The following is a 48,793-nucleotide window of genomic DNA, read 5'->3' as shown; positions in this document are numbered from 1 at the left end:
TGAGAACGCCAGTTGTTCTGGGAACGCTACGAGGTCTCTCGTAGCTGAAAGAATCCCCAACCATAATCTTTGATTTGGTTGGGGAGCGTTCAATATTAGTTGCGATCGCGTTTATCAATGCCTTGGAAATTTAGAACAGCAAGAATATATCGAAGGTTCACAAGGTACTTCATATTTTGAAGTTGGAAGGAAAGAATATCACGATTGTCAGTTAACCACTAAAGGAAATGTAATCATTGACCATCCAGAGGATTTTATAGCTATGCCTAGAGAGGAATTCATTCGTAAAATACTTGGAGCAATTCATGAAGGACACACCAGCGAACAAGGAATTGCTTCACATTTGGAGACTGAACAATATCGCGTACATTCGGCATTAGCCACTCTTAATCAGGAGAGCTATATCAAGGGAGCAGAAAGTTCCTCCCAACGAGGAGAGCTAGAGTATGTAGCTTGCACATTAACTCCTAAAGGTCAAACAATGCTGAATTATCCAGATGATTTACCAGAGCAAAGTCGGCTTCGTCTTCAACAAAAGTTCAACATTTCTGACAGCAATATTGCAAGTGTTACTGGTTCAGGTCACATAGACAACGCGACGATCAATAACTATTCACCTGAACAGCGTCAATCTCTTACTGAAGCTGCTAACGAAATCCAGGAATTGCTCAACCAACTGTCACAAACTTACAATCCACCAAATCCGCTTAACAATTCAAAAATTGCTACGGCAGGTGTGGAAGCTATCGAGAATAATCAAGCTCTCAAGTCAAAAATCATTAAAGTTCTTAAGGCAGGAGGTACGGAAACTTTAAAAGAATTAATCGATCATCCAGCCGTCAATATTGTCATGGCTTGTGTTGAAGCCTGGAAAGATGATTAAGGTGTGCGATCGCGGCAATGAGTTGTTAGTCACCAAAGCCCTGTAGTTGTCTAAGTAGGGTTTGCTGAGAAAGACCTATATAGCAATTATGGAGGCTTAGTAGTTTCATCGCTGCGATCTCCAAAAACCTTGGACTTTTTTTGCGAAAAAAAGCTGTAAACTCTTATTTGGTACGGCTTTCACGCTTATACAGCAACCCCTATTTAGCGATCGCATTAACATCACCAATTCGGGATCGGGATAGTTGACCTTAATGAAAAAAACATAACTGCGATCGATACGACAATAAATTTTAAGTGATTTTATAAACGAGAAAAGAAACCCAGTTATCAGTCTTGCGATAAAATTGGAGGACTGATAGCTGATGCCCGATAACTAAAATAGTTGACTCTTGACAGACTGCCATTAACAATTAGCAAAGAACAATTAAAAAAAAAGCAACATGAAAATTTTATTCGTTGCCGCCGAAGTTGCGCCATTGGCCAAAGTTGGGGGGATGGGGGATGTAGTTGGGGTATTGCCCAAGATTTTACGCAGGATGGGGCATGACGTGCGAATTTTCATGCCCTACTATGGTTTCCTCAATAATATCTTGGATATTCCCAAAGAACCCTTGTGGTGGGGAAATGCCATGTTTCAGAAATTTGCCGTTTATGAAACCATATTTGATGGTGATGTTCCTCTCTATCTCTTCGGACACCCTTCTTTCGATCCCAACCGCATTTACTACGGAGACGACGAAGAGTGGCGCTTTACCTTCTTCGCGAATGGTGCCGCCGAATTTGCTTGGAATTACTGGAAACCCGATATCATTCACTGTAATGACTGGCATACGGGGATGATTCCCGTCTGGATGCACCAGACCCCAGATATCAAAACTGTTTTCACCATTCATAATATTGCTTACCAAGGACCTTGGCGTTGGAAATTGGAGCAATTTGCTTGGTGTCCGGATTATATGCAGGGTCACAATACCATGTCTGCTGCCATTCAGTTTGCCGATCGCGTTACCACAGTGTCCCCCACCTATGCCCAACAAATTCAAACTCCTGCTTATGGGGAACAACTGGATGGGTTGATGTCCTTTGTCAGTGGCAAGTTACGGGGAATTCTCAACGGAATTGATATCGATCTTTATAACCCAGAAACCGATCGCTACATTGTTGAGAATTTTAACGCCGATAGCATCGAGAAACGCCAAGAAAATAAAATTGCCTTGCAAGAGGAATTGGGTTTGGAAATCGATCCCAGTAAGTTCCTCATTGGCATGGTAACGCGCTTAGTGGAACAAAAAGGCATCGATCTGCTCATGCAAGTGATGGATCGCTTTCTTTCTTATAGTGACGCGCAATTTGTGCTTTTGGGCACCGGCGATCGCTACTACGAAACCCAAATGTGGCATTTGTCCTCTCGCCATCACCGTCGCGTTTCGGCACAAATTCTCTACAATGATGGGCTATCTCGTCGTATTTATGCGGGAACCGATGCCTTTTTAATGCCCTCTCGCTTTGAACCTTGCGGAATTGCCCAAATGCTGGCCATGCGTTATGGTTCTATTCCCATTGTGCGCCGCACGGGAGGATTAGTCGATACGGTTACTCATCACGATCCCGTTAATGGGGCAGGGACGGGTTACTGCTTCGATCGCTATGAACCTCTCGACTGCTTCACTTGTATGGTACGCGCTTGGGAAGGTTATCGCTATACCGATACCTGGAAAACCTTACAAAAACGAGCCATGTCTCAGCGATTTAGTTGGGATGATTCCGCCCGAGACTATATCAAAATGTATCAGGAGATGTTGGGAATTCCTACTGAACAAAAAGCAGGAATGGCGATGACAGGGACTTCCTCTTATTAATATCAAATCCGGTTAAACAACCAAAAACCCGACCTCAAACTGAAGAGGGCGTATGCAATAAACCCGACCTCAAACTGAAGAGGGCGTATGCAATACGCCCGACCTCAAACTGAAGAGGGCGTATGCAATACGCCCCTACAGTTGGGTTTGGGGGTAGGGGCGCAATGCTTGCGCCCGCAATGCTTGCGCCCGCAATGCTTGCCCTGAAATTATGGTTCTCAATTCTTAATCTTGCTCGAGTTTTTTAAGTTCTGCTTCGCGGCGATCGAGTTCTTCTTCTCGGCGATCGAGTTCTTCCTGTTTTTTCCTGAACTCCTGTTCCATTTTTTCTCGACTGGATTCTAATTCTAACTTTTTCATGCTTGACTCTTGACTTTTGAGAGTTAATTCGTGTTGCCAGTTTTCAATTTTTTCTTTTTCCTCGATTAACCAAACTTTTTGCTTGGATGCTAAAAGCCAATCTGTGACATCTTCGATCGCACAGAAACAGTCTTTTTCGTCTAATTCAACCAAAACGAGAAATCCAACACGAGGGGTGAAGGTTGCGGGAATTTGCGTACCGGCAAGATGCACCGATCGCGATACACCATCGACAGCCCAGGTATTTTCGGGAAGTATTTGCTTTGCCAGTAATTGCAAATCGATTCCCGATGCTGAATTGTTTTCCACTCGTGCTAAATATTGCATCATTTTGGCAGTAGAAGAAATTATTTGAGGCGATCGAGGCGATCTTGTAAAATTTCCATCTGTTTTTGCGCTTCTGTTAAAGCATCCTTGGCACCCTGTACGACATCATCTGGCGCTTTACTAACAAAGTTAGTATTATTCAAGCGCGAGGTTAAAGCCTTCATTTCTGCTTCAACTTTACCTAATTTTTTCTCTAGCTTAGTCTGAAGTGCCATCAAATCCACAACTCCTTCTAAGGGAATCAATACTTGTACTGTGCCGACAACCCCAGCAAAGGCTTGCGGGAGAGTCTCTTGCAAGGTTGGCAAGATCGCAATGGTTTCCCCTTTGGCCAAATCTTGAATATAAGATTGTCCTGCAATTAAAATTTGGCGTTCTTCCTCTTGTTCGCTTTGCAGGATAATAGCGGTTTTCACCCCAGGTTTAATGTCAGCTTCTGCACGCAAATTGCGAATAGTACGAATGGTTTCAATCAGTAAGTTAAATTGTTCCTCGAGATGAGGATTTAAAAGAGTAGTGGGGAGGGGTTGCTGCATTTCGACGGGTCCGGGGGATGGAGAGGGAGAAGTCATCACCACGTCCATTTCTGATTCTGAGGTCATCTTTCCTAAAACAATTTCCCACTGTTTTTGAATTTTCTCTCGCAGTGCCTGGCGACCGGAAGATCGGGCCAAATAGCGTAGGACAAACCAGGTCGAATAGCTGACACCGACCAATTCCAAAGTTGGCTCAATAAAAGGAATAGCATTGAGGGTATTGAGAAGCGCGACCAGAATTTTGAATCCGACCAACGATCCCGAAGCCACAGCGATAACAATGAGAGTGCGTTGATTGTTTTGGAAAAATTGATTGGTTCCTTTGGGGAGACTCGCGAGGAATTGCAAGAGAGGATTTTCGTAGTCGGGAGTTTGAGTGACTGGGGACTTCGGTGGGGAAGATGGGGGAGAAGGGGTTGACTTCTCTTCCGGCAGGGTGTCGCTGGCCCAAGGATCGGCGATCGCGTAGTTTTGCGGTTTAGCAGGAGCAAGAATCTCATCCACCTCGGGATAGGCTTGTAGGGCGATAACCTGTCCCGTTTTTTGCGTTAAAACTTGCCAGATTTCCTCGGTAATATGGGGCATGAAGGGATGGAGGAGTTTTAATGTTCCCTCCAAGACATAAGCTAGGGTTTGCCTCGCGACGCGCCCAGAATTGGGGTTGCTTGGCGATCGCAGCCGGGGTTTGACCAATTCGATGTACCAGTCGCAGAAATCCCCCCAAATAAACTCATAGAGGCGCTTTGCTGCTTCTCCCAAGCCGTAGCGATCGATATCATTGCGGGTGTCGCCCACGGTTTGATAGAAACGGGAGAGAATCCAGCGATCGCTTAACTCTAAGGCAGTTACGTCGGGTTTTCCCAGGCGATCGGGAGTTTCTCCGTCTAAGTTCATCAAGACGAAGCGGGCAGCATTCCAGAGCTTATTGGCGAAGTTGCGGGAAGCCTCCACGGATTCGGATTCGTCAGTTTTGCGATCGTACTGCAAGCTAATATCTTGTCCTGCCCCAGCGACTTCTTTAATTAGGGTATAGCGTAGAGCATCAGTGCCGTATTTCTGAATTAAAATCAAGGGATCGATGCCATTCCCCGCAGATTTGGACATTTTCCTGCCCTTTTCATCTCTGACCAACCCGTGAATGTAAACATCCTTAAAGGGCATCTCATCAGTAAAATGTCCCGCCATCATGGTCATGCGTGCCACCCAAAAGAAGATAATATCAAATCCGGTGACGAGGGTAGAATTGGGATAATAGGAACGTAAATCCGATGTTTCCTTCGGCCAGCCCATCGTTGAGAATGGCCATAACCCCGAGGAAAACCAAGTATCGAGAACATCGGGATCTCTCTCTAATGTTACTCCTTCGCCAAACATGGCTTTGGCTTTGCCCATTGCTTCGGTATCATTGCGGGCAACCACAAAGGGGGTATTATCGGTAATTTCGCCTCCAGTTTCGCTGATGGCGTACCATGCTGGGATTTGATGCCCCCACCACAATTGCCGCGAGATGCACCAATCTTTTAAGCGTACCAGCCAATCGCGATAGACCCTGCTCCATCGTTCGGGAACAAAATGGGGGGAATTTAGCTTGTCGAGATGATGGAGGGCGCGTTGGGAGAGGGGTTCGATTTTGACAAACCACTGGGTGGAAAGAAGGGGTTCTACGGGAACTTTGCCGCGATCGCTATAAGGCACCGCATGGCGATACTCCTCCACTTTCACCAATAATTTATCCATTTCCAAGCGCTTGATCACATTGCGCCGCGCCTCAAAGCGATCCTGTCCGGCAAATTCCCCCCCATTTTCATTCAATGTGCCGTCTTTATTCAAAATGTTAATAAAGGGCAAATTGTGGCGCTGTCCCATCTCAAAATCATTGGGATCGTGGGCTGGCGTGACTTTAACGCAACCGGTTCCAAAAGCAGGATCCACCAATTCATCGGCAAAAATGGGGATTTCTCGGCCAATAATGGGCAGAATAATTGTTTTGCCGATCAAATCCTTGTAGCGCGGGTCTTTAGGGTTGACCGCGACTCCTGTATCTCCCAGCATCGTTTCTGGGCGAGTGGTGGCAACTTCTACATGGCCGTTACCGTTACTGAGGGGATAGCGAAAATGCCATAAATAGCCATCAATTTCTTTATTCTCCACCTCTAGGTCAGAAACGGCGGACTGGGAGGCGGGACACCAGTTCACCATATAATTACCCCGATAAATCAAACCCTCGTCGTAGAGGCGCAGAAAGGCTTCCTGGACGGCTTCGCAGAGGGTGTCATCCATTGTAAAACGTTCCCGCGTCCAATCGGCGGATAACCCCAAGCGCCGCAACTGATTAACAATTGTACTCCCCGATTCTTCTCGCCATTGCCACGCCCGTTCTAAAAATTTCTCTCGTCCGATGTCGTCGCGAGTTTTCCCTTCTGCCTTTAATTGACGTTCTAGGATAGTTTGTACGGCAATGCTGGCGTGATCGGTGCCTGGCAAACAGAGGGTATTTTTCCCTAACATCCGGTGATAGCGCACCAAGGTATCGATTAAAGCTGTTTCAAAAGCGTGTCCCATGTGGAGGCTTCCCGTCACGTTGGGAGGAGGGACGACAATGCTGTAGGTGTCTTCACCTCGGGCGGGATCGGCTTTGAAAATATGATTTTGTTCCCAGTATTGCTGCCACTTTTCTTCCGTGGCGGATGGATCGTATTGGGGGGCAAGGGCGGGGATTGGGGCTGTCATGCGGGGAAGTAGGGTAAGGAACGAGACAAAATTTAGGGTGCGATCGCCTTTCTGCTTGTATTTCCATATTTTGCCACAGGCGCGGAAGGGTTTAGCTAAATTTCTGCAACGGAAGGAAAGATCGGGGGATTTTTGTTTGGCGATCGCCTCTAGTTCTCAAAAATAAAAGGGGCGCAGATTGCACCCCTATGATTGTCTTTTGCTGCAATCAAAGATTTGCAGAAGAGACTTTTCGCAAGTTCTAGTTAAACTTAAACTTCAAACGTTTCTTGACCGGAGAACTTAACCGTAACAGGCTCGGGATTTTTGCCGATAGAGCGATCCTTTTTACCAACGGGTCCGCGGCCTTCGTTAACTTTTTCGGGGAATACGCCATCCGCAGGGTGCAAATACTGGATTTCTCCATTGGGGTAAACCCGATAAATTTTGTAGTCCTGAATTTTCGGTTTGAATTTGGTGCGAAGTTGAGTACCGAGGGCGAGACACTGCTCTTTACGGGCAAGATACAGTAAATTGTCGCCAGCGTTCATGATTGCTGCGCCACCGGTGGGCATTTCAAAAACTTGCTCGGATTCACTCGACCAAGTAATGGCGTATTTTTCTTCGGTTTCTGCTTTGGTAAGCAAACCACCGGTGCTACCGCCAAACATGGGCATTTTTCCGGAAAGAGCTTCTGTCATAATTCTTCTCTCTAAATCGAATGATTTAGGGGAATGCTATCACTGTAGGGTTCTATATTTTCAGGTTCTGTCAAGAACTGTAACAGTTGTTTAACATTAGAGTTTGGGAAATGGGTTATGGGCGATCGGAAATTACCGGAAAATTGTTTGCTACGTCGCGCTTTGCGGGAGGATATTGGTGCAATTCGCCGTTTGGTCTGGGGGGCGCGACTGGACCCGACTCAGTTACGCTGGCAACAGTTTTGGGTGATTGCGAGGGGGGGAGAAATTATTGCTTGCGGACAGTTACGGATTTTTAAGGATGCACAGGAGTTGGGTAGTTTGGTGGTTGCGCGGGGCGATCGCGATCGCGGTTTGGGAAGGTTTCTCTCTCGGCATCTGATCCAAGAGGCCACAAAACCTCTCTATTTGGAGTGTGTGGGGGGGAAATTAGCGGCGTTTTATGAAGATTTGGGGTTTGTTGCGGTGAAATGGGAGGAGTTGCCGCGATCGCTTAAGTTCAAGTTTGCTCTTTCTCAACTGGCTAAAGTTCTTGTTCGCCTTCCTGTTACGTTTATGTTTAAGCCAAATTCAGGTTGATCTATGAGGGGAGATTATTTTTTGCGATCGCACCGATCGCGTATAATTAGGAACTGATTCTATTAAGTCTTATCAGCAAAGGTTGAAGCGGTGGTTACGGTAAGTTCTCAAGGGGAATAATTAAGAGCATTATTGACATTTGCGATCGCCTCTCATTGCGTTTCATCTGAGGATTCTGGAGATTTTTCTTTGAGGAGTTGTAGAAGGCGATCGCCACTGGAAGTTTCTCTAACCATTCCCACTTGTTGGGTAGGATTTAGTAGGATTTAGTGTTTCCAGAATTTGTCCTTCACTGGCATTAATTTTTTCTTCCCATTAGCGATCGAATTCATCTATGATAATGTCTGGGATATCTCGAGGATATTGTTTGAGTTCGGGGATATGGGGAGGGATAATTCCCAACCATTGACGCAATAAATTGAGTTTATCTGAGGTTTGATAATAGGGAGTAAGGGGAGATGGAGGACGTTTTTCTTGCCAAACTCGTTCGAGAATTTGCTTTGATTGAGGAACTTGCAAAGATAACCAATCTGCAAGATTTTCTCGGGAGGGTTTGTCCAACCAAATTTGTGGATTACTATTGCTTAATTCTGCTAGAAAATAGGGAATAGGAGGGTCGGGATAGCGATCGAGATCGATGGCTAATTGAAAAAATTCTTTTTCTGTCCAGTCTGAGGGTAAAGGGAGAGGGAAAAATAATTGTTTGAGGCGATCGCTAGGGGATTGTTGAATTCGGGAGATTGTATCCAAGAGGTCACGTCCTTGTAACCATGCTTCTGTCCAGTTACATAAGCGTTTTCCTTTAATCCAATAGTGTCCAGGTTGTCCGGTAAATTTCTGCAACCATTCTCGTTCTGTGGCGATCGCGATATAGTTGGACTCGATAGGATAAAGACTCGTTGGATCTAAGACAACTTCAAGTTTTAGAGAAGGTTTTGGAGTTAATATTATTGTTTCTAGAGGGGGTTTTTGTTCGGCTTTGGGTTGGGAGTTTTCCAAAGAATCGATCGCAGTTAACATTTCTGTTGCTGAGGTAAAGCGATCGCGACGTAAGGGGGAAATTGCTCGAGCAAAAAAGTCATTCCATTCTGCTTTTAAGTCTTCACAGCCAGAGAATTGATGTAGATTTTGTGGAGATTGATCCAAACTGGGAACAGGATTTGTAAAAGGATATTTTCCTGTCACGCATTCATAGAAAGTAATCCCTAATCCATACAGATCGCGATCGATTTTTTCTTCAGAATTATGATGAGAATTGGCTTTAAAATCCGGGGGAATGTAGGGACGAGTTCCTGTATTTACCGCAGTTGTTCGATCGCCAGATAACGCAATATTAAAATCAATAATGCGAATTCCTGTTTCGGTGAGAATAAGATTAGAAGGCTTAATATCTTGATGGTAAACTTTATGTTGGTGAAGATGTTTTAATCCTGCGAGAGTTTCTTGGGCAATTTTTAAGGCTTCAGGGGGAGAAAAAGAATGATTTTCGATGGCTGTGTGAATATCTTTACCTTCAACATATTCAAAGGTAATAAAAGGAGTATCATCTTTCAGTTGACCCGCAGAGATAACTTTAACAATATGAGGATGGGGAGGAACATTTCTTAAGACTCGATATTCTTGGGTGAGGCGATCGTAAACTGAGTGGCGATCGCGAATGACCAATTTTAAAACAATAGATTCATCTCCCATTACGTCTCTCGCGTGATAAGCAACGGCAAAACTTCCAGGTTTCCCCAAACGATTTACAATTGTATAGCGATCGTCGAGAATAGATTCGGGAGGTAAATTGGCTAAATCTAGAGAGGGGCGATCGGGTGAAGATTTTGCGTTCAAAGTATTGAAAACCTGTTGGACTTCTTCGCAACTTTGAAAGCGATCTGAGGGATGGAAAGCACAAAGTTTTTGCAACCATTCATCAAAATTGTGAGATAATTCTGGATAGTTTTGGGAAGGGCGATCGGGAAATATTGCTTCGCGATCGCACAATTCTTCCGCAGTCTTAAAAGCCCTTTTACCCATTAAAAGTTCATAAAATACCAGACCCGCAGAAAACAAGTCCGAGGTGATACTGGCTTGAGAGGGATCGGTATAACATTCAAGGGCTTGATAGATAGAATTTGCTTCTAAATCTTCTTTAATATCTTCAGCAATTGTAGCGTTTCTCTGACTGATACGGGCATAATCAAAATTTGTTAACTGAGCTTGACAATTTTCTGTTAATAAGATACTATCGGGGGTGATATTGCGGTGAATAATGCCGTGTTTGTGGGCATGATTGAGAGCATCTAAAAGATTTTGAATAATTTCTAGTTTGCGATCGAGAGATAGGTTATTTGTTGCAATAAACTGACGCAAAGAACGACGAGGACTATCATCAAAAACCAAAACCCAAGTATCGGCATCCTCACCACTAAAACCGTCTTTAATGTTTAAAATGTTAGGATGGTTTGGCAGTGTAGAAAGAGCTTGATAGGCATTAGAAATTAGTTCGTATTGACGCTTGCGAGTTTCTTCCTCTAACCACGGATCAACAGCATAAACTCGCAAACGAACTTTGATATTTTGCAGATATGTTTTATAGGCACGATATTCTTTATAACCTTTATATTCACTCAGTTTATCTTCAACTTGCCAGTCCCGATAGCAAGGGAATTTCGATCTAGGACGAGATTTTCCGCGAATGGCATTTTCAACTTTAGGACGGTAAGATTGTATATTAAAATAACGAGAATCTGGAATTAATTTTTTGCTTTGAAAAAATTCAAAGCAGCGTCGATCAAGATAAGTAATAGAATGGTCGTCTAGATGTGCGGAATCGTCAATCTTGATATCTACATCGACCATCAAAATAGCGGCTTGGATGTGTACTTTTCCCAGTCGATCGCGTAACGCATGATTGCTATCTCGAATTAATGTACTGAGAATTTTAGTGTGTCTGCGAACTTTTTTGAGGGGAGAAAAAATCGGTTGATAGCGATCTTGATGCCAGTAGTTTCCAATAATTTCAATCGATCCATGCCAGTTTTTAATATCAACGATAAAGACGCAATGAGGAGATATAATAATAAGATCGATCTCAAAAATTTCTACTCCTTGTCTTAATTCAAGATTAGTAAAAAGAGTATATTCTTCTGATAAATGATTTCGCAAATAGGCGATCGCGTCTCTTTCCGATTGATTGACAAATTCTCCTAATTGAATTACTTTTGCTTTTCTCATGTTCTTTTTCTCCTTACTCCATATAATCGCGTAATTTTTGATAAATTTGTTGTTTTTGGTCTGAGGTTAATTCTTGAAAAAGCAATAAAATTTGTTCTTGTTGGTGTTCTGCGATCGCTTTTTGGCAGATATCCTCAACTTGTCTCACGGTTCCTTGTAAGGTTGACTCTAAATATTGCATTAAGTTGGTTTGTTCTTGTTGAATGCGATCGAGAATATTTTGAGCCTGTTTGACTTTTTCTTCTCCGCGATCGCCATCTCTAATTGCGATCGCACTTTGACCGATTTCTTTAACCCATTTTTTAGCTTTTTCAACCAATTCTTTACGAATCTTAGTTTCTTTTTCTTTCAGTTTTTCTTGAAAATGCTTAAAATGATTATCCAAACAAGGAGTTAAAGGATCGGTTTGATTCATCCAAATATACATTTGTTCTTGAGTCTGTTGGCAATGGGCAAGGGTATTCAAGGGAGTTTTCTCATACAGTCTAAACAGTTCAACCAGATCGCAACTCTCCTGATAAATCTCATTATAGCGATCTACTAAGTCTGAGTGAAGATAATGGGTTTTTTGGATCAAAAGTGCTTCTTTCTGTTTGACTGCATCTTGACTCGTTTTGACTTTTCTGAATTGATCTGAATATTTGTCTAGCTGTTGACTGGCTTCTTTAATCTTATTTTGTAGTGTTTTCTCTAGAGATTGGAGATTTTTCTGAAAGCGAGAAGGTTTATTAAATTGATTCTGTTTTGTTTGCAGGGTTTTTAGAGTTTCTTGACATTGGGCGATCGCAGAACAATTTTGAGTCGATATTTCTAGTTTTTGCAGGCGATCGAAATCTTCTTTCACTTTGCGAATACTATCTTGAATTTTTCGATAATAAGAGTCGTATTTAGAGTCGCGAAAGATATAACCAACTTGATTATATTCCTCACGAATTGACTCCAATTGTTTGAGATTATCAATTTTTGCGAGGCGATCGCGCAATTGTCTGATTTGTTTAAAAAAGCTGTAAATTTGATTCCGAAATGCTTTGATTTTTTGCTCGAACTGTGGTAAGTAATTTTCTGGTTTTTCTAGCTTTTCAATTTGAGCGATCGCATCTTCACAACTGCGAACCGTTGGAGTAGAAATCATCTCAATTTGATTGAGTAAATCTAAGGGAGAAATGGATATTTCGCTTTTTTTAAGAGACTCAATTTTTGTTTGTATTTTCGTTGCAATTTCTTGAAAAAGATCGTCAAAATCACGAGGAAGTTCTTCAATCTTGTGCAGTTTTTCTTGAATATTTTGGATAGTTGTTTGCTGTCCTCCGCATTCCGCTTCAGTTTTTAAAGAAGCAATGCGATCGCGTAAAGATTCGATTTCTTCTCGAATTTTTTCCACCACTTTTATTTTCGCTTCTCGTTGTTTGTCGGTTTGGCGATCGCTGGCTGTAATTGTTACATTGGATTCATCAATAGGGTTTAAGGGTTGATCTAGGTTTATCAACAGTTTGATATAGGTTTCCAAGTCTTCTGTTTCGGTTAGCCTGTCAACTTCTGCAACAGGTTTGAGTACCAGATCGAGTTGTTTAACCCCATTCTCCAGTTCCTCTAAGCCCTTTGTATAAAGTTCAATATCAACGCGATCGGAAGGATTTTCTAAAAAGCGTTTGTACTCTTCAATAAATTGTTTTGCGCGATCGTAATCTAAACTTTTGGGTAAAGCATCTGGAATTATAATCTTGCGGCGAATGAGTTGTGACTTGGGCTTTAAAATCCAGTCATGGACTAAAACTTTAGGCTTATCAAAAACATTAGTTCCTTCCCAATATTGAAGCGACTTCGCTACAATAGGAACTGTTTCTCGTTTGGTTTTGGGAATCCCAAAGCCACCTTTTAATAAAACTTCACTACGATGATAAACTAACCAACTTGTGAAGAGAACAGAAAATGTATTCTCATTGTATCCGTAGGGAGGAGAACTCAATTGTTGCCAAATTTCAGAAACTTTGACGGTTTTTTCTTTGTCATTTTTAGTAAATTCTACAAGTTTGGAAATCCGATCCCATGCCGCTTTGATATTGGAATTTTCGGGTTCTTTAACAGTGTAGCATTCAGAAGTTTTGCTCAATATTCTCCATGCGTTAACAAAAACCGGATCAACGAGGTTGAGATAGGAACTATTAGGAAAGGCTTTAGGTTTTAAATCGTCTGCTAATAGGCGTTTACAAACATAGCCAATAATACCACTACTCCGACTATTATTAACCGCCATTTTATCCACTCCTGCCACGGTAGGGATATATGGATAAAGATGAGTCAATAACTCGCTAATAACGAAAGAGATATTTTGCCGATCGCGAGTTGAAATTTGACTGTTGAGATGAGAGTGAAAAGACTGATTTTGAAATAACGATTTGAGGAGGCGATCGCGATGTTCTGCCAGTTGTTTTATCCCTTGTGTTCTTGCTTCTCCCCACTCTTGAATATCCTCGTTGTGGGCTAAATTTAGAGTATCAATCACTCTTGCTAATTCTGAGGCGGGTTGATATGCGATCGCTACTGCGAGACGATGTTGAATTGTATTAGAATTATCATTGGGAGGAGTGAGAAGAGTACTGATTTCTTGGCGCAGTTGGTTGAGTTCCTCAGAGGTTTCTGCGATAATATAAGCAACATTTCCCAAAGAATTTGGGAATTTATGAGGATTTTTTAGGGCTTGACGAAACTCTGATAATGTGAAAATAATGCAAGCAAATTGCCAGTCTTTACCAATTAGTTTATTTTGTTGGACAAACTGTTGAGGAATTACGGTTTCTCCGTCCAAGTAATCGGCAATATGTTTTTGTAAATATTCTTGTACTGGTGTAAGAGAAGGTTTGCGATCGCGGCTTTTCTCCTCGATCCGCTTTAAAAAATCTGTTATCCCTATCCCTCCAGAATAGAAGCGATAAGTATTATCTGCTTTCGTATAATAAATAACATTGAGATCGTCTTTTAAGCGCTTGAGAATTTCTTTTAAAGTACGAGTAGGAATTCCTGTTAAAAGTTCTAAAATCTCTTCATGGGGTTCGTTTTCCAATTTGGTAAGATGTGCCTTACTTCCTCCTCCTGTAGCTGCATAAAAGAGAAAAATTGCTTTTAATACCGTGAGTTCTTCTGGGGATGCAGAGGCAGAAATCTTATCTCGCGATCGGCAAAAATCCGAATATTGACTAGATTGAGAATTGGCAAAGTTGTTTTCAAACGCATCAACTAAAACAATCGGGTAAATCAAATTTAATCGACCATTTTTTTCAACAGATTCAGTTTCAATAAAACGTTTAACTTCGGTTTGAATAAATTGAATTGCTGTGCGGCCTTGAGTAAAATCAAGATTACAAAGAAGATAGGTTGTTAGAGGATGTAAGGGAAAGCAACCGAGGGTAATTTGTTCATAAAAATCTCTCGATTCCCAACCCCTACTTTCATAATAATTTGCTGTGCGTTTTTGGTAAATTTTTGTATTCAGATCGAAGATAGTATTTTGATGACGTTTGAAAAAGTCTGTCCAATCAGAATTTTTCGTTTTTTGGGATAACAATCCACCCACGACTCTTTCGAGGCTGGCAATAGGTTCATAAGTGCTTTGCTGCAATTCAAGACGAGAACTAATGCGCTGATATTCTTGACTTTCTTTCTTGGGTGTATAACTTGAAGGCCGTTTTTGAGTAAGGCAAAGAAAGGCAATTTTGCTTTTATATCGTTCGCAAATATTGGTAATACTTTGTAGGGAAAGACCTCCAGCCGCAACAGTATCACTTGACCAATTTAATAAATAATTGTAAAGTTCGTCAAACAGAATAATAACACCTTGATAAACAGAATCCTGCCCCTGACAAAGGTTTTCAATAACATCGCTTAAAATATTCTCAAGATCGACATTTGCTTCAAAATCTGGAGTTATCCCTGTAATCTCTTTACAGATATCTTTGACTGTTGAGATAACTTCATAGTTGTTATCCTTGAGTTCTTCAATTAGTCCATCTAGATCGATTTCTGCATTGGTTTGTTGTAAAAAATCCTCTGCTTTTTGGCGATCGCCGGGAACAAGATTTTCTAGATACTTGAGGGGTTCTTGACAAATTCGCCCGGCGATCGCCTTGGTAATCCCTTCTCTTTCTAACTCCTGGTTGAGAACTTGTAAAAAGTGCTTTCTTAAGTTTAAAGCGCGATCGCCACTTAAACAAATTACCAAATGGCGGCCTCGTCTTTTGTACCCTCGTAAGGCTTTAAGGAAAGGATGATTTTCCCCCGTTGCATACTCAACTTGTTTGAGAATACCTCGAACTTCTGCACTGTCTTCAGGTTTACTAAAAAAGTTAGCAACCGTTAAAGCAAAATGCGATTTTCCCTTACCATAATCTTGAACCAAAAGGTGGATATTGGGTTCATTAGGACCATGAAAACTGCGCCGTAGGGCATCCAAAATTCCCACGGTACTTTTAGGGAGTCGCTCTGAACTTGTGTCATGATTAAAAATAAATCCTTCACACAAACGCAAATTCTTGTCCGAGTCTTCCATCAAACTAAAATTAACGGCATTGGCAACCAATCCAGTTTCATTAATTTTAACGAGTTGATGTAATAACATAAGAAAAACACAAATAAATTAAATCTTTTGAGTGCGACTTTCTGGCCAGTCTGGAGGTAAAAGAGAAGCAGGAAGAAGAATCCAGAGACAAGATTCAAGTTGACGTAGATTTAATAATTGTTGCCAAAAGAGAGAGATTGGACTGTTGGAAATCGTATTGAGGAAAGTCACTAAACAGTCAAAATCCTCAAGCAAAACTACGATTTTATCGGTGTCGTAACATATATGCCGGAGTGAGTCGATCTCCTTTTCCAAATGGCGATGCAGCCCTAAAAAACGACCTTGACTCGGGACGCGATCGAGCAAATTTTGCCGATAGCTGACCCGTTGGGCATTCTCTCGACAAGCTAACTCGTTTAAATCTAACTCTGTAGGATTATTCCAAAGGAGGATATGGGGGCGATCGCCGGGAAATGCGTCTCGCAAGGAAATCTTATTCAATTGAGGCATCAGACAATTTGCCTAATAAGGAGAGTGCCATTTATTAGCCTATCATAGACTTAATTCTTTTAATCTCTAGCAACAAAACTTTATGTTACTCAGAATACAATATTATGTTTGGTAGGCTTTCTCCAATAACTTGAGAGGGTCATCCCAACGGCAAACAATTTGTGCGGGGGGAACTGTGCGTCTTTGTTCCACGATCGCTTTTGTTTCCAGTTGAGTCAAACATCCTTGTAAAATATCTGGTTCGATGTTGAGAATAGGGCCAAGTCCGTAAGGTTGTAAAAGAACTTTTTCTGTGAGAATAGAAGTCGTTTCTGGGAAATCTCGTTCCCACAGTTTGGCGAGAAAGTAACCGATCAGATAAATATTAGGGGGGGTAATACGATTGATTTTATATCGGTTGTTTGATTCGAGAGAGAACAATTGACATCGAGAAAGTATGGAAGCAGGATCTGTATAAGTTCTCATCAGAGTGCGAAGTAAAGTTTTAACTGTTTTGCTATTTGTTAACTCAAAATTTGCCTCGCAGCCCTGGAAGAAATCATCGAGAGTAAAGGAGTTGCGATCGCCTAAAAACTCAAAGATAAAATATGTCCATCCTCCCCATTCTGTCGCACTTTGAGGAGGTGCTTGCAAGCCATTTCCCCCCAAACAAAGATAAAAGTGCATCAACCATGCCGTAATAGGAGATTCTAAATAGCGATCGCACTCCATGACAATTTTACCCTCCGAACTGAGATAATGATTGTGTACCAATCCCGAACGAATTGCCCAACTTTTCAGCCGCGATACTTTAGGACCCCCAATATTTGTGCGTTGGTATAGTTGTTCATTTGACCCTTGTAAACCTTGTTCTTCTCCTGCTGCATTGAGAATTTTGCTTAAATCTTCTCCTTTGGGGAGAAAATGTCCGTAAAAACCAAGTTGTAATTTAGGCATCTATTCTTTTTGTCCTCTAATTTGAAAATACCGAGGCAATATTAACAGAATTTTTCTTAGCTGTTAGCATTGCCAAATTCTGCGGTTATTAGCTATCCACTATCTTTAAATCCAGTCCTTCGCCGCGACTTTTTAAATCGTAATAGAGTACACCTTTAAGAGTTTGCCAGAAAGGAACAATTATTATATTGCTTACTAAACTAATCCCATAGATAACGATATAACCGATCGCCAACGATGCTGCTGGAGTTGAAGAATTTGCTGTCAGCAACAAAATTAAGGGTTGTATGACCAGAGAAAGCACTTGAATGAGAATAGCAATCGGAAGTGTAATTAAACAAGCAATGGTTAAAATGGCAACAATTCGCCAGCCATTATTCTTCGTCAAAGACCAACTTTGACCGATGGTATCAGAAGGAGAAAGTTCTTCTATCGCAGTGGCTAAAGGAACTTCAGCAAGTAAGAATAAACGGGCAACCAACCAAAATACTCCGGTGAACATTGCCAACACGATAATAATTGAAAATAGCACCGCAATAATTAATGGACTAGCCGAACCCTGTGCGATCGCTCCGAAAATGAGCGTAATGATAGCAATGGCAATACCACAAATAATAACAATACCAATGTAAAGTCCGATCGCGATGCCAAATAACAGCAAACCCGTCCAGAAAAAACGCCATAATCGAGATAGAACAAGAGAACGAGCAGTTTGCACTGTTTCTGGACGATTGGCAAGTTCGTAAAAGGTTAAGCGAGTAATAACAACGGAATGGGCAAATGATTTTGTCCAGCAGTAGATACCCGTTATTAGTAATAACAAAATCGAGAGTGCGATAACAGGACCATTCATCGCATTGAACATAAAAGCAATACCAAGGGTAATTAAAAATAAAAAGGGAATTGCAGCCCACAACATTGCTCTTAAGGCAATCCCTACATAAGTACGAAAATGAGAGCGGTAGATAACAAAGGCAACTGAAACTACGTTACCGGCACTTAATGGTGCGATATTATCTGGTCTGGGGGGGGGCAATAGATCTCGATCCTCTGAATTCTGAGACATTTGTATAAACTCTCTAGATTTATCGGTTATGTTAAAGCAAAGTTTATGGATAGGGAGGAATTTGTATTGAATCTTAAACGATGGATTGCCAGACGAGAAGCCAACTGGAAGCGTTTGGATGTGTTATTAAGACAAATTGAGAAAGGCGGCTTAAAATCTTTAAGTGCTTTGGACATTCGCGAATTAGCCAGTTTGTATCGATCAGTTTCTGGGGACTTAGCCCGAGCCAGAACTCACCACGTCGGCGATCGCCTCATTCAAAACTTACAAACTCTCACCGCCCGAGGTTACAGTCAAATTTACCAAGGATCGCGCCACCAAGAATGGCAGTCCGTGCGGGATTTTATTCTCTGGGGGTTTCCGGCGATCGTACAGAAAACTCGTGCCTATACTGCCCTTGCGACGGCAATTTTTTTGGGGATGGGGCTGATCGCTTGGTGGTTTGCTTGGCAAGATCCGGTTTTTATGAGTTTAATGGTGCCAGAAAAATTGATCGAAACGGTGCGGGATGGCAAACTTTGGATGGGATCGATTTTGGGGATAGAACCCCTTGCTTCGACTAACATTATGATTAACAATATTAGGGTGTCTTTTAGTGCCGTTGCGGGGGGCGTAACCGCAGGTCTTTTGACTATTTATATTCTTGCCCTTAACGGCCTTTTAATCGGTGCGATCGCCACTCTTGTCGGTCAAAATGGTTTAGCATATCCTTTTTGGGCTTTTGTACTGCCTCACGGTGCATTAGAACTTCCCGCAATTTTCCTAGCAGGTGGTGCCGGACTGCTAATTGCCCGCGCGATCGTCTTTCCAGGAAAATATAAACGGATTGATGCCCTTAAATATTATGGAACCCAAGCGGCTCAACTTGTTTTTGGTATCATTGTCTTATTAGTAATTGCTGGATTGATTGAAGGCTTTTTTTCTCCTAATCCTGTTATCCCTGATTCTCTCAAATATCTCACAGGAGGAATTCTTTTTATTCTGTTAGTTACTTATTGTAACCGGGAAAAAAATAGGTAATGACCAACAGGCAAAGATAAACCATTTACTCGTTTACTCGTTAATTAAAAATGATGCAATATAAAATACTAGCAATATTTTCTCTCTTAGTTTCTCTTGTAGTGACAACTCCTGCCCGAGGAGAAAATCCCGATCATGTCGCCCAGTTAAAAGAAACAAAAATCTGTCAAAATTGCGATCTTAGCGAGGCGGATCTCAGTGGTTTAGATTTGAGAAGTGCCAGAATTCAGGGGTCTAATTTAATTAAAGCGAATTTGAGCAGAACCGATCTCAGTCGGGCAGATTTAACGGCAGCTAATTTCACATTAGCTAATTTAGAAGGGGCAGATTTGCGCTTTTCTCTCATTAATAGAACAATTTTTGCTAAAGCAATTCTCAGCAATGCAGATTTGAGTAATTCTGATTTGAGAATGGCAATATTGACAGCAGCTAAATTAAATAATTCTAATTTTCGCAATGCCAATCTCGCTCAAGCGGATCTGAGTGAAACTGACCTTTCTCAGAGCGATCTTTCTCGTGCCAATTTAATTGAAGCTAATTTGAGAAAAGCCAATCTTAGTAATGCAAATTTACAAAACAGTCGGATCAATAATGCTAATTTGAGTTTGACAAATCTCACACAAGCCAATTTTTCTGGTGCTAATCTTCGCTATTCTTCTTTAATTCGAGCAATTATGTTACAAACAACATTAACCAATGCTAATTTAGGAGGTGCTAATTTGCGAGAAACTCAAATCAATACTACCGATTTACAACGTGCGGGTTTAAGGCGAGTTAATCTGCGAGAGGCGAATATTTGGGATAGCGATCTGAGAAATGCCGATCTTGCTTATGCGGATCTGCGAAATGCTAATGTCTTTCAATCGGATTTACGCAATGCCAATTTAACGGCAGTAGAATTGGGAACAGTCATTTTCTGTCGATCGCGCTTGCCGAATGCTTATACTTCTCAAGGAGGAAGAGGTGCCTCGATTTCAGACCAAGGATGTGGCCGTCGTGGAGAATTGCAGAATTAATATCAAATCCGCAGCCAGAAATTCCGAATCTTTAAAGCGATCGCGCTTAAAAGAAGCCTCTGGTTAAAACCAAAGGCATATCAACTAAAAATTAAACCAAATGTTAATAAATTTTTATTCCAAAACTGCTTTGAGGAGAACATCAGTTAAGCTAATTTCCGCTTTATCAATGTCTTCAATGGTCACAGTATTGACAATATCAAACTTAGCCCCCGCCGCGTGAAGGCGATCGTCGAGAGCAACAAGAAATTCCGTTGCTAACTTATCACGACCGATTTGAATGAGAGAAATGCCTAATTCTTCATCCCGATCTATCTTACGAGAGGCTTCAATAATCAGGCGCATCACCGACTTGCGATCGTCTGGGACTCCATCAGTGACAATCACAATTGTTTCCCCATTGGGCTTGGCTTCTCCCGCTTCCTTGCGCTGGAAGTAGTTATCGAGGGCATCATAGAGAACTGAAGCAAGGTCGGTTTTGCCCATAGGGTCATGTTCTGCGAAAACTTGGGAAACCTTATCGGGAGTAACGTTATCGTAACGTTTGAATCTCCCTGAAAAGAGATAAACCGTAATACCATCGGGATCGAACTTGTCGCATTCTTTCGCGAGGGCAAGGGTAGACTCTTGGATGGCAACCCAACGACTCTTGCCACCTGGCTGATCTTGAGTGGACATACTGCCACTCTTGTCGATGATTACGGTATAGTCGCGCTCTTCAACAATTGAGTTGCTCACGGCTCGATCGCTCTCCTGAAATACTGCAATATTGGTTTATTTTACTCTAGTATGAGACGGAGATTTCAATCCTTGGCGGATCGGGGCTATGCTCATCATTTTGAATATCACAGACCACTAGGGGGCGAGGCGTTGTCGCGTCCATGTGCCATCTGCCTGTAAATGATAACAGAGGCGATCGTGAAGGCGACTGGGACGACCTTGCCAAAATTCGATCGCCGTGGGAATGACGCGAAATCCGCCCCAATGGGGGGGACGAGGAACTTCTCCTTGAGCATATTTTAGCTCGAGGTCGCGAAAACATTGTTCGAGAACAGCGCGATCGCCGATCGCCTGACTTTGCTGGGAAGCCCAGGCACCCAATTGCGAGGCCAGGGGACGACTGGCAAAATAGCGATCGGACTCTTCCTCGGAAACCTTCTCTACAGAACCTTCCACGCGAATTTGACGATCGAGGGACTTCCACAAAAAAACTAAAGCCGCATCAGCATTATCTTGTAATTGCTGACCCTTGACGCTGTTGTAGTTGGTATAAAAAACAAAACCGCCCTCGTCGAACTCTTTCAGCAGTACAATTCTCGCGGTGGGTTTGCCCTCCTTGGTTGCTGTCGCGAGAGTCATGGCATTGGCATCGGGAATTTGCACCGCGATCGCCTCCTCAAACCAGACTTTAAACTGCTGGATGGGATCGCGATCGGCATCGGCTTCCCTCAATCCGAAACGAGTATAATTTTGGCGCAGATTGGCAAGAGAAATGTTCATCGAATAGGATATCTTATATTTTGTAAGGTATTGGAAGTGCAGAACTTTGTTGCCTCTATTGTAAATTTTTTTAACGATTTCTCGACAAACTTGACAAAGTTATTGCGATCGCTTCCCATACCTCAGTTTTTTGCTCTATTTATCTGCAATACCCCATGTTTCCCATGCGACAAATCAACTTTTTGCTTATTTTTCTCTTTAGTCTGGCGATCGGGCTATTTTGTCTCGAAAATATCGAACTGGTGACCATTCAACTCATTCCTGGTTTTAAAGTACAAGCGCCTCTCTCCGTAGAGTTAATTTTGACCTTGGGAGTTGGGGCAACTTTAGCGTGGCTATTCAGTGTCTGGGTGAAACTACAACGCCAGATTCTCAGCCTACAAGATCTGAACGCATCGCGATCGAAAGATAAGCGCATCATAGAATTGGAAAAAGATATCAAGCGCTACAAACAAGAACTCGAAACGCAACTCACCCTCCCACCCAGCAAAAAATAAATTGGCTCATGGGGAAAGCACAAAGGATGAATAATTTGTCCTCCATCTTGCCACTCCTTCCCCATTCCCTCATCTCGCCACTCCTCCCACACTCCAAACATGACCACAAACTTTGCTCGAGAAGCGATCTCCGTCCTCCTTGACCTCGCACAACAGGGAGAAATTAACCCTTGGGATGTGAATGTCATCGAAATTATTGATCGCTACTTGAGCAAGCTCTCTCTCACTAATACCCCCGAAAGCGATCGCGAAACGGCAAATTTGCCACAATCGGGTCAAACCTTCCTCTGGGCATCTATGCTCGTTCTCCTGAAAGCCAATACTTTAGAGAGACTGGGAGAAGAAGAAGAAGAGGAAGAAGAATTGATTCCTGAAGAACTCGATCCCCGAGAACGTGCGCTACCCCTGCATTTAGAACGTCACATTCGCCGCCGTCCCACTGCACCCCCTTTGCGTCGTCGTCGCGTCACCCTACAAGAATTGATCGAACAGATTCAAGAAATGGCGGCGGTGGTAGAAACCAAGTCCTTGCAACCGCGAGTCAAAAAGCGGACTCAATCTAGAAAAGAAACCGCGCGTCATATTACCCAACTTGCCCATAATGAAAACTTAACGGAAATGGCCGGCTTATTGGAGGCATTCTTTCAGCGAGATTTTCCTCAACTGTCCGGCGATCGCGACTCTATTGATTTAAACCAATTGGTACAGTGGTGGAGTGAAACTCAACCGGATGAGGAGAAAAATCATGCTTCTACTCATCACCGCGTCGGGGTTTTTTGGGCGCTATTATTGCTCTCGGCACAGTCTAAAGTGGAATTAGCGCAAAGAGAATTTTATCAGGATCTAACAATAAAACCGCTAATCGAGAGTCAGTACCGTGGATTGGGATAAAATCGAGTTGAATTCAAGCAGATAGATTAAATTCGAGGAAAATTAATATGAAAGCCATGATTTTGGCAGCAGGTCGGGGAACTCGCGTTCGTCCCATTACCTATACGATTCCTAAGCCTCTGATTCCCATCTTGCAGAAGCCCGTCATGGAATTCTTACTTGAATTGCTACGAAACCACGGTTTCGATCAGATTATGGTGAATGTCAGTCACCTTGCTGAAGAAATAGAAAGCTATTTTCGCGATGGACAGCGTTTTGGTGTGGAAATTGCCTATTCTTTTGAAGGCCGCATTGATAATAATGGTCATTTGTTGGGGGAGGCTTTGGGATCTGCGGGAGGATTGCGCCGCATTCAAGATTTTAATCCCTTTTTCGATGATACTTTTATTGTGCTTTGTGGTGATGCTTTAATTGATTTGAATTTAACTGAAGCGGTTAAACTGCACAAAGAGAAAGGGGCGATCGCCACGATTGTCACTAAAAATGTACCTCGGGAGCAAGTTCCCAGTTATGGGGTGGTGGTGACTGACGAGGAGGGGAGGATTAAGGCATTTCAGGAAAAACCCAATGTTGATGATGCCCTCAGTACGACGATCAATACGGGAATTTACATTTTTGAGCCAGAAATTATTGACTTTATTCCTCCCAATAAGGTTTACGATATTGGCGGCGATCTTTTCCCGCAATTGGTGGAAATGGGTGCGCCTTTTTATGCGGTAACGATGGATTTTGAATGGGTGGATATTGGCAAGGTTCCGGACTATTGGCACGCTATTCGCGCTGTTTTGGGGGGAAAGATTAAAAATGTTTCTATTCCTGGCAAACAAATCGAACCTGGTATTTATACCGGACTCAATGTGGTGATGAATCGCGATAAGGTGGATATCACCGGACCGGTTTATATTGGGGGCATGACTCGCATTGAGGATGGGGTAAAAATTGTCGGTCCGACGATGATTGGCCCGAGTTGCCATATTTGTAGCGGTGCAACGGTGGATAATAGTGTTATTTTTGAATATTCTCGCTTGGGTTCAGATGTGCGTCTGGTGGATAAGCTGGTTTTTGGGCGCTATTGTGTGGACAAGAATGGGACGGCGATCGATGTTAAAGCTGCTGCTTTAGATTGGTTAATTACCGATTCTCGCCAAAGTCCTCCCCTTGCGGAACCACCGGAGAAGGATATTATGGCTGAATTTCGCGGCGATCCAGCTTTGAGTTTTATTGCGGAGGAGGAGTAGGGGTTTAGGGTTTCTGTTGTACGGCGATCGCAATTTTGACGCGATCGAGTTGTCGCAGGCGATCGATAACTTCTACTACTCGTCCGTGATTGGTTTGTTCGTCTGCGTTAATTAAAACTGTTGTTTCATCGGGTGCAAGCAACGGACGGATAACATTTTCGAGGTTTTCAAGGGTGGTGGGAATTCGATTGAGAAAAATTGTCCCATTTTTGTTGATTGTCACCGTCACCGGTGTGTTTTGTTGGGAAGATGCTGTGACTGCTTCGGGTAAGTTAACGGGTAATCCTTGGGAATGAGTAAGTTCGAGACTGGATAAAATGAAGAATGCTAAGATGGCGAAGATAACATCAACGGCGGGGATGATGTTAATGGAAAAAGGGCGATCGGGTTCTTCGGGGAGGCGCATTTCGACTGATGAGGAATTATCATTAGATTAATACACAAAAGCGATCGCCTATCCCAAACTTATTTTTTAAACTAGGCGATCGCACTCAATCCCATTAGCGCCTAAAATGGGAGAAATTCCTTACCGATCGCCTACCATGAGCAAATTATCTCTTGCGATCGCGACTTCCCTTGTGGTTGCGACTCTCTCTGCTTCAACTCCCGCAAAAGCTGAAAACCTAGAAGATATGCGCCAACTTTTCTCCAGCAAACAATGTATTCAGTGCGATTTAATGAATGCTGGTTTGATTTTGGCAGATTTGCGAGGGGCAGATTTGCGAGGGGCAGATTTACGGTTTGCGAATCTCAGCCAAGCGAATTTAACCGGGGCAGATTTAAGCGGGGCGAATTTAACTGGTGCCTCCCTCAATGGGGCAATTTTAACGGGGGCAATTTTAGTAGAGTCGAATTTTACTGGGGCAGATTTGCGAAATGCTTATTTAAGTGGGGCAACTTTTTTAGGAACTCGCTTTGATGGTGCTTATATTCAAGGAACAGTGGGTTTTCCTCACTCAATGGAAAATGCAGCAACTTTTTACACAAAAGGAATGGAAGAAGCCAGTCGCAACAATTATATCGGTGCGATCGAAAATTATAATCGTGCTTTAGAAATCAATCCTCAATTTGCGTCTGCTTATTTAGGACGGGGTTTTATGTTATATCGGTTAATTGATGAAGAGGGGGCAATGCGGGATGTACAAATTGCTGCTCAATTATTTGCACAACAAGGGAATGAAAAGGGAGTTCAAGCAGTGGAATCCTTTATCAAGTACATTAACCATCAGAACAATCCTGAAAGTGGCAGTGGATTGGGGATAGATTTATTACAAATTCTAGGAGGAATTGGTTCTACGATTCTTCCTTTATTGTTTTAAGCCCCATATAACCATCTTGAACCTTCCCCAACCATAATCAAAGATTATGGTTGGGGAATCTTTTTATTTAAAAAAATTTTTCGTATCCCCTTGACAAGTTTGTAGCATAATTGTAGTATGTAGTCATGGGAACACCAAGAGGTAAAAATATAGAGGTAAAAACAATGGTTCACGTTCGTTTTGAAGGTCGTTCTTATGATGTCGCCGAAGGCCAAATTAATATTAAAACGGGTATGAACGATACTCAGGTGAAAGAGCGACTAGCACAGTATTTTGATGTCCACCGCGATCGCCTTTCCGATTATATCATCGATCGCCCGCAAAATGGAGATTTGATCGTTCGCCCCGAAGCCGTTTACGGTTAAAATTTGTCCAAATTGTACTTGTTTAAATGCCAAGATTTTGCTCCTTGAGACTATACTTCGCGCCCCAACTAAATAGCTTACATACAAATTAGAGCAACGGTAGCTCGCTTGACAGTAAATCAAGAGAATGTAGGTTCAATTCCTGCATTTGTAGCCAAATGATAGCTTTTTGAACTTGCGCGAAGTAATCTCTTTTCTTTCATATTAATTTTGGGTTCTATGCGGTATTAAATACAATTTCTAACCCGCGCCCCAACTTCGTAAAGCCTACATACCTTGGTTAATCCATTGGTCGCAGGTTCGATTCCTCGCCAGCCGCGTTTATGCGGTTGTAGCTCAGTGGTAGAGCAATGGACGTATAAAAACAGCTTTGCAAACTTGCGCGGGTTCTCCAATTTTTGAGCCGCAACCTAACTTTAAAAGCCTACATACTTTAGATCAGTAATGATCTCGTGGGTTCAAATCCCACCAGATGGATTCCATCTGTGGCGGAGTGGTTGAACGCGATAGATTGTGAAAACAGCTTTTCTGACTTTTGCGGCTCTTAATTTCAATTTTGTTTTCCATTTTAAGAATATCTGGAGGTGATGTCAATGCTTCATTATTTAGCCAATTTTAGTTTAAGAAGTGATTCGCAAAGATTAGTGCGATCGCTAGAAGAAACATTGTCTAAAAAAGTATTTCACCTCGGATTGAATTGTGAGCGAACATCGTTTAGATCGAATTGTTATCGAACGTCCTCGTGGAGGTTTGAGAGTTAGCTGTAAGAAAGTGAAGGGATATAAAAAATCCCTCGATCGCATTACCAGAGAAGCCAGTGAAGAAGGTTTATTAAAATCCTTTGTCATCAAGAAAAAATACTGGAAATCTCGCTATTTTTCCGATAATCTCGCGCCTTTGTATCGTTGGCTTCGTTCTTACACCGGACAACCTTGGAAGATAGTTTATAGCGAACTTTGCTATCAACTGGATACCAGTACGCTTTCTGGGCAACATATCCTTTCCCACGTTTGGGATTTTGTCGAACGAGATGTCATTATTATTGATAGTATTCCCTATCGAAAAAATGCTCGTCATGGAAAGCGATCGCGTTTGGATGAAGGATATTGGGGAAGGAAAGGAAAGCTCTATGTTCATCCAGAAATAGGCATTCTTTGCATCGCCAAGAAACAGCCTCAGAAAAAGGAACAAAATCGGGATGATGTGATTAAATGCGATCGCGATCGACAATATCGCAAAATTGACGGGATTTGGTATCTTGTTTCCTTACAAGCCTTTCCTTTAAAAGACCAGCCTTTTGATATTCTCTTGCAGCGCAAAATTAGCGATCGGCAAGCCTTGAATGAATACGGAAAAAAAGTTTACACTTTTCATAAAAGGCACTGTACAAAAAAGGAAATTAAGGCTATAATGAAACAGATAAAACCGAAATAAAAAATTGATTTCGCGCCCTAACATTGATAGCTTACATACTAGCCAAATGGTAAGGCACTTGACTCAAGATCAAGCGATTGCAGGTTCAAATCCTGTGTATAAAACAACAGCTTTCTTAACTTGCGCGAAATCTTAATTCTCCCTCAATCTTCAGGCACATAAAAATAGTATCAACCCATTCACACCAGTTCATCAAAAATCATTGAACTCGGGGAGGTGAGTCAAATGTCTGTAAAAGTGATGACAATTATCGAGCAAATGAAAACCTTGACCTTGGTTGAAGCTGCCGAACTCATCAAACAAATTGAAAAGAACTTTGGTGTAGATGCCTCCCCGATGAAAGTGAAGTTTGTCTCCCTCATTCATCAGGAAATTACAGCCAAACCAGACGATTTTACAATGGTTGATGTGGTTCTGGAAACTGCACCGAAGAACAAAAAAGCAGCAATTACCAGAGCAGTTTGGAATGTAACGGGATTGGGCTTGAAAAATGCAAAAACCTTGGTTAATTCTACGCCAAGTATTGTTAAGCAAGCCGTTACACCGGAAGATGGTTTGAAAATCAAAGCCAATCTCGAGTCTTTCGGCGCAATCATATCTCTGAAGTAGTTCTAGAATTGCTTGCACAATCCCAACTCTTGACATTAACCCAAATCTAACGTTATACTGGCAGATGTCGCCGCGCCCCAATACAGAAGGCATACATACTCGACTCTAAAATCGATCTAAAAAGCCCTCTAAACTTGCGCGGCCTCTTCACAATTATCAATAAATCTTGGTAACTATTAATTAAATAACAGTTAATTGATAGTTGATAGTTGATAGTTGATAGTTGTTCGGCGACACCTGCCTCCCTAAATTTCTCTGCAATATAAGGAGGTAGCCAAATGAATGCAACTATGAATGCAACTAATGCAACTATGAATAATACCGAACGCGATTTGCGTTTGGAAATGCTGAATAGCTTGCTAACGACTCCTCATCGCAAGCTGGAAGATGTAGCAGAAATTCACAAAACGATTATCGAACTCGATCCGCTCTTTTACGGTCACTTAGCGGCTTGGTACGGCAAGAATGGGGACGTGCGCGACCATAAGGAAGTTTTTACCGGAAATTTGCTCGCAAGTGCCTTGACGGAACACCGAGATGCGGGATTTATGATGTTGCAAGAGTTCCCCCCCTACCAAGTGGCGCGGATTGTGGACTTTATGAAGCAACATCGGAACAAAATGCCGCGATCGGCACGGACGGCGGTTCGTCGATACTTGCGTCACCGGGAAGCAAAACCGGAATTCTTCGATCGCGCTGCGTTGCGAGGTCGTAAAGCAATGAAGCATCTCTATGCGACTTTGCATATTAAGCCTAATCCTCGCGCCGATGCTATCTTGTTTAAAGATACTCCTCCCGTAGGTAGCTTGGCTTATGCGGTGAAAGTGCTGGCCAAAGCCGATACTCCCGCAGACCAAGCGCGGGCGATCGTGGAGAATAAGATTCCTTATACGATCGCGATCGGGGCAGTAACGCAAGTGACTCCTGTGGTATTGGTGGCTTTAATTAATGCCATGAGTCCCCAAGAGGTCATCAACAATCTCAAATCTCTCAAAGAACGCGGTGCGCTGGAAAACCCAGACGTGAAGGTGTTGATCGATGAGAAATTGGAGGCGGCAAAATCCGATAAGCGAGTTTCTGCTTTAAAAGGCAAGGTTGCAGCAGAAGCGGCGGGTTTGGATGCTGAAACCACTGCTAAGTTAGAACAAGTGATGGACGCACAAGTGAAGCAAAAAGGTTCGATTAAAAAATCGACAGCTTTACTGGTAGATAAGTCAAGTTCGATGGATGCAGCTTTGGAAGTCGGGAAGCAAATTGCGGCTTTGATTTCTGGGGTGACAGAGGCGGATCTGTTTGTCTACGCTTTCGACACGATGCCCTATCCTATTACTGCCTCGGGCAAGAACTTGAGTGACTGGGATAAAGCCTTTCAACACCTGCACGCGGGCGGGGCGACGAGTATCGGTTGTCCGGTGGAGGCGATGCGCTTGCGGAAGCAGGTTGCGGAACAAATCATTTTAGTGACGGATGAAGGTGAAAACACTGCTCCTTACTTTAATGCGGCGTTTGCGGCGTACTGCAAGGAGTTGAAAGTACAGCCCAGTGTGGTCATCGTGAAGGTAGGTTACGCTTACGATATGTTGGAACGCAAGTTACAACAAGACCAAGTACAAGTGGATACGTTCACTTTTAGCGGGGACTACTACTCGTTACCGAACTTAATTCCTTTGTTGTCTCGTCCTTCTCGGTTGGAGTTGTTGATGGAAATTCTGGAGACTCCTTTACCAGTGCGGAATGATAAGTAGATTTTCTGGGGTGGGTTTAATACCTGCCCTTTTTTTGTCGGTTGGATATGCTGAACTCAATTAAAACATGAACATCTTCATCTAAATACAGTTTGATGAAAATTTCACTCATGTCTTTTATTGTGACATAAAATGGAGATGCGATCGCTATTGTTAAGGATAACTCAATTTTCAGATTCGCGATCGCGGCAAAGTAGAATAGCTGAAAATTGACGATTATTCAAGATCCAATTCAACATACCTATCAGGAATAAAAAATTAACATTAAGAGAGAACTAAAATCATGAAAAAAACCAGTAATGCAGTTCAAATTCTCAATCGTAAATTCTGTAAGGATTCTGAAAATCGAGAGAAAGTTGAGCAATTTTCTCTCAATATTCAAGCTGCTGAATTAATTTATGAGGCACGTACAACAGTAGGAATCACTCAACAACAGCTTGCAGATCGTATTGGGACAAAACAATCTATGATTGCGCGTTTGGAAAGTGCCGATTATGAGGGGCATTCTTTGAAAATGCTGCAAAAAATTGCCTCTGCACTGAATAAAGAAGTTTGTATTTTGTTTCAAGATATAAAGACAGATGAAACAAAACTGGTTACAAAATAAAGAATATTAATTCTAGTTTTGTTGCGATCGCTATCCTAATATTTCAATGGGATGTTTGCTGACAATCAAATATAACGAATGCGATCGCGCATTTCTTCAGCCATAATATTATTTAAAATAATCAATAATCTTCTTGTTATTTCCTGTGGAGTGTTGCGAAATACTAGAATGATTCCATAATTAAAACATGAACATCTTCATCTAAATACAGTTTAATAAAAAATTCCACTCACGAGTTTTTAATCAAAGGATCGACAAGATGTTCGGGGATGCGATTGCGATCGATGTAGGTTTGAATTTCTTCTTGATGGTCGAAATAATAGGAAAGGGCATTAAAAATTTGTGCTAAGTTCAGATGGGGTAAACCTTGCGGAATTGCTTCTGGTGCAACTCCCATGCGCCAAGTTTCAACAATGGCTCTAACAGGTGTTCGCGTCCCTTTAACGATTGGTTCTCCGTTGAGGATTTTGGGATGCTTCACAATGTGGCAATGTTCTGTTTGCTGGATTTGTAATATTGAATCGGTACTCATTATTTCTCTGTAATCCTCTCTTTTATTGTGACATAAAACGGAGATGCGATCGCCATTATTAAGGATAACTCAATCTTCAGATTTGCGATCGCTATTTGCAAAGATTTCATAAATATCTCGACGAACGGCTAAAGTTCGATATAAATCGTCAAAAGTTAGGCAATAAATATGATGAGAATTAACTAATATTTTGCGCTTGCGCCATTCTAAACGATCTTTCTCTTTTTGGGAAAGATCGGCATCTCTCCCAATAATTAATAGTCCCATACTGTAAATCGATCGCCCGCCAAAACGATATTCAAAATCTCTCGTTTCTGATTGAGTATCTAACTTATAAAACCAATCGATAATTTGACTGAATCCCCTTTCAAAACGCGGCGACCATTCTGATAAATTGCGTTTAGTTTTTCGGAAAATACTATTTTCGACGGCATTTTCAAATTCAACGAAGCAATAGGATTGTCTCTTCGAGTCGCCAATGACAAGATCGCAAGCAAAGTCTCCGAATAAGTCATACTCGAAAGCAATGCGATCGGGTTGTAAAATTTCCGGATAGTACGCACCGATCGCAAGAGATAGCTGAACTCTTTTCCTGAAAAAAGGTAAAATCTCATCTTGTTCTGAGAGAAAACGAGAAGAATCAAGTAAGTTTTTGAATTCTTTGAGTTCTTTAAAAAAAAGCGAATAGTTGAATTTCAACTGTAAAAAATCTTTCATTTACTTTACAATATTTTCATCTCGTTTTACAAATAAGTCTAGTCTTTGCTTTAAAAAGATATCAAAAACAACAATATCTTCACCTTCAAAAGTAAAGATAATTCGATAGTCGTTGGGAGCGCTAATCATATAATAGTCTTTATTGTCTGAAGCTGTAGCTTTTTTGATTTTTTTCTCTTTGACAAATGTTTCTGAAAAATCTTTTAAGGATTCAATGACCTCAAACACTCCTGTTTCTCCTTTAGCCTTCAAGGTATCCAACCCCGGAAGCATACTGCTATGGGCTATAACGGTTCTTGTTGCTTTTGCTTTACTGATTTGGGTTGTCATGGCTGTCCCGTGAAATTCTTCTCTCTATTTTAATACAAATGTTGCGATCGCAGAAAAATATTACGAAAAGAGTGTATTTCTAAAGCGATCGCTGTTCTTTGTTGAGTTTTTTGTTAGTAACGTATGAGTTGTGTTGGGTTACGCTATCGCTAACCCAACCTACAAAATCAAGGAAATTTCTCTAATAGATCGAGTATCTTTTCCAGGGAATGCGAGAAGCATTAATTGATGCAAGGAAGTTAACGATATCTTTACGTCCTTGATATGTGAATTTCCCTCGAGAGTTTTGAGATGCCAATATAATTGGTAGCCCTGAAAAGTCAGTGATTATAGACAGCCGTTGTCGCATTTCATTCGCACTATATTGTGTTTGAATCGCAGATGGTTTAACAATCACAACTGCGAATGTAACACCTTGTTCTTTAACAATTGCTCTATCAATTTGCATGAGTGACTCCGTATGTATTTGTTTGTGGTGATAAAATCTGTAGATGACCAGAATAAATGTACCAGTATCTAGTATAGCTAATATTTCTGTAAATGACATATCAATTTCAACTTTTGACCTTGCTCGATTTCACAATTCCCAGAACAATTATGCTTGCCATCTTTATATCAGTCTATCCTAACTGCAATACCTGCACTACTGTTAAAGGTGATGCTTGACCCAATTCCGACAGCAGAGGAGACGCGATCGCCATATCTCCTGAAAACACTGCTTCTTCATAAAGCCCCGCGACCAAAGTTAACACGGTAATCTGTTCTTGTCTGGGGTCAACGATCCAATATTCAGCAATTCCTCTGGCTTGGTACTGCGATCGCTTGTAACGATAATCTCTCTCCGCATTCTTTCGTCCTGGACTCACCACTTCTACAACCAACCGAGGAGGTAACATATCTAACATTATAATAGAGCGAGTTGCACTCTCCATTGCCCGTGCTAACTCTTCCGTCAAAACTAACAAATCTGGGACTCGCACAGTTGTCCGACTTCCACTCACCGCGACTTCCGTTTTCATGGTTAATTGAGAACCGGGAATCCCAAGTTGAGCAAAATACAGCAATAAAAAAATAGCAATCCGTCGATTGATTTCGCTCTCACTCGGCATAAATAACAGTCTCCCATCTTCTAGTTCATATCGAGCATCTGTACCATCATCATAGTTGAGAAAGTCCTCTAAAGACATGATTTTAGAGGCGATTGCTTCTTCTGCGATTGTTGCATTCGTCATGTTTGCTAGTCCTCCCAATTGAGTGATACTTTTGCATCATAGCAAAAATTGTCAGGCGATCGCGCTTCTCCTTTCCTGTTTGATATCATAGGAAAATCTTAAAATCAAATCAAATTTTTTGAATGTGTTTAAGTTTTAGCATCTAAAATCATGTCATCTGGCACAATAAAAACAGCTATTGATGTTCTCAACTTACTTGTTAGTCATATTGATAAAACAACTCTAGAAACTGAATTAATGAACTCTGGTTGGATATTTGCGATCGCAAAAGGAGGAACAAAAAGCGGTACAGGAAAAATTTGGACAAGTCCAGACCGTCAATGCAGCGTTAGAATAATGACGAAACCTGATGCTTCTTCCTATGCTCGCGTTTATAATGGTGCTGGAGGTGGCGCACCGGGAGAACCAGCATTAAATGCCTTGGGTCAACCTGGAAATCGAACAGAAACTCACTTTTTCCTCACGGTATAGCAGTTTTAAATATTCCTGCTTTTAGAAATGATGACATTTGAAGAAATTTGGCAAAAATACGACTTTACCGAATCAGAATTACTCTCAATGGGTTGGCAACTTCCCAATGATTATGTCCTTAATCTTAACTATTATTGGGAACTTAATCCCAAAAATGAAATAGATGAAATAGCCACAGAAGACCAACCTCTCAAACTAATTCTTTCCTCTTGCATTCATCTTGACGTGCAGTTTAACCCAGAGATTAATAATTCTAACTCTATTTCTCCTAACTTAGGAACAATTGTTGGATGGGGACGAATTAACTCCTCTTCTTGGCTGCAAAATCTTTCCTTTTCTCCCGATAATTGGTTGCACCTATTTTTCGATCTTGGGGGAGAGAATAGAATAGAAATTCTGGCGCGATCGCTATCTATCCAACCTTCCCCCATTCTCCTCGCCAGTTAAGAGAATAGCGATCGCAGTATCTCCCGAAAATACAACTTAACTTCTTCATAGAGTCCTGCAACCAAAGTTAATACACTAAAATCTGTTCGTCAGAGGTGGAAATAACCACCCCTAATTTTTCTACTCTTCTCGTAAAGTTGTAATAGTCATGGTTTGATTATGCAGTTCGCAGCGCACTCCTTCTTGAAAAGGGGAGATTTCCCCATAGGAATAAAAACCCGTGAGAATAGTTTTATCTCCCATCACTTCTCGAACTCCTTCTACCTCCTCTTCGATGCGTTGTTTGAGGACTAATTTCCGCCCCACGCAACTAATTAAAATTGCCAGATCCGGTGGTGTTGAACCATTTACCCCATAGCTTTTTTCGGCTGCTTCGATCGCCCCATCCACGAGGCGATCGAAGTTAGCTTTCATCAAACGAACTGTACTTCCTTCGGGAATATCTCCCGCAAAGGTCATGCTTTGTTTTGCTTCATCAACCCCCAAAATTGTACGAACTACGGGCATATCTTTCGATTCAATTCGCAAACTTAAAGGGAACAAAAGACCGCTTGCAGGCAATTCTTTGGCAAATTCCCCTAAATACTGTTTGTAGAGTTCTAAGGCTGATTTACCATCCAATTTATAGAGGATATTCCCTTCAGAACGAGTAACCATTCGTTCGGGACCAAAAGGATCCCATCCCCCCCAAGAACCGTAACCAACTTTTAAATGTTTTCCGTATAATCCTAACGCCACTACTGCATCAGAATGAGGGCGATCGCGCCAAAATACCGATGTTTCTTGAAAGTTTGCTCCATCACCAGATAGTCCCCCAGTAACTGTGACACCTTGAGGGAGATTTTGTGCAATACCCCGAACTAAATTGCTACCATTAATTTTAATGCCTTCAGACAGTAAAAAGACATGAACTAACCCATCTGGATCGAGAGATTGAGCAAGTTTTTCTCCGACGGCAAAACTATTGTTAAAATCGAGAAGATTAACGCAAGTTCCTTTAATTTGAGTGCGTTCAAATTGAATTGCTGTGATAACTAGAGCTTCATCAGAAACTTGCGTATTGTAAATTTCTCCAGCCGTAGAACAGCCCAGTAAATAGGCATTAGGATAAGCTATTTTTATGGTATTGAGGAGTTCTTCTCGGGCGAGGAGAAGGCGATCGCCAAAAATGAGAACCAATTGCACGGTTTCTCCCCATTGAGACGGTTCGAGAGGCTGAGACTCCCATCCTATTTCTTCACTCCAGCGTCGTTGTTCTATTTTCATGGTTTTATCTCCTTATGATTTGTTGTTATGATTTGTTGTTATGATTTATTGACAGTGGGTAAGCGATCGCTCTTTACAGATTCTACAATCTCGATTATCCTTTCAACCTGGAAGTTTTCTGCCCAATTGTTGAAAATTTGTACAATTTGTAATTGAGAATCTTCAATTTCTGTGAGCAATATTTTAATAATTTCGGTATCCGCTTCTAGAGCAGCTTGGTAGAGACTATGCACCCATGCTATCGGTAACTCTTGCAGTTCTTTGATAATTTCCTGCTTCTGTTCCCCGATGAGATCGCGATCGCGAACCTGTCTTGATTCTACATCAGTAGTCAAATTTTCAGTCAAATTTTCGTAGATATAACGCACTCCTGAATACTGTGCTATTTTATCAAAAACAATAGCTTCTTTAAAGGGTTTGCGAACAAAATCATTGCATCCTGCGGCAATAACAATATTGCGATCTTCTTCAAAAGCACTAGCTGTAATGGCAACAATAGGAACAGGTGATAAAGATAACTGAGATATATTTTCCTCCTCTTCTCTCATTCTTTTTTCTCCCTCTTTTTTGCGAATTAACTTTGTTGCTTCATATCCATTCATAACAGGCATTTCCATATCCATCCAAATAAAGTGAGGTTGCCATTCTTCCCAAATTTCTACGCCTTCTTTACCATTTTCAGCAATGCGAACTTCAAAACCAACAGAGATGAGAAGTTTTGAGAGGAGTTGACTATTTTCGGGTCGATCTTCCACCACGAGTAAACGATAACTGGGTTGATCTGGAGCAAGGGCGATCGCCCGTTTGGTTTCGATCGCTTTCGGGATAAATTCTGGGGATGTAAGCTGCACGGGTATATTAATAATAAAGGTCGTTCCTTCGTCAACAATACTGTGAACAGAAATATCTCCCCCCATCAGTTCTACAAATTGTTTGCTAATAGGTAGTCCCAAACCCGTCCCTTCTTCAGTGCTACGATTCATTTTACTTTGTACGAAGGCTTGAAAGAGTTCTTCTATTTCTTCGGGGGGAATACCTCTGCCACTATCGCCAATCTCAAAAGTTAAATTTATTGTTTGTTGTTTGTTATTATCTATTACTTCATTAGTAACAAATAATGGCTCTGTAATTGACGACGAAGGAGACTGTCGAACTCTTAGGGTAACGCCACCTTGTTCTGTGAATTTAATGGCATTACCTAATAAATTAATCAAGACTTGACGCAATTTTCCTTCATCGGTTTTCACCGATCGCGGCAGTTCAGGATCGAGGTTAAATAATAATTTTAATCCCTTCGTTGCTGCTTTCATTTGCAACATGGAGGAAATACTATTGAGAAGTTCGATCAGATCGAATACATTTTCCATTAATACCGTGCGTCCGGCTTCAATTTTGGATAAATCTAAAACATCATTAATTAAAGAAAGTAAATGTTCGCCACTGCGATTGATAATATTAAGATAATCTTTTTGTTCGTTACTTAAAGAAGCATCGCGGGTCATAAGTTGGCTGAAACCGAGAATGGCATTGAGAGGAGTGCGAAGTTCGTGGCTCATTTTTGCCAAAAATCGACTTTTGGCAATATTAGCTGCATCTGCTTGTTGTTTGGCTTCTTTGAGGGCTTCTTCGGCTTGTTTGCGGCTAGTAATGTTGCGGATAATGGCGATCGCCTGGTTGTTTGTCAGACGCAGTAAACGCACTTCATAGTAATATTGTTGCTCTTTAATGCTTAACGAATGTTCGAGGCTAATAATAGGCTGCTTTTTCTGAAGGCGATCGAGGGCTAACTCAAATTTTTGAGCTACTTCTTCCGGGAGAAAATCTTGCAGATATTTGCCAATGGGTTCGATAAGAGGAACGTAAATATCTTCGTTAGTGTGACCTGGTTTATAATCTAAAATTGTGCCGTCGCGATCGAGACGTAAAAAGAGATCGGGAATAGCTGCCCGCATTTGTGTATTCACTTCGAGCAGTTCTTTAGAACTCAATTCCATGCTACGTTCTAGCATAAGACGATCTGCATCGGATTGTTCGTAAGCGTCAGCGATCGCCTTGATAAATTTTTGCAGATGAGGGGGAATTTCCTCAGAATTTTCAATGCCGAGATATCGTTTAAGCTGACGTTTTAACAATCGGTGCATTTTTTCAATAAACAATTATCAATGATTAATCAGAGTATTATTTTTTACCAATTAACCAATAGGTTGTCATTTCTCCTTTACCTTTGATAGATATTCGTCCCCGTTTTTCTAGCATATACTTTTCCTTTAACAATTGCGCGGCTTTTTCTGTTAACTGTATTTTTCCTGGTTCTCCTTGGGACTCCATACGAGAGGCTATATTAACAGTATCACCCCAAAGATCGTAAATAAACTTTTTAATGCCAATTACTCCAGCAACAACAACACCCGTGGCAATGCCAATGCGGAGTTGAAAGATTTTTCCCTGAGAAATTGAAAATGCGGCGATCGCCTCTTGCAGATCTAAAGCCATCTCTGCAATGGCTTCAAGACAATCTTCTCGCGGTATGGGCAAACCACCCGCTACCATATAAGCATCGCCGATAGTCTTGATTTTTTCAACTTGATGCTTTTCCGCTAGGCGATCAAAGCGGGAAAAAATATCATTGAGCAGGATCACTAATTCCAAAGGCTGTAATTGAGTTGATAAGTGAGTAAAATCAACGAGATCGGCAAAAAGAATCGCTGCCTTCGGGTACTGCTCTGCCAAGGTTCCTCGCCCTTCTTTGAGTTGAGTGGCAATGGTTTCCGGGAGAATATTGAGGAGAAGGCGATCGGATTTATTTTTTTCTCGACGCAAAGAATCTTCGGCACTAATGCGATCGCTGACATCGCTTTGCACGCCGACAAAATGAGTGAGAATGCCGCGATTGTCAAAAATCGGAGAGATGGTTAATTCATTCCAAAAAGGTCTACCATTTTTGTGATGGTTGCGAAGAACCACAGTGCAGGATTTTTGGGATTTAATCGCCCGGCGAAGGTCATGGAGAGCGGGTTGTTGGGTTTCTTTTCCTTGCAGAAAGCGACAGTTTGCCCCCAAAACTTCCGCCGCCGAATAGCCGGTGATGCGTTCAAAGGCGGGGTTAACATAAATGAGAGGCATATCGGGGAGGGTGGCATCGGCGATCACAATACCGACGGTACTGGCTTCGATCGCGCGATCGCGTAATTTGACAGCCTCTTGGACAGCGTTGCGGTAATTGTCCGAACCCAGCCAGTGGGTTTCGGTGACATCTCGGGCGATCCCATAACAAACTCCATCGCGAAAGGGGGACCAACGCCACGCCAGCCAGCGATAATTGCCATTTTGACAGCGAAAACGATGCTTGTATTGGCGGGGGACATTTTGGGGATTTTGCTGGCTTTGCTGCTCCAATTCCCAAGTAATTTCGGTATCATCGGGATGAATAAAATCTAGCCAAGCCCGCGATCGCAACTCCTCCAAACTCCAACCTAACACTTGCGTCCAAACCTGATTTAATTGCTGAAAATAACCGTTGCGATCGCGAGTACAGAGTAAATCTGGGCAAAGGTCAAAAAAGGCTTGCAAGTTGTCATTAGGGTTGAAAGCGGCCATTGAGAGTTGAGAGTTGAGAGTTGAGAGTTGAGAGTTGAGAGTTGAGAATTGAGAGTTGAGAGTTGAGAATTGAGAATTGAGAGTTGATAATTGAGAATTGATAGTTGATGACCCATTACCCATTTTACAACTCCACGCGATCGCGTCCGGAAGCCTTGGCTCGATAGAGGGCTGCATCTGCGGTACCGATCAGGTTTTCTAAAGTTTCTTGTTTGTGAGGAAACTGACTGGCTACACCCGAAGAAACAGTAAGATAAGGAAAAGCGGATAAGGGAGAGCGATTGATCCGTAATGCTCGTACTTGTTCTTGAATCTGACAAGCAATTTTAACTGCATCCTCAAGAGAAGTATTGGGCAAAATCACCGCAAATTCTTCTCCCCCATAACGAGCGGCTAAATCTGAGGAGCGTTGGCTGCCAGAGCGAATAGCCAGAGCAACGGCTTTTAAACATTCATCTCCCTTTTGGTGGCCGTAGGTGTCATTGTAGCGCTTGAAAAAGTCAATATCAGCCAAAATCAGCGAGAGGGGAGCGCGATCGCGCTGCATTCGCTGCCATTCTTTGTTGAGAACTTCATCAAACCGCCGTCGGTTGGCCAGTCCTGTCAAACCGTCTACATTAGCGAGATTCTTTAACTCGCGGTTGGCAACTTCGAGTTTAGCTAACAATTCCCCCTGTTGCACGGCGATCGCCACTTGAGTCGCGAGGGAAGAGAGAATTTCTAATTCTCCCTCCTGCCATTCTCGTACAGCCTCGCATTGATGAACGACGATCGCCCCCCAAAGCCCATAAGAACTGGAATCTGGTGGAAGATGACTCTTAAAAATTGGCACGATACATTGAGAGCGAACTTGCCATTGCTGTAAAAAGTCACCTAAAGAAGAAGAAATATTTTCTATATTTTCTATATTTTTTGTTGTCGCGTCGGCGATCGCATGAGGGGGTAAGTTGCTCTTACTTTCCCACTCTGCCGCGATATTCAGAAGCCATCCATCGGCGATCGTTACTCCTTCTAAGGACAGCCAGGGAGTAGAAACCGATTCTACTACAACTCGATAGGTGCGATCGCTTTCTTGACGGCAAATCGCCACCCGATCGGTTTGTAAAAATTGCTGAATTTCCCTGACGGTTTGCTGGAGAATTTCTGCTACATCCAAAGATTGGCGAATGCGCTGGGCTATAGTTCTCAAAAGGCGTTCTCGTTCTGCTTGTACCCAAAGGGCTGCTTCTGCTTGTTGGCGTTCGGTAATATCGACAGATACCCCTAATATCCAACAAGTTTTTCCATCAGGAGAAGCAAAGGCGGTTTTTGTGGTTTGAAACCAGCGCACTGTTTGAGTTTGGCGATCGAAAATTGGTTCTGTGGTAATGGTTGGGGTAACAAGAGCAGTATTGATTTGACGGGATGCTTTTGCTATCTCCCTTTGAGCATCTTGTAAAATTTGTTGGCGATCGCCATTAAAATCCGCTTCACTTTTCCCAACTAAATTCTCCACCGTTGTATCGTACAATTTAGCGAGAGCGCAATTTGCCAGGGTAAATTTTCCCTGCTCATCTTTAACATAGATTAAATTGGGATTGGCATCGATCGCCAAGTGCAAAAATTCCTGTTGTTTTTTTAAAGCCATTTCAACTTTCTCACGTTCTTCTATTTCTTGTTGTAAACAGGTATTTTTTGCCTCTAGTTGTTGTCGTTGTCGAACTAAAATAAGTTGATGTTCAACCCGCGCTAAAACTTCTTCAATATAAAAGGGTTTGCTGATATAATCCGCCCCACCGACTTTAAAGGCTTCAACGCGATCGATCGGTTTGTCTTTGGCACTGAGAAAAATAACTGGAATATCTCGCGTTTCTGGGTCGGCCTTCAGGTGCTGACAAACCTGATAACCGTCCATTTTGGGCATCATAATATCGAGGAGAATTAAATCAGGAGGATCGCAACCAATGGCTTGTAATGCTTGTTTTCCCGTAATGGTTTGCCGAACCTCATGGCCTTGTCCGGTCAGCATTTCAAACAACAAGCGTACATTTTCTGGAATATCGTCAACGATTAAAATATCCCCTTTTTGATTAGATTTGACATGACTTTCCATTTTTATAAGAGAAGAAAGGAAAAAATGTGAGTTTTATTTTCTTTCTTTTCCTCAACGATTAGTTACTCTTTCATTATCCACTTTTTGTTGGGGAATCGTAAAGTAAAATGTTGAACCGAGACAAGGTTGAGAATCCAGCCAAATCCGACCACCGTGGGCTTCTACGATTTTTTGACAAATTGCTAACCCGATCCCTGTTCCAGAATAGTGTTTATCTGGATGCAAGCGGTGAAAAATTTGGAAAATTTCTTCATAGGATTGAGGGTCAATGCCAATACCGTTATCTTGTACCGAAAAACAGATATCTGTAGCTGTTTCTCGGGCGGATATCTTGACTTGAGGAGGACTGCGATCGCAATATTTGAGGGCATTTGCAATCAAATTTTCTAATAGTTCTCTCAATTGAATGGGATTGGCAAAGATAATGGGAAGATGCTCTCTTTCAATAATAGCTTGAGTATTCTCAATTGTACTGCGTAGATTTTCGAGAGTTTCATCGAGAAGGCGATCGCCTTCAATCTGTTCAAACCGCGATCGATCCATCCCTCCTATGTGGGCGCAAAAGAGTAGATCCTCGATCATTTGTTCCATCCGCTCCCCCGCATTACTAATGCGTCGGATAAACCTTTCGGCATCCCCAGGAAATTGGCCTGCATACTTCATTAATAATAAACTGGCATAACCATTAATTGTTGTCAGGGGTTGGCGCAAATCGTGAGAAACTATTGATGTAAATTGCTCCAAATCATCATTAGAGCGTTGCAGTTCTTGATTAACTTGTTTTAATTGCATCTCGGCTTGTTGACGCTCTTTAATTTCTTGTTGCAAGCGAAGATTCTGTGCCAGCAATTGTTTTTTTTGTGTTAAAATGGTGGTTTGATGCTGTACCCGAGCGAGAACTTCTTCAACTCTAAACGGTTTGGTAATATAGTCTGCTCCTCCCAATTTAAACCCCTTAACTTTATCGGAAAGATCATTGAGGGCGCTGAGAAAAATCACGGGAATATGACGAGTTTTCGGTGTATTCTTCAGTTTTTCACAAACCTGATAACCATCCATTTCTGGCATCATAATATCCAAGAGGATCAAATCTGGCGGATCGTGTTGAATGACGTGCAGAGCTTGCCGTCCGCTCAAAACCTGACGAACTTCATAGCCGTACTCCCTCAGCAGCCCCATCAGAAGTGTCACATTGTCGAGGTGATCGTCTACCACTAAAATATCGTTTTTGCGTTTTTTTTGCTTATTCATTGTCCAATTCCACTTTTTGTGTATCATCGAGTTCCATTAATTCGATGATACGCTCAAAATCGAGATTATCGACAAGGGAGAGCAGCGATCGCCTCAAGTCAGACCCATCTTCAGGGAATAATTGTTCAATTCTTTCGCATAATTGTCGCCCTCGAGCGCAGAGGGCAAGTTGGTGAAGTTGCGATCGCTCTTCTCCTGAGAGTTGTTGTAAATCTTTACGGGTTAATTGTATGGGTGTAGCTGACTGAGAAAAAGATGCGATCGGTGTTGTTTGATAACGATAATGTACGCCTAAGTGTTTGGCAATAATCTCGAGCAGATCGCTTTCTGCAAAGGGTTTGACAATCAAATCGTCACATCCTGCCGCTAAAATAGAAGGGCGTTGGGACTCGAAAGCGCTGGCAGTGAGGGCGATAATGGGAACACGAGAGTTGAGAGTCGCAGTTCCTTTTTGTCTTCTCTTTTTCTCTTGTAAGCGAATAGCGCGAGTCGCTTCGTAACCATCCATAACGGGCATTTGCATATCCATCAAAATTAAATGGGGTTGCCATTCCTGCCAAAGGGCGATCGCATCTTGTCCGTTGGTGACTTCCCGCAGTGTAAACCCGATCGCCTCCAACAAGTCTCGCAATAAGCGGCGATTTGTCCAGCGATCTTCGACAATGAGAAGCCGATAAGTTTCCTCAGATTCAAGCCCGATAATGCGGCGATCGCCTAAATTTGATAAGACTTCTTTCTCATCAGCAATAGGGCAAATAATGGAAAAAGCAAAGGTAGAACCTTGCCCGAGGCTACTTTTCACCTCAATCTCTCCCCCCAGCAAGCGGACAAAATGACGGCTAATTGTTAACCCTAAACCCGTTCCTTCTGTTAGTTTTTGACGGGAATTTGTTTGCACAAAAGCATTAAATAAAGTATCGATTTCTTCTGGTGCAATTCCCACTCCCGTATCTTCAATTTCAAAGTGAAGAGTGATTTCTTCCAGACTTTCCCCTCCCGATACTCTAACTCTGAGAATAATATGACCGCGTTCAGTAAATTTAATCGCATTACCGACCAAATTAATGAGAGTTGAGCGCAATTTTTGGCGATCGCTGGCAATAAATTGCGGCAGATCCGCAGTGCGATAGAAAGTTAAAGACAAACCTTTCGATTCTGCTTTCAGATGCAACATAGATTGCAGATTATCGAGGAGTTCAAAAAGATCGAAACCTTCGCGATCGCAAGAAATGCGCCCCGCTTCGATTTTTGATAAATCCAAAATATCATTAATCAAAGAGAGTAAATGTTCTCCAGAACGATTAATAATCTCTAAATACTCTTGCTCTTCGATGTTTAACTGAGAGTTCCTCGTCATAATTTGCGTAAAACCAAGGATAGCATTGAGGGGAGTGCGAAGTTCGTGGCTCATATTGGCTAAAAACTCGCTTTTGGCTTGGTTGGCCGCATCGGCTGCTTCTTTGGCTTCTTGTAATTGCAGTTGAACTTGTTGCTCTTGTGCCAATTTATCCGAGAGTTGGCGATATAATTCGGCTTGTTGAATGGCGATCGCTACTTGTACAGCCAATTGCTCGAGCAAGGTTATCTCCCAAGGCTGCCATTGATGCACGGTTTGACATTGATGAACGATGAGCAAACCCCACAGATCGCTTTGTTGCAGAAGGGGAACCACGAGGGAAGATTTTACACCCAATGTTTGTAAATACTCTCGCAAACAACCCGGCATTGCATCATCATCGACAATAGAGAGAATCTTGCCTTTGCCTTGATAATAGTTTTTATAGCAATTGCGATTAAGAATTTTCTCTTGAATTTCCAAACCGAGGAGGCACTTTTGTCCAGGTTTAACCGATTCGTGGGTAATAATGCCCTTATTGTCGGGATAATAGCGGAAAATGAGAGCGCGATCGCTTTGCAGGAGTTGTCGAACTTCTCGGGTAGTCGTGTTGAGAATATCGTCGAGATGTAAAGATTGTCTAACATGACGAGCAATTCGCTCTAACAGGCGATCGCGTTCCATTTGTTGTTTCAGATTTTCTTCTGCTTTCTTGCGATCGGTAATTTCAATCGCGGCACCAGTCAAACCAATAATGCGCCCAGATCGATAGCGCAAGGGTTCTAAGGTCATATCGTAATAGAGAACTTTATCCTGATAGAACACCGGTGTTTCTACGCGAGTTCCCTTACCGCTTGTAATAACTTCTTGTTTGATTTGCTTGAGGTGTCGTGCCGTTTCGCGATCGAAGACATCTTCATCCCGCTTGCCGATAAAATCTTCAGGTTTGAAGGGATCGAGGAGATTGTAAACCCAAGTGTAACAAAGGTCGGTATCTTGGTGAAAAACGACGATAGGAGAGGTTTGCAGAACAACGCGAAAGCGTTCCCCACTTTCTTGCAATTCGATTTCGGCGAGTTTGCGCTTGACGATTTCTTGTTGTAATTTCCCGATCGCCCCTCCTAAATCTCGAGTTTGCTGTTCGACGGTAATCCCCAATTCTGCATTGGCTTTTTGCAAGGCTTCTTCTGCTTGTTTGCGTTCGCTATTATCGAAGGAAATACCCACAATCCCGATTAATTCTCCTGTTTCGTTATAAATAGGAGAGTCCATAATCATCGCCGGAAATTCCCTCCCGTCTCGTCTCCTCACTCTAAATTCTCCAGACCAGCTTTCTCCTCGATACAAACTATCCATAATTTCTCCGGCCTGTTTTTGAGTCGTATCTGAGGGAGTAACATCCATGATATTGCGTCCCATCACTTCCTCAGATAACCAACCATAAAGGGTTTGCGCCCCTCGATTCCAATAAGTAATTGTCCCAGACATATCCGTAGCAATAATGGCGTGTTCTACCATATCGAGCAAACGAGCTTGAAAATAAAGTGCTGCTTGCGCCTGTTTTCGTTCTTGAATTTCTTGTTGCAGTTGTTGGTTAGCTGAGAGGAGTTCATTAGTGCGTTTTTCTACCAATTCTTCCAGATGTTCGCGATATTCTTTTAACTGAGCTTCGGCTTCCTTGCGATCGCTAATATCGACAGCAACACCAAGAATCTCTTGGGGTTGACCGTCAGCATCCCTCGAGAAAATAATATCGCGACTGTAAAGCCAACACCATTGACCGTTTTTATTGCGAATGCGGTATTCAGTTTTAATCACATCGCCATCTTTCGCCGTCTGAAAATGTTGTAAACGCTGGGGTAACAGTTCCAGATCGTCAGGGTGAAGAATTTGCGAAAAGAAGCGATCGCCAATCTCTTGAATTTCTTCCGTCGAGTAGCCCAATAAGCTGCGATCGCCGTTCAAATAGACATTTTTATCGGCAACGAGGTCGTAAATATAAAGCAAACTGGGGCTAGTATTGGCAACGCGCTCGATAAAATATTGACTTCTTTGTAATTGTTCTTCTGCCCGTTGGCGATCGCTGATATCCCGCAAAATAGTCGTAAAAATCTTTTCTCCATCAATATCTAACATAGAAATGGAGGCTTCGGCGGGAAATTCCTCTCCATTTTTGCGACGACCGATAATTTTACTTCGTTCTCCCATTTTCCTGGCTTTACTGGTACCCTGGGAAAACTGACCAATGTGATGCTGATGTGAGTTTGTAAAGCGATCGGGTAACAGAATACTCAGAGGACAACCTAAGATTTCCTCTTGGGTATAGCCAAAAATTTTCTCTGCACCACAATTAAAGACGGTAATTTTTTGTTGGGTATTGATGGAAATAATGGCATCATCGGCAATGGCTAAAATTCCCGATAATTGCGATCGCGAGGCTTCTAAGTCCATTTCCCCGCCCTTGCGAAAGGTATTTTCAATATGTTGGTATTTAGCTAGTTTTTCGGTGAGGGTTTGATTAGTGCGTTGCAACCAGTGACGTTCCCAGAGCGATCGCAAGGCGCGATCGACAAAAGCGAGGTTCAGTTGCGATCGCAGCCAATAATCAGCAATCCCCGTTTCCCAAGCGCTAATTCCCACTTCTGGGGTATCGATGAGGAAAATAACAGGGCTGGGATGACACCGTTTTACAAGGGCAGAGAGGCTATCTCTAGGGACGGCAAGGATAACGATCGCGAAATTGCGATCGAAAAGACCTGGAGGCGTTTTTTCCCAACTCAACTCGAAATTCGGCAGGCGATCGCAGAGACTGGCAAGTTGTTGATGGTCTGCCACTCTCTCGGAAATGAGCAACACTTTGAGTTTATCTCGTTCCATTCCCGCTCCTATGTTCCTTTTTCTATATTATAATTTCGCTCTGACGGTAAACTGATAATTTCCTCCAGGTTCGAGTTGATAGTCACAGCGTTCAAGAAAACGGTTAAGGGGTTCGAGAATCAAAGCACGTCCCAAAGAAGGATGCACGATTAATTTTCCCTGACGAAAGCGCCATTGAAATTGCCATTCATAGGAAGCAGCTTGGACTTCTCCTTCGATCTGTCCCTGATACCAAGATTGCTGGGTGATACGGACGTAGGCGGTGGTTTCTGGAAAACTCATTTATCAAGGAACGGCGATCGATGAAATAATAAATTATATTCTACGCAAAATTCTAAAGAGAACTAAACGATGAGTAATGTAACTGTGGAATGGACCGAACAACTGGGGACGGCAGGGGAAGATGATGCTTACGATCTTGCGATTGACTCATCGGGTAATATTTACGTTACAGGTTATACATCTGGTGCTTTGGAAGGAGAAAATAAAGGGGGAAATGATGCTTGGATTGCTAAATATACTCCCACAGGTCAGCAGCTTTGGTTGACGCAGTTAGGAACCGTGGGAGAAGATGAATCCAATGGCATTGCGATCGCGCCAGATAATAGTGTTTATCTTTTGGGCTACACCTACAGTCTCAAGGATAATGAAGAGAGCCAAATTGCCCAGACATGGCTGGCAAAATATAGTCCAGAAGGACAGCAAGAATGGCTCAAACCTTTGACGGAAATTCATCCCCAAATTCCCAATAGTATCGGGGTCGATCGCCAAGGTAATATTTATATCACGGGCTATACCGTCCCGGCAGAGGGAGACTGGGAAGCATGGTTAGCCAAGTACGATGAGACAGGAGTGCGGCTGTGGTGGACTCCTTTGGGGAAATATCACGAAGAAGCAGCGACAACTTTGGCGATCGGCGAGGAGGTCAGTCCTCAGACCGGACGAACTTATATTAATGTTTATGTGGCGGGGAATACTTCTATGCCGATGACGGGACAAGGAGAAGTATCTCATACTTGGATCGCCCGCTATAGTGGCGAAGGAATCCAAAAATGGATTGTCCCTTTGGGGAGTGCGGAAAACACCGGATGTAATGATATTGCCATCGATCCTCAAGGAAATATTTATCTGGTGGGCTATACCGAAGGAATAATGGGTGAGAAAAATGCGGGTGGCAAAGATGCTTGGGTAGCAAAGTATAATAGTTCGGGGATTCAGCAATGGGTGAAACAGCTTGGTAGTAGCGATGATGAGGAATCTACAGGGGTGGCGATCGATCTCGAGGGGAATATTTATCTAGCGGGCTTTACTTTTGGGGACATGGAAGGCACAAATGCAGGGGAGTCTGATGCTTGGGTAGCGAAATACTCTCCCGATGGCAGTCAAGATTGGATTAAGCAGATCGGCACTCCTGGGGAGGATGGTTGCAATGCGATCGCTTTGGATGCCCACAATAATATTTATATTACTGGTTATACCGATGGCGCAATGGATGGAGATAATGCCGGACATTACGATGCTTGGCTTGCGAAGTTAGTAGTTGAGAGTTGAGAGTTGAGAGTTGATAGTTGATAGTTGATAGTTGATAGGTATGATAGTTGAGAGTTGATAGGTATGATAGTTGATAGTTGAGAGTTGAGAGTTGAGAGTTGAGAGTTGATAGGTATGATAGTTGAGAGTTGAGAGTTGAGAGTTGAGAGTTGAGAGTTGAGAGTTGAGAGTTGAGAGTTGAGAGTTGAGAGTTGAGAGTTGATAGGTATGATAGTTGATAGGTATGATAGTTGATAGCTTAAGACGGAAGCAGCTAGGGAGCGAGACGCTCCCACTACTGTATTCTCTGGCTATGGTAGTGCGGGCATCTTGCCCGCTAATGCTTAAGTTCTAATATGTTGATAGCTAATGCTTAAGTTCTAATATGTTGATAGCTAATGCTTAAGTTCTATAATGTTGATAGCTAGGGAGCGAGACGCTCTCACTACTGTATTCTCTGGCTATGGTAGTGCGGGCATCTTGCCCGCTAATGCTTAAGTTCTAATATGTTGATAGCTAATGCTTAAGTTCTATAATGTTGATAGCTAATGCTTAAGTTCTAATATGTTGATAGCTAATGCTTAAGTTCTAATATGTTGATAGCTAATGCTTAAGTTCTAATATGTTGATAG

General features: G+C 42.3%; 40 protein-coding genes and 2 tRNA genes. 19 read left to right on the top strand and 23 right to left on the bottom strand.

The genetic code is table 11. The annotated features are described in order from the left end of the window. Nucleotides 1-262 precede the first annotated feature (262 nt). Together JUI58_RS07065 and glgA are read left to right on the top strand one after the other, a co-directional pair. Entirely contained in the window at nucleotides 263-883 is a 621-nt protein-coding gene (locus tag JUI58_RS07065) for a hypothetical protein (protein WP_204103055.1), read from the top strand. Nucleotides 884-1,325: 442 nt separating this feature from the next. Continuing rightward, a complete protein-coding gene (gene glgA / locus JUI58_RS07060; RefSeq protein WP_204103054.1) occupies nucleotides 1,326-2,744 on the top strand; it encodes a glycogen synthase GlgA in 1,419 nt (472 codons plus the stop codon). A gap of 225 nt (nucleotides 2,745-2,969) precedes the next feature. On the opposite strand, the gene JUI58_RS07055 is transcribed toward glgA, so the two are convergent. From JUI58_RS07055 to JUI58_RS07045, 3 genes are all read right to left on the bottom strand, one after another. Further along, the gene (locus tag JUI58_RS07055; RefSeq protein WP_204103053.1) at nucleotides 2,970-3,434 is read right to left on the bottom strand and encodes a hypothetical protein; all 465 of its coding nucleotides are present in this window, start codon (nucleotides 3,432-3,434) and stop codon (nucleotides 2,970-2,972) included. A 17-nt stretch (nucleotides 3,435-3,451) separates the two neighbouring features. Then, nucleotides 3,452-6,697: a valine--tRNA ligase gene (locus JUI58_RS07050; protein ID WP_204103052.1), complete on the bottom strand. Its 3,246-nt coding sequence runs from the start codon at nucleotides 6,695-6,697 to the stop codon at nucleotides 3,452-3,454. Nucleotides 6,698-6,948: 251 nt separating this feature from the next. Next, nucleotides 6,949-7,377 (bottom strand): photosystem I reaction center subunit II PsaD, encoded by a 429-nt coding sequence (locus JUI58_RS07045; protein ID WP_204103051.1) that lies wholly within the window; start codon nucleotides 7,375-7,377, stop codon nucleotides 6,949-6,951. A gap of 117 nt (nucleotides 7,378-7,494) precedes the next feature. Here JUI58_RS07045 and JUI58_RS07040 point away from each other — a divergent pair, with 117 nt between their 5' ends. After that, a complete protein-coding gene (locus tag JUI58_RS07040; protein ID WP_204103050.1) occupies nucleotides 7,495-7,956 on the top strand; it encodes a GNAT family N-acetyltransferase in 462 nt (153 codons plus the stop codon). 315 nt (nucleotides 7,957-8,271) lie between these two features. Here JUI58_RS07040 and JUI58_RS07035 read toward each other — a convergent pair whose 3' ends face one another. From JUI58_RS07035 to JUI58_RS07015, 5 genes are all read right to left on the bottom strand, one after another. Beyond that, entirely contained in the window at nucleotides 8,272-11,178 is a 2,907-nt protein-coding gene (locus JUI58_RS07035) for a protein kinase (protein WP_204103049.1), read from the bottom strand. Nucleotides 11,179-11,191: 13 nt separating this feature from the next. Beyond that, entirely contained in the window at nucleotides 11,192-15,790 is a 4,599-nt protein-coding gene (locus JUI58_RS07030; RefSeq protein ID WP_204103048.1) for a hypothetical protein, read from the bottom strand. Between the two features lie 18 nt (nucleotides 15,791-15,808). Next, nucleotides 15,809-16,240 (bottom strand): hypothetical protein, encoded by a 432-nt coding sequence (locus JUI58_RS07025; RefSeq protein WP_204103047.1) that lies wholly within the window; start codon nucleotides 16,238-16,240, stop codon nucleotides 15,809-15,811. A gap of 102 nt (nucleotides 16,241-16,342) precedes the next feature. Further along, nucleotides 16,343-17,176 (bottom strand): DUF4007 family protein, encoded by an 834-nt coding sequence (locus JUI58_RS07020; protein WP_204103046.1) that lies wholly within the window; start codon nucleotides 17,174-17,176, stop codon nucleotides 16,343-16,345. An 88-nt stretch (nucleotides 17,177-17,264) separates the two neighbouring features. After that, the gene (locus tag JUI58_RS07015; RefSeq protein WP_204103045.1) at nucleotides 17,265-18,242 is read right to left on the bottom strand and encodes a hypothetical protein; all 978 of its coding nucleotides are present in this window, start codon (nucleotides 18,240-18,242) and stop codon (nucleotides 17,265-17,267) included. Nucleotides 18,243-18,308: 66 nt separating this feature from the next. Here JUI58_RS07015 and JUI58_RS07010 point away from each other — a divergent pair, with 66 nt between their 5' ends. Continuing rightward, nucleotides 18,309-19,262: a stage II sporulation protein M gene (locus JUI58_RS07010; protein WP_204103044.1), complete on the top strand. Its 954-nt coding sequence runs from the start codon at nucleotides 18,309-18,311 to the stop codon at nucleotides 19,260-19,262. Between the two features lie 50 nt (nucleotides 19,263-19,312). Further along, complete coding sequence (locus tag JUI58_RS07005) at nucleotides 19,313-20,278, top strand: pentapeptide repeat-containing protein (protein WP_204103043.1); 966 nt, start codon at nucleotides 19,313-19,315, stop codon at nucleotides 20,276-20,278. A gap of 114 nt (nucleotides 20,279-20,392) precedes the next feature. On the opposite strand, the gene JUI58_RS07000 is transcribed toward JUI58_RS07005, so the two are convergent. Together JUI58_RS07000 and pdxH are read right to left on the bottom strand one after the other, a co-directional pair. After that, nucleotides 20,393-21,016, bottom strand: a complete 624-nt coding sequence (locus JUI58_RS07000) for a VWA domain-containing protein (RefSeq protein ID WP_348539853.1) — start codon at nucleotides 21,014-21,016, stop codon at nucleotides 20,393-20,395. A gap of 117 nt (nucleotides 21,017-21,133) precedes the next feature. Continuing rightward, complete coding sequence (gene pdxH, locus JUI58_RS06995; protein ID WP_204103042.1) at nucleotides 21,134-21,778, bottom strand: pyridoxamine 5'-phosphate oxidase; 645 nt, start codon at nucleotides 21,776-21,778, stop codon at nucleotides 21,134-21,136. Nucleotides 21,779-21,942: 164 nt separating this feature from the next. On the opposite strand from pdxH, the gene JUI58_RS06990 reads away from it, so the two are divergent. The 3 genes from JUI58_RS06990 to JUI58_RS06980 all read left to right on the top strand — a co-directional run bounded on the left by JUI58_RS06990 (nucleotide 21,943) and on the right by JUI58_RS06980 (nucleotide 24,404). After that, nucleotides 21,943-22,275, top strand: a complete 333-nt coding sequence (locus JUI58_RS06990) for a LapA family protein (RefSeq protein WP_204103041.1) — start codon at nucleotides 21,943-21,945, stop codon at nucleotides 22,273-22,275. 99 nt (nucleotides 22,276-22,374) lie between these two features. Then, nucleotides 22,375-23,166, top strand: a complete 792-nt coding sequence (locus JUI58_RS06985; protein ID WP_204103040.1) for a ScpA family protein — start codon at nucleotides 22,375-22,377, stop codon at nucleotides 23,164-23,166. Nucleotides 23,167-23,213: 47 nt separating this feature from the next. Then, a complete protein-coding gene (locus tag JUI58_RS06980; RefSeq protein ID WP_204103039.1) occupies nucleotides 23,214-24,404 on the top strand; it encodes an NDP-sugar synthase in 1,191 nt (396 codons plus the stop codon). 4 nt (nucleotides 24,405-24,408) lie between these two features. Here JUI58_RS06980 and JUI58_RS06975 read toward each other — a convergent pair whose 3' ends face one another. Then, on the bottom strand, nucleotides 24,409-24,810 hold the full coding sequence (locus JUI58_RS06975; protein ID WP_204103038.1) for a biopolymer transporter ExbD: 402 nt from the start codon (nucleotides 24,808-24,810) through the stop codon (nucleotides 24,409-24,411). A 106-nt stretch (nucleotides 24,811-24,916) separates the two neighbouring features. On the opposite strand from JUI58_RS06975, the gene JUI58_RS26955 reads away from it, so the two are divergent. The 8 genes from JUI58_RS26955 to JUI58_RS06935 all read left to right on the top strand — a co-directional run bounded on the left by JUI58_RS26955 (nucleotide 24,917) and on the right by JUI58_RS06935 (nucleotide 30,483). Beyond that, nucleotides 24,917-25,723: a pentapeptide repeat-containing protein gene (locus JUI58_RS26955; RefSeq protein ID WP_204103037.1), complete on the top strand. Its 807-nt coding sequence runs from the start codon at nucleotides 24,917-24,919 to the stop codon at nucleotides 25,721-25,723. A gap of 164 nt (nucleotides 25,724-25,887) precedes the next feature. Continuing rightward, on the top strand, nucleotides 25,888-26,088 hold the full coding sequence (locus tag JUI58_RS06965) for a hypothetical protein (protein ID WP_348539855.1): 201 nt from the start codon (nucleotides 25,888-25,890) through the stop codon (nucleotides 26,086-26,088). A gap of 82 nt (nucleotides 26,089-26,170) precedes the next feature. After that, nucleotides 26,171-26,245, top strand: a tRNA-Tyr gene (locus JUI58_RS06960). Nucleotides 26,246-26,787: 542 nt separating this feature from the next. After that, the gene (locus JUI58_RS06955) at nucleotides 26,788-27,522 is read left to right on the top strand and encodes a hypothetical protein (protein WP_204103035.1); all 735 of its coding nucleotides are present in this window, start codon (nucleotides 26,788-26,790) and stop codon (nucleotides 27,520-27,522) included. 34 nt (nucleotides 27,523-27,556) lie between these two features. Beyond that, nucleotides 27,557-27,624 (top strand) — tRNA-Leu (locus tag JUI58_RS06950). A 123-nt stretch (nucleotides 27,625-27,747) separates the two neighbouring features. Then, a complete protein-coding gene (rplL, locus tag JUI58_RS06945; RefSeq protein ID WP_204103034.1) occupies nucleotides 27,748-28,131 on the top strand; it encodes a 50S ribosomal protein L7/L12 in 384 nt (127 codons plus the stop codon). Between the two features lie 311 nt (nucleotides 28,132-28,442). Next, nucleotides 28,443-29,876 (top strand): vWA domain-containing protein, encoded by a 1,434-nt coding sequence (locus JUI58_RS06940; RefSeq protein WP_348539854.1) that lies wholly within the window; start codon nucleotides 28,443-28,445, stop codon nucleotides 29,874-29,876. 283 nt (nucleotides 29,877-30,159) lie between these two features. After that, nucleotides 30,160-30,483, top strand: coding sequence for a helix-turn-helix transcriptional regulator (locus tag JUI58_RS06935; RefSeq protein WP_204103032.1), 324 nt, complete (start codon nucleotides 30,160-30,162; stop codon nucleotides 30,481-30,483). 229 nt (nucleotides 30,484-30,712) lie between these two features. On the opposite strand, the gene JUI58_RS06930 is transcribed toward JUI58_RS06935, so the two are convergent. From JUI58_RS06930 to JUI58_RS06910, 5 genes are all read right to left on the bottom strand, one after another. Continuing rightward, nucleotides 30,713-31,015, bottom strand: coding sequence for a DUF433 domain-containing protein (locus JUI58_RS06930; RefSeq protein ID WP_204103031.1), 303 nt, complete (start codon nucleotides 31,013-31,015; stop codon nucleotides 30,713-30,715). A gap of 69 nt (nucleotides 31,016-31,084) precedes the next feature. Beyond that, a complete protein-coding gene (locus JUI58_RS06925; RefSeq protein ID WP_204103030.1) occupies nucleotides 31,085-31,732 on the bottom strand; it encodes a Shedu anti-phage system protein SduA domain-containing protein in 648 nt (215 codons plus the stop codon). Continuing rightward, entirely contained in the window at nucleotides 31,733-32,062 is a 330-nt protein-coding gene (locus JUI58_RS06920; protein WP_204103029.1) for a hypothetical protein, read from the bottom strand. It abuts the gene before it with no gap. Between the two features lie 181 nt (nucleotides 32,063-32,243). Further along, nucleotides 32,244-32,609 (bottom strand): hypothetical protein, encoded by a 366-nt coding sequence (locus tag JUI58_RS06915; protein ID WP_239121315.1) that lies wholly within the window; start codon nucleotides 32,607-32,609, stop codon nucleotides 32,244-32,246. Nucleotides 32,610-32,682: 73 nt separating this feature from the next. Then, on the bottom strand, nucleotides 32,683-33,294 hold the full coding sequence (locus JUI58_RS06910; protein WP_204103028.1) for a Uma2 family endonuclease: 612 nt from the start codon (nucleotides 33,292-33,294) through the stop codon (nucleotides 32,683-32,685). Between the two features lie 150 nt (nucleotides 33,295-33,444). Here JUI58_RS06910 and JUI58_RS06905 point away from each other — a divergent pair, with 150 nt between their 5' ends. Beyond that, complete coding sequence (locus JUI58_RS06905; protein WP_204103027.1) at nucleotides 33,445-33,765, top strand: hypothetical protein; 321 nt, start codon at nucleotides 33,445-33,447, stop codon at nucleotides 33,763-33,765. 27 nt (nucleotides 33,766-33,792) lie between these two features. Next, entirely contained in the window at nucleotides 33,793-34,212 is a 420-nt protein-coding gene (locus JUI58_RS06900) for a hypothetical protein (RefSeq protein ID WP_204103026.1), read from the top strand. A 120-nt stretch (nucleotides 34,213-34,332) separates the two neighbouring features. On the opposite strand, the gene JUI58_RS06895 is transcribed toward JUI58_RS06900, so the two are convergent. From JUI58_RS06895 to JUI58_RS06865, 7 genes are read right to left on the bottom strand one after another with little or no spacing between them, the layout of a single operon-like run. Then, on the bottom strand, nucleotides 34,333-35,478 hold the full coding sequence (locus tag JUI58_RS06895; protein ID WP_204103025.1) for an FIST N-terminal domain-containing protein: 1,146 nt from the start codon (nucleotides 35,476-35,478) through the stop codon (nucleotides 34,333-34,335). A 38-nt stretch (nucleotides 35,479-35,516) separates the two neighbouring features. Beyond that, entirely contained in the window at nucleotides 35,517-37,619 is a 2,103-nt protein-coding gene (locus tag JUI58_RS06890) for an ATP-binding protein (RefSeq protein ID WP_204103024.1), read from the bottom strand. A gap of 37 nt (nucleotides 37,620-37,656) precedes the next feature. After that, nucleotides 37,657-39,252 (bottom strand): adenylate/guanylate cyclase domain-containing protein, encoded by a 1,596-nt coding sequence (locus tag JUI58_RS06885; protein WP_204103023.1) that lies wholly within the window; start codon nucleotides 39,250-39,252, stop codon nucleotides 37,657-37,659. Then, complete coding sequence (locus JUI58_RS06880) at nucleotides 39,200-41,167, bottom strand: diguanylate cyclase (protein WP_204103022.1); 1,968 nt, start codon at nucleotides 41,165-41,167, stop codon at nucleotides 39,200-39,202. The genes JUI58_RS06885 and JUI58_RS06880 overlap by 53 nt, the downstream gene beginning before the upstream one ends. A gap of 51 nt (nucleotides 41,168-41,218) precedes the next feature. Continuing rightward, nucleotides 41,219-42,418 carry a response regulator gene (locus JUI58_RS06875; RefSeq protein WP_204103021.1) on the bottom strand — a complete coding sequence of 400 codons (1,200 nt, stop codon included), beginning with the start codon at nucleotides 42,416-42,418 and terminating at the stop codon, nucleotides 41,219-41,221. Continuing rightward, nucleotides 42,411-46,631, bottom strand: coding sequence for a PAS domain S-box protein (locus JUI58_RS06870; protein ID WP_204103020.1), 4,221 nt, complete (start codon nucleotides 46,629-46,631; stop codon nucleotides 42,411-42,413). The genes JUI58_RS06875 and JUI58_RS06870 overlap by 8 nt, the downstream gene beginning before the upstream one ends. Nucleotides 46,632-46,658: 27 nt before the next feature. After that, nucleotides 46,659-46,913 (bottom strand): DUF3146 family protein, encoded by a 255-nt coding sequence (locus tag JUI58_RS06865; protein ID WP_204103019.1) that lies wholly within the window; start codon nucleotides 46,911-46,913, stop codon nucleotides 46,659-46,661. Nucleotides 46,914-46,982: 69 nt separating this feature from the next. On the opposite strand from JUI58_RS06865, the gene JUI58_RS06860 reads away from it, so the two are divergent. Then, entirely contained in the window at nucleotides 46,983-48,182 is a 1,200-nt protein-coding gene (locus JUI58_RS06860; protein WP_204103018.1) for an SBBP repeat-containing protein, read from the top strand. Nucleotides 48,183-48,793: the final 611 nt, after the last annotated feature.

Source organism: Spirulina sp. CCY15215, from assembly GCF_016888125.1.
Taxonomy (GTDB): domain Bacteria; phylum Cyanobacteriota; class Cyanobacteriia; order Cyanobacteriales; family Spirulinaceae; genus CCY15215.
Note: the sequence above shows the minus strand (reverse complement) of the source record. Positions and strands in the feature narration are given on the sequence as shown.

What these genes read in the sequence shown, in the direction of transcription:
- JUI58_RS07055 (WP_204103053.1), bottom strand. Translation starts at nt 3,434, where the DNA reads ATGATGCAATATTTAGCACGAGTGGAAAACAATTCAGCATCGGGAATC.
- JUI58_RS07005 (WP_204103043.1), top strand. Translation starts at nt 19,313, where the DNA reads ATGATGCAATATAAAATACTAGCAATATTTTCTCTCTTAGTTTCTCTT.
- JUI58_RS06990 (WP_204103041.1), top strand. Translation starts at nt 21,943, where the DNA reads ATGCGACAAATCAACTTTTTGCTTATTTTTCTCTTTAGTCTGGCGATC.
- JUI58_RS06905 (WP_204103027.1), top strand. Translation starts at nt 33,445, where the DNA reads ATGTCATCTGGCACAATAAAAACAGCTATTGATGTTCTCAACTTACTT.
- JUI58_RS06880 (WP_204103022.1), bottom strand. Translation starts at nt 41,167, where the DNA reads ATGGAAAGTCATGTCAAATCTAATCAAAAAGGGGATATTTTAATCGTT.
- JUI58_RS06910 (WP_204103028.1), bottom strand. Translation starts at nt 33,294, where the DNA reads ATGACGAATGCAACAATCGCAGAAGAAGCAATCGCCTCTAAAATCATG.
- JUI58_RS06940 (WP_348539854.1), top strand. Translation starts at nt 28,443, where the DNA reads ATGAATAATACCGAACGCGATTTGCGTTTGGAAATGCTGAATAGCTTG.
- JUI58_RS07020 (WP_204103046.1), bottom strand. Translation starts at nt 17,176, where the DNA reads ATGCCTAAATTACAACTTGGTTTTTACGGACATTTTCTCCCCAAAGGA.
- pdxH (WP_204103042.1), bottom strand. Translation starts at nt 21,778, where the DNA reads ATGAACATTTCTCTTGCCAATCTGCGCCAAAATTATACTCGTTTCGGA.
- JUI58_RS06885 (WP_204103023.1), bottom strand. Translation starts at nt 39,252, where the DNA reads ATGCAGCCCTCTATCGAGCCAAGGCTTCCGGACGCGATCGCGTGGAGT.
- JUI58_RS06975 (WP_204103038.1), bottom strand. Translation starts at nt 24,810, where the DNA reads ATGCGCCTCCCCGAAGAACCCGATCGCCCTTTTTCCATTAACATCATC.
- JUI58_RS06895 (WP_204103025.1), bottom strand. Translation starts at nt 35,478, where the DNA reads ATGAAAATAGAACAACGACGCTGGAGTGAAGAAATAGGATGGGAGTCT.
- JUI58_RS26955 (WP_204103037.1), top strand. Translation starts at nt 24,917, where the DNA reads ATGGGAGAAATTCCTTACCGATCGCCTACCATGAGCAAATTATCTCTT.
- JUI58_RS06870 (WP_204103020.1), bottom strand. Translation starts at nt 46,631, where the DNA reads ATGGAACGAGATAAACTCAAAGTGTTGCTCATTTCCGAGAGAGTGGCA.
- JUI58_RS07030 (WP_204103048.1), bottom strand. Translation starts at nt 15,790, where the DNA reads ATGTTATTACATCAACTCGTTAAAATTAATGAAACTGGATTGGTTGCC.
- JUI58_RS06985 (WP_204103040.1), top strand. Translation starts at nt 22,375, where the DNA reads ATGACCACAAACTTTGCTCGAGAAGCGATCTCCGTCCTCCTTGACCTC.
- JUI58_RS06900 (WP_204103026.1), top strand. Translation starts at nt 33,793, where the DNA reads ATGATGACATTTGAAGAAATTTGGCAAAAATACGACTTTACCGAATCA.
- JUI58_RS06980 (WP_204103039.1), top strand. Translation starts at nt 23,214, where the DNA reads ATGAAAGCCATGATTTTGGCAGCAGGTCGGGGAACTCGCGTTCGTCCC.
- JUI58_RS07035 (WP_204103049.1), bottom strand. Translation starts at nt 11,178, where the DNA reads ATGAGAAAAGCAAAAGTAATTCAATTAGGAGAATTTGTCAATCAATCG.
- JUI58_RS06915 (WP_239121315.1), bottom strand. Translation starts at nt 32,609, where the DNA reads ATGTCATTTACAGAAATATTAGCTATACTAGATACTGGTACATTTATT.
- JUI58_RS06935 (WP_204103032.1), top strand. Translation starts at nt 30,160, where the DNA reads ATGAAAAAAACCAGTAATGCAGTTCAAATTCTCAATCGTAAATTCTGT.
- JUI58_RS07015 (WP_204103045.1), bottom strand. Translation starts at nt 18,242, where the DNA reads ATGTCTCAGAATTCAGAGGATCGAGATCTATTGCCCCCCCCCAGACCA.
- JUI58_RS06890 (WP_204103024.1), bottom strand. Translation starts at nt 37,619, where the DNA reads ATGCACCGATTGTTAAAACGTCAGCTTAAACGATATCTCGGCATTGAA.
- JUI58_RS07065 (WP_204103055.1), top strand. Translation starts at nt 263, where the DNA reads ATGCCTAGAGAGGAATTCATTCGTAAAATACTTGGAGCAATTCATGAA.
- JUI58_RS06875 (WP_204103021.1), bottom strand. Translation starts at nt 42,418, where the DNA reads ATGAATAAGCAAAAAAAACGCAAAAACGATATTTTAGTGGTAGACGAT.
- JUI58_RS06860 (WP_204103018.1), top strand. Translation starts at nt 46,983, where the DNA reads ATGAGTAATGTAACTGTGGAATGGACCGAACAACTGGGGACGGCAGGG.
- JUI58_RS07025 (WP_204103047.1), bottom strand. Translation starts at nt 16,240, where the DNA reads ATGCCTCAATTGAATAAGATTTCCTTGCGAGACGCATTTCCCGGCGAT.
- JUI58_RS06965 (WP_348539855.1), top strand. Translation starts at nt 25,888, where the DNA reads ATGGTTCACGTTCGTTTTGAAGGTCGTTCTTATGATGTCGCCGAAGGC.
- JUI58_RS06920 (WP_204103029.1), bottom strand. Translation starts at nt 32,062, where the DNA reads ATGACAACCCAAATCAGTAAAGCAAAAGCAACAAGAACCGTTATAGCC.
- JUI58_RS06865 (WP_204103019.1), bottom strand. Translation starts at nt 46,913, where the DNA reads ATGAGTTTTCCAGAAACCACCGCCTACGTCCGTATCACCCAGCAATCT.
- JUI58_RS07045 (WP_204103051.1), bottom strand. Translation starts at nt 7,377, where the DNA reads ATGACAGAAGCTCTTTCCGGAAAAATGCCCATGTTTGGCGGTAGCACC.
- glgA (WP_204103054.1), top strand. Translation starts at nt 1,326, where the DNA reads ATGAAAATTTTATTCGTTGCCGCCGAAGTTGCGCCATTGGCCAAAGTT.
- JUI58_RS07050 (WP_204103052.1), bottom strand. Translation starts at nt 6,697, where the DNA reads ATGACAGCCCCAATCCCCGCCCTTGCCCCCCAATACGATCCATCCGCC.
- JUI58_RS07040 (WP_204103050.1), top strand. Translation starts at nt 7,495, where the DNA reads ATGGGCGATCGGAAATTACCGGAAAATTGTTTGCTACGTCGCGCTTTG.
- rplL (WP_204103034.1), top strand. Translation starts at nt 27,748, where the DNA reads ATGTCTGTAAAAGTGATGACAATTATCGAGCAAATGAAAACCTTGACC.
- JUI58_RS06930 (WP_204103031.1), bottom strand. Translation starts at nt 31,015, where the DNA reads ATGAGTACCGATTCAATATTACAAATCCAGCAAACAGAACATTGCCAC.
- JUI58_RS06925 (WP_204103030.1), bottom strand. Translation starts at nt 31,732, where the DNA reads ATGAAAGATTTTTTACAGTTGAAATTCAACTATTCGCTTTTTTTTAAA.